Below are 55125 nucleotides of genomic sequence, written 5' to 3' on the forward strand. Positions count from 1 at the left end.
GCGGCTTCAGCCGCGACAGGCGCTATCGGTAACGCGTGTCGCGGCTGAAGCCGCTCCTACAGGGACGCGTGCGCGAGTGATCCGCAACTACCCGCGCTTTCCCGCCGCATGCCCCTGCGCCAGCTGCCACAGGTGGCGCACCACCGGTAGCGCCTGCGCGGTGGCCGGCAGCGTGGCCAGCGCCAGTCGTGCCATCGGCACGCGGCCTTCGATGTCCAGGTAGCGCACGCCGGGCAACTGCACCTGGGTGGTCGAGGCCGGCACCACCGAGACGCCGAGTTCGGCGGCGACAAGGTTCACGATCGACGACATCTGCGGCGCTTCCTGCTTGATCTGCAATTCGAAGCCGGATTGGCGGCAGGCTTCGAGGATTTCGTCGTACAGGCTGGTGCCGAAGCTGCGTGGGAACAGGATGAACGGTTCGCCGGCCAGCGCCGACAGCGGCGCGCGCTTGCGCTTGGCCAGGCGGTGCGCGGCCGGGACCGCGATCTTCATCGGCTCGTCGGGAAATTTCAGCAGTTGCAGCTCGGGCGGGGTGACCACGCTGTAGCGGATGAAGGCCGCATCCAGGCGGCCCTGCACCAGCGCGGCGAGCAGTCCGGCGGTGTTGGTTTCCTCCAGCGCCAGCGCCACCGCCGGCCAGCCGCGGCGGAAGTTGCGCACCAGCGTCGGCACGATCGGATTGAATGCGGCCGAGGCGGTGAAGCCCAGCCGCAGCACGCCGCTCTCGCCGCGCGCGGCACGCCGGGCGGCGTCGCCGGCGCGCTCCAGGTCGGCGAGCACGCGCTTGGCTTCGATCCGGAACGCGCGCCCGGCTTCGGTGAGGTCGGCGCCGCGCGGGGTGCGCACGAACAGCGGCGTGCCCAGCTCCTGCTCCAGCGCACGGATCTGCTGGCTCAGCGGCGGCTGCTGGATGCCCAGCTGCGCGGCGGCGCGGGTGAAATGCCCGGCCTCGGCGACGGCCAGGAAATAGCGCAGGTGGCGCAGTTCCATTTCATATCCACAAGATATGGAAAGTGCCTTGATCATATATTGGACACCGGATCGGCGCAGGCAAATACTGGCCGTCCTTTCGCTGCGCCATCGCCGTCGTGACCACTTCCAGCCAATGCCCGCCGCTGCACGCCGTGGACGCCGCGCCGCTGGCGCGCATCCGCCTGGCGCTGTTCCTGGCCGGCTTCGCCACCTTTTCGCTGCTGTACAGCGTGCAGCCGCTGCTGCCGGCATTCGCACGCGAATTCGGCGTCGACGCGGCGACCAGTTCGCTGCCGCTGTCGTTGGCCACCGGCGGCCTGGCGATTGCGATCTTCTGCGCCGGCGCGGTGTCGGAGAACCTCGGCCGGCGCGGGTTGATGTTCGTGTCGATCGCGCTGGCAGCGCTGCTCAACCTGATCGCCGCGTGCCTGCCGCACTGGGGCGCGCTGGTCGCGGTGCGCGCGCTGTCCGGCGTCGCCCTGGGCGGGGTGCCGGCGGTGGCGATGGTGTACCTGGCCGAGGAGGTGCCGGCGCGCAAGCTGGGCGCGGCGACCGGCCTGTACGTGGCCGGCAACGCGTTCGGCGGCATGGTCGGGCGCATCGGCATGAGCGTGCTCACCGATCACTTCGACTGGCGCATCGCGCTGGCGGCGGTCTCCGCGATCGACCTGCTGGCCGCGGTCGGCTTCGTGCTGCTGCTGCCGCGCTCGCGGCATTTCGTGCGCCGCCGCGGCGTCAACCTGCGCTTCCACCTGCAGGCCTGGGGCGGGCATCTGCGCGATCGCCACCTGCCGTGGCTGTTCGCGATCCCGTTCCTGGCGATGGGCGTGTTCGTCAGCGTCTACAACTACGCCGGCTTCCGCCTGGGCGGGCCGGAGTTCGGGCTCAGCCAGAGCCAGCTGGGCATGATCTTCAGCGCCTACGTGTTCGGCATCGTGTCCTCGTCGGTGGCCGGCGCCGCCTCGGACCGCTTCGGCCGCGGCCCGGTGGTACTGGCCGGCATCGCAGTGGCGGCGCTCGGCGTGGCGCTGACCATCGCGCACGTGCTGGCGGTGGTGATCGCCGGCGTCGTGCTGCTGACCATCGGCTTCTTCGTCGCGCACTCGGCGGCCAGCGCCTGGGTCGGCCGGCTGGGCGGGCAGAACAAGGGCCATGCCGCGTCGCTGTACCTGCTGGCCTACTACAGCGGCGCCAGCCTGATCGGCTCGCTCAGCGGCGCGGCCTGGCAACACGGCGGCTGGAACGCGCTGGCCGCTTGCTGCCTGCTGTTGCTGGGCGTCGCCCTGGTCGCGGCACAGGTGCTGCGCCTTGGCGCCGACGACAGCCGTCCGTACGGCCGCTTCGGCCCGCATCCGCCGCGCGGCGAATAGCCAGGCGCGCTGTTCCTCGCGGGAGCGACCGTTTTTCCTTGCCTGGAGGCAGCCTGTGCAGATCGACCGTCTCGACCATCTGGTCCTCACCGTCGCCGACATCGAGGCCAGCTGCGCGTTCTACGCGCGCGTGCTCGGCATGCAGGTGCAGCGCTTCGGCGAAGGCCGCACCGCGTTGGCGTTCGGCCAACAGAAGATCAACCTGCACGCCGCCGGCCGCGAGTTCGAGCCGAAGGCGCGCGTGCCCACGCCCGGCTCCGGCGATCTGTGCTTCATCACCGCCACCCCGCTGGCGCAGGTGCGCCGCGAACTGGACGCGGCGGCGGTCGCCATCGAGGACGGCCCGGTACAGCGCACCGGCGCCACCGGCCCGATCCTGTCGCTGTATTTCCGCGATCCGGACGGCAATCTGATCGAGGTCAGCAACGTTCTGTAGTGCGATGGCCAAGCCTGCGGACGTTCCGCTGGGTTCGTCTGGTCGATGCCGAGGCTGCCCCCAACCGCTCCCTGCAGGAGCGCCGCACCCGCGCGCCGATCGCGTGCGCGGGTGCGTACGCCTTGGCAACCCGTGCACGTTCATGTGCGGCCTTGTGCCGTGGCCGTGGATGCCCAAGATAGAGGCTACCGCCGCTATCGGAGTCCTGTGATGCGTCAGTTGCTGCAGCCAGAGGCGGACGCCGACGCCGCAGCGCTGGAAGCGTTCGTCGAACGCCACCGGCGCCTGTTCGTGCTGACCGGCGCTGGATGCAGCACCGATTCGGGCATTCCCGACTACCGCGATGCCGCCGGCGACTGGAAGCGCGCGCAGCCGGTCACCTACCAGGCGTTCATGGGCGAACTGGCGACGCGTCAGCGCTACTGGGCGCGCAGCCTGGTCGGCTGGCCGCGCTTCGGCCATGCGCGGCCCAACGCCACGCACGCGGCGCTGGCGCAGTTGGAAGCGCGCGGCCAGGTCGAACTGCTGCTGACCCAGAACGTGGATTGCCTGCACCAGGCCGCCGGCAGCCAGGCGGTGATCGACCTGCACGGGCGCCTGGACGTGGTGCGCTGCATGGGCTGCGAACGGCGCCTGCCGCGCGAGGACTTCCAGCAGCAGCTGCTGCAGCACAATCCGCAGTGGGCGACGCTGCAGGCCGGGCAGGCACCCGATGGCGACGCCGACCTGGAGGACGTGAACTTCGCCGCCTTCGTGGTGCCGGCCTGCACGCAGTGCGGCGGCGTGCTGAAGCCGGACGTGGTGTTCTTCGGCGAAAACGTGCCGCGCGAGCGCGTGGCCGCCGCCTTCGCGCACCTGCAGCAGGCCGACGCGATGCTGGTGGTTGGCTCGTCGCTGATGGTGTATTCCGGCTTCCGCTTCGTGCAGGCCGCGGCCAAGGCCAGATTGCCGATCGCCGCGGTCAACCTCGGCCGCACCCGCGGCGACGATTTGCTGAGCCTGAAGCTGGCCCAGCCCTGCGCGCAGGCGCTGGATTTCCTGCTGCCGCGCGTGGCGGCCTAGGGCGAGTCGTCGGTCCCAGAGAAGGCTTGCGCCGCTCTTGCGCGCGCATGCGGCAAGCAAGAGGGCGGAAATGGCACCTGTCCATGTCCGAGCGATGCCGCGTGCGCGCGCAAGAACGGCCCGTCGGGTTGGGTCTGGCAGGCCGCCACCCGGCGCCGCGCGGCTTGACCTGAGCGCCAGTCAGGCGCTGCGCCACGCAACGCCAGGTGGCGGCCTGCCAGACCCAGCGCGGCCTGCTTGGGATTGACGACTCGCCCTGGCGCTCCGGCGCCGCGCGTTCCGAATCCGCGCACGAACTGATCCATCGGCAGTGGTTGATCGGCAGCGCCGGCAGGAGTGCAATGGCAGCTTGCCCGCACTGCGGCGGGCGCCCCCACGGAATGCCACCTTGAGCCATCTCTTCTCGCCCCTCGCCCTGGGGCCGCTGTCGTTGTCCAATCGCATCGTCATCGCGCCGATGTGCCAGTACTCCGCCGAGCATGGCCAGGCCAGCGACTGGCACACCATCCACCTCGGCCAGTTGGCGCAGTCCGGCGCCGGCTTGATGATCCTGGAGGCCACCGCGGTGGAGCCGCGCGGGCGCATCAGCTACGCCGACCTGGGCCTGTGGGACGACGCCACCGAAGCGGCGCTGCGCGGCGTGCTGGCCTCGGTGCGGCGCTGGTCGCCGATGCCGCTGGGGATCCAGCTTGCGCATGCCGGGCGCAAGGCGTCCACGCAAAAGCCCTGGGACGGCGGCGCTGCGATCGCGCCGGCACAGCCGAACGGCTGGCAGACCGTGGCGCCGTCGGCGCTGCCCTTCGCCGAGCACGGCACGCCGCCGCAGGCGCTGGACCTGGCCGGCATCGACGCCATCGTCGCCGCGTTCGTCGCGTCGGCGCAGCGCGCCGAACGGCTGGGCTTCGAACTGATCGAACTGCATGCCGCGCACGGCTACCTGCTGCACCAGTTCCTGTCGCCGCTGAGCAACCAGCGCGCCGACGCCTACGGCGGCAGCCTGGACAACCGGATGCGCCTGCTGCTGCGCGTGCATGCGGCGGTGCGCGCGGCCGTGTCGGCGTCGGTGGCGGTGGGCGTGCGCCTCTCCGCCACCGACTGGGTCGAGGGCGGCTGGGACGTGGCGCAGAGCATCGTGCTGGCGCAGGCGTTGCAGGCGCAGGGTTGCGATTACCTGCACGTGTCCAGCGGCGGCCTCGACCGCCGCCAGCAGATCCCGGTCGCGGCCGGCTATCAGGTGCCGCAGGCCGAGGCGATCCATCGCGCGGTGACGATGCCGGTGATCGCGGTCGGCCTGATCACCGAGCCGCAGCACGCCGAGGCGATCCTGGCCGAGGGCCAGGCCGACGCGATCGCGCTCGCCCGCGGCATCCTCTACGATCCGCGCTGGCCGTGGCACGCCGCCGCCGCACTCGGCGCCAAGCTGAAGCCGGCGCCGCAATATCTGCGCTGCGAGCCGCGCTCGGCGCGCGGCCTGTTCGACGCATGATGCGCGCGCGCCTGGCCGTGCAGGGCGCGGCCTCAACCTCGCACCATTCAAGGAGTTTGCGATGAGCATCGGTTTTCTCGGCCTGGGCACGATGGGCCTGCCGATCGCGCACAACCTGCTGCGCGCCGGACATGCGCTGACCGTGTGGAACCGCAGTGCGGGCGCGGCGCAGACGCTGCTCGATGCCGGCGCGCAGGCGGCCGCGCAGCCGGCCGATGCGGTGCGCGGCCAGGTGCTGTTCTCGATGCTGGCCGACGACACGGCGGTGCGCGAGACCCTGCTCGACCGTGGTGCGCTCGACGCGCTGCCTGCCGGCAGCGTGCACGTCAACATGGCCACGATCTCGGTGGCGTTGGCGCGCGAACTGAGCGCGCTGCATGCCGAACGCGGCGTGGCCTATCTGGCCATCCCGGTATTGGGCCGGCATGACGTGGCGGCCGCCGGCCAGCTCAACCTGCTCGCCGCCGGCGACGCCGCCGCGCTGGCGCGGGTGCAGCCGCTGCTCGACGTGATCGGGCGCAAGACCTGGTATTTCGGCGCTGCGCCGGAGCAGGCCAACGCGGTCAAGCTGGCCGCCAACCTGTGCCTGGCCAGCGCGATCGGCACCATGGCCGAAGCCTCGGCGCTGGTGCGCGGGCATGGCGTGGACCCGGCCGACCTCCTGGGCATGCTGGTCAACACCCTGTTCGCCGCGCCGGCGTACCAGAACTACGGCGGCATGATCGCGCAGCAGCGCTACAGCCCGGCCGGCTTCAAGACCACGCTGGGGCTGAAGGACGTGCGCCTGGCCTTGAATGCCGGCGAGACCCGGCACGTGCCGATGCCGCTGGCGGCGGTGCTGCGCGACCAGTTCATCGACGCGATCGCGCACGGCGACGGCGAGCTGGACTGGTCGGCGCTGGCCAAGGTCGCCGCACGCCGTGCCGGGCAGGACTGAGCGTCCGATCAGGCCACGCCGCCGCGCGATCTTCAGGCGGCCTTGTCGCGGCATGGCGCAGACTGCGTCGCCGCGCTTGAGCTGGCCGCATGCTTCCCGCTAAGGTGCGGCGGCTAGCAGGCGCATCATAGGAGGATGCCATGAGCCCGAATTCGTCCGACCCCGGCGCCATGACGCCCATCCAGCCGCCGCGCGCGGTCGCGCGCGAGACCGTGCTCGGCCCCGAGCACCAGGACCACCCCGATCATCTGCTGTACGCGCAGATCCGCGAAGGCGTGCACGCGCTGGACGCCGCCTGCGGCCGCGCCCCCGATGCGATCAGCGAGCGGATGGTGGCGCGGCTGCTGCCACTGGCGAAGGAGTACGGCTTCGACCAGGTCGATCACGTGGTGCTGAGCCGTGAACTGGGCGAGGTGGAGCAGGGTGAGAACGTGTTCCTGGTGCGCGGCGACCTGGACGATCCGGCGCACCTGCGCGCGCACATCACCACCCACGAGGCGGTCGGCATGTCGGTGGAAGACTCGCTGGCGCGGCTGGAGAAGGTCAACCGGCGGCTGGCGCTGCGCTTGCGTCCGGAGTGAGCGCGGCGCGGCGTGCCGGCGCGGCCGCCTGCGGCCAGCGCGGACGCGCCACCCTGTAGGAGCGGCTTCAGCCGCGACGAGCGAAGCGGCGCACTTTCCTGGGCCGTACAGCGTCGGGACTGAAGTCCCTCCCACAATGCACCCGGTTGGCCTGCCGCAAATCCCTGTAGGAGCGGCTTCAGCCGCGACGAGCGAAGTAGTGCAATTTCCTCTGCGCGGGAAGGCGCCAGGACTGAAGTGCCTCCCGCAGTGCACCCGATTGGCCTGCCGCAAGTCCCTGTAGGAGCGGCTTCAGCCGCGACGAGCGAAGTAGTGCGCCTTCCTCTGCACGGGAAGGCGCCGGGACTGAAGTGCCCCTACAGTGCACCAGGTTGACCCTGCCGCAAGCCCCTGTGGGAGCGACTTCAGTCGCGACAGGCCTTACCGGGAAAGCCCGTCGCGGCTGAAGCCGCTCCTACATTCGGCAAGGCGCCCGTCAAGGCCCGGCGGCATTCCACATCCAATGTCCTGGCACCATTCGCCGCCACCATCCCGAACTCCGAACTCCGAACTCCGAACTCCGAGCCCCGAGCCCCGAGCCCCGAGCCCCGAGCCCCGAGCCCCGAATCCCGAATCCCAAATCCCAAATCCCAAATCCCAAATCCCAAATCCCAAATCCCAAATCCCGAATCCCGAATCCCGAATCCCGAAATTCTCCTATCATTGGCCCAATGCGCCCCGACTACATCCTGACCCTGTCCTGCCCGGACCGTACCGGCATCGTCTACCGCGTCAGCGGCCTGCTGTTCGAGCACGGCTGCAACATCCTCGATGCGCAGCAGTTCGGCGACGAGGAGAGCGGCCGGTTCTTCCTGCGCGTGCACTTCGACGTGCCCGCCGACGGCATCGTCGCCGCGGTGAAGGTGCAGCTGGAGCCGCTCGCCGCCGACTACGCGATGGACTGGCAACTGCACGATGCGCGCCGCCGCGCGCGCCTGCTGGTGCTGGTCAGCAAGCAGGGCCATTGTCTCAACGATCTGCTGTTCCGCGCGCACAGCCGGCAACTGCGCGTGGACATCGCCGCGGTGGCGTCCAACCACCAGGATTTCGCTGCGTTGGCGCAGTCCTACGACGTGCCGTTCCACCACCTGCCGGTCAGCGCCGCCAACCGCGACGCGCAGGAGGCGCAGCTGCTGGCGCTGGTGGAGCGCGAACGCATCGACCTGGTGGTGCTGGCGCGCTACATGCAGATCCTGTCGCCGACGCTGTGCGCGGCGCTGGCCGGGCGCGCGATCAACATCCATCACAGCTTCCTGCCCAGCTTCAAGGGCGCGCAGCCGTACCACCAGGCGCACGCGCGCGGGGTCAAGATCATCGGCGCCACCGCGCATTACGTCACCGGCGACCTCGACGAAGGCCCGATCATCGAACAGGACGTGGCCCGCGTGGACCACGCGATGACTCCGCGCGACCTGGTGCGCCTGGGGAGCGATACCGAGTCGCAAGTCCTGGCCCGCGCGGTGCGCCGCCACGTCGAGCATCGCATTTTGCTCAACGGGCATCGCACTGTGGTTTTTCGGTGAGGCCGTGATTGGGGATTCGTGATTCGGGATTGGTAAAGGCGGCTTGACTGATTACCGTTTCAGCCGTGGCGCTGCCGGCTCTTGCGAATCCCGAATCCCGAATCACGGCTCAAACCGATACCCAGCCCCATACACCGAGCGCACCCACTCTTCGCCGCCGACGTCGGCAAGTTTGCGGCGCAGGTTCTTGACGTGGCTGTCCACGGTGCGGTCGGTGACGATGCGGTGGTCGGCGTAGAGCCGGTCCATCAGTTGTTCGCGCGAGTACACGCGGCCCGGCGTGGCGGCGAGGGCGCGCAGCAGGCGGAACTCGACCTGGGTCAGGTCCAGGTCGCAGCCGTGCACGCTGGCGCGGCATTCGTCCTCGTCGATGCGCAGCCCCGGTGCCGGTGCGTCGTTGGGGTCGTGGCGGTGGCGGCGCAGCACCGCCTGCACCCGCGCCACCACCTCGCGCGGACTGAACGGCTTGCAGATGTAGTCGTCGGCACCGATCTCCAGGCCGAGCAGGCGGTCGATCTCTTCCACGCGCGCGGTGACCATGATCACCGGCACCGCGCTTTCCTTGCGCAGGTCGCGGCAGATTTCCAGGCCGTCGCGGTTGGGCAGCATCAGGTCCAGCAGCACCAGGTCCGGCTTCTGCGCGCGGAACGCGCCCAGCGCCCGTGCACCATCGGCGATCCAGTCGTGCGAATAGCCGGCCGCGTGCAGGTATTCGCGTATCACCGCGGCCAGGCGCGGCTCATCCTCGACGATCAGCACGTGGCCGATCGGGTCCAGGCCATTCATGCCGCCAGCGCCGGCAAGCGCAGCACCACGCGCAGCCCCCCGAGCGCGGAGGCTTCGGCGTTGATCGAACCGCCATGCGCCTCGGCGATGTTGCGGCAGATCGCCAGGCCCAGCCCGCTGCCGCCGCTGGCGCGATTGCGCGAGGCCTCGGTGCGGTAGAAGCGTTCGAACAGGCGCTCGCGTTTGTCCGCGTCCACGCCCGGTGCGCTGTCATCGATCTGTAGTTCCAGCACCGCGTCGCGACGCGCGCAGCGCACCTGCACCGTGCCGCCGGCATCGGTGTAGCGCAGCGTGTTCTCCAGCAGGTTGCCGAGCAGCTGCTGCAGCCGGCGCTCGTCGCCGTCTACCTGCAGCTGGCCGGCGTCGATCTGCACCTGCAGCTGCAGCGGCGCGGCGGCGAAGCGCGCCTGCACGCCGGCCAGCACCGTGGCCAGGATCAGCGCCAGATCGACCGGCGCACGCCGGTAGGCGAGCGCGCCGACGTCGGTCAGCGAGACGTCGTACAGGTCTTCGATCAGCTTGCCGAGCTGGCCGACCTGCTGGTGCAGCGATCCCAGCGAAGCCGGGGTCATCGGCCGGATGCCGTCCTGCAGCGCTTCCAGCTCGGCACGCAGCACCGCCAGCGGCGTGCGCAGTTCGTGCGAGATATCGGCCATGAACTCGCGGCGTGCGCGTTCGTTGTGTTCCAGCGCCTGCGCCAGCAGGTTGAAGTCGCGCGCCAATTGGCCGAATTCGTCGCGCGCGCCGGTGTCGATGCGGGTGGCGTAATCGCCGGCAGCCAGCCGATGGGTGGCGCCGGTGAGCCCGCGCATGCGCCGCAGCAAGGCGCGCGACAGCAGCCAGCCGAGCAGCGCGGCGACCAGCAGCGAGGCGCTGCCGATCGTCCACCATGCGCGTTGCTGCGCCTGGTAGAAGCGCGCATCCTCGGCCGCCAGCACCTTCTGGAACGGCAGCATCGCCATCCAGCCGACGGTGCGGCCGTCGACCACGATCGGGCGCAGGATGTCGTTGCGGCCGACATCCGGGTTGCCGATCACCGACCTGTAGTCCTTGTCGAGCACGGCGAAGCGGAACACCGCGCCGGTCTGGTCGGAGATCGGCGGCGGGCGTCGCGGCTGGCCAGGGCTGCGCTCCGGGCGCATCAGCACGAACCAGGCATCGGGATTGTCGCGCACGAAGTCCCAGTTGCCGTGCCGCGCGTACTCGGCCCTGACCCGCGGCAAGGTCTCCAGCATGCGTTCCACGCCCTGCTCGTTGAGGTAATCCAGGAACTGGCGCTTGAGGAAGACCTGCACGGCGATGCCGTTGACCAGCAGCACCGCCACGCATGCGGCGAGGATGGCGAGGAACAGCTTGGCGGTGATGCCCAGTTTCATCGGAGAGGCAATGCGGGACGCGGCGACGGGGGATGCTGCGTATTAGCCGCGCCGCCGCAGGGGAAATCAAGCGAATCCGCGCCGCTGCCGGCAATCTCCAAATTTGCTGCACATTCGCGCCGTAGCGTGGCCACATTCGGATAAACCGTGAGTTCGCCGCATGCTGCCCGTCGTCGCCCGTCGCTTCCCCGTTTCGTCCTCGCGCTGGTGGCTGGCCGGCGCCATCGCCGTGGCGCTGGCCGCATGTTCTTCCAAGCAGCCGCCGCAGCGGCCGCAGGCGCAGGTCGGCGTGCAGACGGTGAGCGCGCAGCGGCTGGCGCTGGACCAGACCCTGTCCGGCCGCACCGTGGCCTACATGAGCTCGGAGGTGCGCCCGCAGGTCGGCGGCATCCTGCGCAAGCGCCTGTTCACCGAGGGCCAGGACGTCAAGGCCGGGCAGGTGCTGTACGAGATCGATCCGGCCAGCTACCAGGCCGCGTACGACACCGCCAAGGGCGACCTGGCCCAGGCCGAGGCGGCGGTGCTGTCGGCCAGGCCGAAGGCGCAGCGCTACCAGACCCTGGTCGCGCTGGACGCGGTCAGCAAGCAGGACGGCGACGACGCGGTGGCCACGCTGCGCTCGAACGAGGCGGCCGTGGTCGCGGCCAAGGCCTCGCTGCAGACCGCGCGGATCAATCTCGACTACACCCGCATCACCGCGCCGATCGACGGCCGCATCGGCACCTCCAGCTACACGCCGGGCGCGCTGGTCAGCGCCGGCCAGAGCGACGTGCTGGCCACCATCAACCAGCTCGATCCGATGTACGTGGACGTGACCCAGTCCAGCGCGCAACTGCTGCAGCTGCGCCGCCAGCTCGACGCCGGCCAACTCAAGGCGGTGGACGGCAAGGCCGAGGTGAAACTGCAGCTGGAGGACGGCAGCACCTACGCGCGCAGCGGCACGCTGGAAGTGGTCGATGCCGCGGTCGATACCGCCACCGGCACGGTCAAGCTGCGCGCGGTGGTGCCCAATCCCGATCGGCTGCTGCTGCCGGGCATGTACGTCAAGGCGATGCTGTCGATGGCGGTGGACGAGCAGGCCATCCTGGTGGCGCAGCAGGCGATCAGCCGCAACAGCAAGGGCGAGGCGGTGGCGATGGTGGTCGGCAGCGACAACAAGGTCGCGCAGCGCGTGCTGACCACCGGCGACGCGATCGGCGACAAATGGCGGGTGCGCGACGGGCTGAAGGTCGGCGACAAGGTGATCGTGCAGGGCCTGCAGAAAGTCGCGGTCGGCGATCAGGTCAAGGCGGTGGAAGTGACCTCGGCCGCCACGACACCCGCGGCCACCCAAGGCACCGCTGCGGCCGCGCCGAAGGCCGACTGAGGGATCGCCATGGCCCGTTTCTTCATCGACCGTCCCATCCTCGCCTGGGTCATCGCGATCGTCATCACCCTGGCCGGCGCGATCTCGATCCTGTCGCTGCCGCTGGAGCAGTATCCGGACATCGCCCCGCCCGCGATCACCGTCAGCGCCACCTACACCGGCGCTTCCGCCGAGACCGTGCAGAACTCGGTGACGCAGATCCTCGAGCAGCAGATGACCGGGCTGGACAACCTGCTGTACATGTCCTCCAGCAGCAGCTCCGCCGGCAGCGCCTCGATCACCCTGACCTTCGATTCCGGCACCGATCCGGACACCGCGCAGGTGCAGGTGCAGAACAAGGTCTCGCAAGGCGAGTCGATGCTGCCCGAGGCGGTGCAGAGCAATGGCGTGACCGTCACCAAGTCCGCCGGCAGCAGCATGTTCATGGTGCTGGCCTTCACCTCCGAAGACGGCAGCATGGACAGCACCGACATCGGCGACTACATGGTGTCCACGCTGCAGGATCCGATCAGCCGGCTCAACGGCGTCGGCGGTGTCAATGTGTTCGGCTCCGAGTATTCGATGCGGGTGTGGCTGGATCCGGAAAAGCTGCGCACCTATGCGCTGATGCCCTCGGACGTGAGCAACGCGATCTCGGCGCAGAACGCCGACGTCTCCTCCGGCGCGCTCGGCGCGCTGCCGGCAGCGCAGGGCCAGCAGCTCAACGCCACGGTCACCTCGCGCAGCAAGCTCAAGACCCCGGCGCAGTTCGAGGCGATCGTGCTGAAGTCGCAGGCCGGCGGCGCCACCGTGTACCTGCGCGACGTGGCGCGGGTCGAACTGGGTTCCAAGTCGTATGCGTCCAGTTCCAAGTACAACGGCAAGGCCGCCTCCGGCATGGGCCTGCAGCTGGCCACCGGGGCCAACGCGCTGGACGCGGCCAAGGCGGTGGAGGCCAAGCTGGAGCAGCTCAAGCCGTATTTCCCGGCCGGACTCAAATACGAGGTCGCCTACGACACCACGCCGTTCGTGCGCATCTCCATCGAGGAAGTGGTCAAGACCCTGCTCGAGGCGATCGTACTGGTGGTGCTGGTGATGTACCTGTTCCTGCAGAACTGGCGCGCCACGCTGGTGCCGGTGATCGCGGTGCCGGTGGTGCTGCTGGGCACCTTCGGCGTGTTGGCGTTGCTCGGCTATTCGATCAACACCCTGACCATGTTCGCGATGGTGCTGGCGATCGGCCTGCTGGTGGACGATGCGATCGTGGTGGTGGAGAACGTCGAGCGCTTGATGAGCGAGGAGGGTATGTCGCCGCGGCAGGCGACCTATACCTCGATGGGGCAGATCACCGGCGCGCTGGTCGGCATCGCCCTGGTGCTGACCGCGGTGTTCCTGCCGATGGCGTTCTTCGGCGGCGCCACCGGCGAGATCTACCGGCAGTTCTCGGTGACCATCGCCGCGGCGATGCTGCTGTCGCTGCTGGTGGCGCTGACCTTGAGTCCTGCGCTGTGCGCCAGCCTGCTCAAGCCGATCGAGCAAGGCGGCCACGTCTCGCGCAAGGGCCCGCTGGGGCGCTTCTTCGGCTGGTTCAACGAGCGCTTCGACCGCGGTGCCGACGGCTATGGCCGCGGCGTGGGCAAGCTGATCGGCCACCGCAAGCTCGGCACGCTGGTCTACCTGGCGCTGCTCGCGGTGATGGCGCTGTTGTTCTGGCGCCTGCCCAGTTCGTTCCTGCCCGAAGAGGACCAGGGCATGCTGATGGTGATGTTCACCACGCCGGCCGGCGCCACCCAGCAGCGCACCCAGCAGTCGATCGACCAGGCCACCGGCTTCATCCTCAAACAGCCGGAAGTGGCGGGGGTGATGACCATCAGCGGCTTCAGCTTCGCCGGCAGCAGCCAGAACTCGGGCATGGGCTTCATCAAGCTCAAGGACTGGGCCGAGCGCGATGCCTCCGCACAGGAGGTCGCCAACCGCATCACCGGCGCGATGATGGGCACGCTGCCCGACGCGCAGGTGTTCGCGCTGTCGCCGCCGGCCATCAACGGCCTGGGCACCAGCTCCGGTTTCACCCTGGAGCTGCAGGACGTGGCCGGCAAGGGCCACGACGCCCTGGTCGCCGCACGCCAGCAATTGCTGCAACTGGCCAACGCCGACAAGGGCATGACCGCGGTGCGCTTCAACGGCCTGGAAGACGCGCCGACCTACCGCGTGCAGATCGACGATGCCAAGGCCGGCGCGCTGGGCCTGGCGGCCTCCGACATCAACGCCACGCTGGCCACGGTGATGGGCGGCAGCTACGTCAACGACTTCCTCAACAACAATCGGGTCAAGCGCGTCTACGTGCAAGGAGACGCCGCCGCGCGCATGTTGCCCAGCGACATCGACCGCTGGTACGTGCGCAACAGCAGCGAGGCGATGGTGCCGTTCTCGGCCTTCTCCAGCAGCGCGTGGGCGTATGCGCCGCAGGTATTGAGCCGCTTCAACGGGGTCGAGTCGATGGAGATCACCGGCAGCGCCGCCAGCGGCATCAGTTCTGGCGACGCGATGAACGGCATCGCCGGGCTGGTCGGGAAAGTGGGCAAGGACGTAGGTTACGCATGGTCAGGCATGTCCTACCAGGAGCAGGCCTCCGGCGCGCAGACCTGGATGCTGTACACGGTGTCGCTGATCTTCGTGTTCCTGTGCCTGGCCGCGCTGTACGAGAGCTGGTCGATCCCGATCTCGGTGATGCTGGCGGTGCCGGTGGGCATCGTCGGCGCGCTGCTGGCGACGTGGCTGCGTGGGCTGTCCAACGACATCTACTTCCAGGTCGGTCTGCTGGCGACGATGGGCCTGGCGGCCAAGAACGGCATCCTGATCGTCGAGTTCGCCAAGGAACTGGAGGAGAAGGGCCGGCCGCTGATCGACGCCACGCTGCATGCGGCGCGCATGCGCCTGCGCCCGATCCTGATGACCTCGCTGGCGTTCATGCTCGGCGTGCTGCCGATGGTGATCAGCAGCGGCGCCGGCTCCGGCGGTCGCCATTCGCTGGGCACCGGCGTGCTCGGCGGCACCCTGATCTCGACCATGCTCGGCATCTTCTTCGTGCCGCTGTTCTACGTGATCGTGCGCAGTCTGTTCCCCGGCAAGCGTGCCGAACCGGAACCGCTGCGCACCAAGGAGGCAACGCCGTGATCCGTGTGTCCCTGACCCGTACCGCGTTGGCCCTGACCTGCGCCGGTGTCCTCGCCGGCTGCGCCAGCATGGCGCCGAACTACGCCCGTCCCGACGCGCCTGTGCCGGCCACTTTCGCCGACAGCGGCACCAGCACCGGTGGTGACGTCGCCAACGTGGCCACGCTGGACTGGCGCCAGGTGTTCCTGGATCCGCGCCTGCAGCAGGTGATCGCGCAGGCGCTGGACAACAACCGCGACCTGCGCGTGGCGGTGCTCAACATCGACAAAGCACGCGCGCAGTACCGCATCCAGCGCGCGGACCTGTTCCCGTCGGTGGACCTCAGCGGCAGCCAGAGCGCCTCGCGCAGCAGCGCGTCCACCAGCAGCAGCGGACGCTCCGAAGTGGGGCGCACCTATGCGGCCGACGTCGGCGTCAGCAGTTGGGAACTGGACCTGTTCGGACGCATCCGCAGCCTCAAGAACGAGGCGCTGGAAACCTACCTGGCCACCGCGCAGACCCAGCGCAGCACGCGCATGAGCCTGGTCGCCGAGGTCGCCGCCGACTGGCTGACCGTGGCCGCCGACCAGCAGCGCCTGGCGCTGGCGCAGCAGACCCTGGCCAGCCAGCGGCAGACGCTGCAGCTCACCGAACTGCAGCACCAGCAGGGCATCGTCTCCGGGCTGGACCTGGCGCAGGTGCAGACCAGCGTGGAGAGCGCGCGTGCCGACGTCGCCAGCTACACCACGCAGCTGGCGACTTCGCGCAACGCGCTGGACCTGGTGGTGGGTGCGCCAGTGAGCGCGGAAGCATTGCCGCAGGCCGCCGCGCTGGAAGGCGGCGTGGCGTTGGCACCGCTGCCGGCGCCGCTGGAATCGCGCGTGCTGTTGCAGCGTCCGGACGTGCTGTATGCCGAGCACACGCTGAAGTCTGCCAATGCCGACATCGGCGCTGCGCGCGCTGCGTTCTTCCCGACCATCGCGCTGACCGCGTCCACCGGGCGCAGCAGCACCGCGTTGTCCAGCCTGTTCGATGCCGGCACCCGCACCTGGTCGTTCGTGCCCAGCATCAGCGTGCCGATCTTCCGTGCCGGCGCGCTCAAGGCCGAGCTGGACGAGTCCAAGATCACCCGCGACGTCAACGTCGCCGAGTACGAGCAGGCCATCCAGACCGCGTTCAGCGAAGTGGCCGATGCGCTGGCCACGCGCGCGCAACTGGACGAACGCATGGACGCGCAGCGCGCCCTGGTCGCCGTCACCCAACGCAGCTACACCCTGGCCGACGCGCGCTACCGCAACGGCGTGGACAGCTACCTGGATGCCCTGGATTCGCAGCGCTCGCTGTACGCCGCGCAGCAGGACCTGATCACCCTGCGCCTGACCGAGGCGAGCAACCGCGTCACCCTGTACAAGGTGCTCGGCGGCGGCGCGGATGCGCGCAGCGGCGAGCCGGTGGCTGAAGCGATGCGTTAGCGGATTTCTTGCACGACTGTAGGAGCGGCTTCAGCCGCGACGGGCCTTACCGAGAGCACCTGTCGCGGCTGAAGCCGCTCCTACAAAGAACAGCATCAGGATCGAAACGGCACCAGCAGCATTGGCGCATGGAGGCATCGGCGCCGCACCAGGCTTCCATGCCCGGGCAGCGCTTTTACCAATCTCCAATCCCGACTCCCCAATTCCGGCCCTCACCGCGCCGCGTTGGCGTTCATCGTCGCGTTGCGGTTGGCATCCAGGTATTGCGCCGGATCGCGCATGCCGGTGGTATGGCACTGGCCGGTGGTGTGGCCGCGGTTGACCCCGCCCGGTAGCTGCGCATTGACCTGCTCGACGGTGCCGTCCTCCGGGTCGTCCAGCACCAAGTCCGAGGCCGCGTTGCAGTAGTCGTTGGTGTACCAGTTGGTCTTGGCGAAGGAGGTGGTGTAGTAGTTGACCTGCGCCCGCGCCGAGGTCGGGATGCCGGCCAGCCAGGCCTTGGCGCCGTCGTAGCTCAGGTCGCTGTTGCTGCCGCAGCCCACGCCGAACCACGAGCCCACCGTGGCCAGGATGCCGGCCAGGTTGGTGCCCTGGTAGGGCGTGCCCACCGACTGCATGACGCGGCCGCCGCTGGCGTTGTCCAGCCCGCTCCAGTAGTAGCTGTACAGGTGCAGCGCGGCCATGCCGCCCTGGCTGTGCGCCACCGTACCGAACGAATTCCATTGACTGCCGAACTGCGCCAGCAACTGCGCGAACTGGTCGTTGCTGCGGTTCTGGTTGACGTCCAGGAACGCGGAGGCATTGCTGAATTGCGCCACCGGCCACACCCCGCCCGAGCAGTAGCCATGCACCAGCAGCAGCCGCGCACCGGTCGCCTGCGGCTGCGCATCGGTCGCCGCGCGCAGCAGCGCGGCCGGGCGCTCGCCCATGCGCATGCTGACGTCGATCGCGCCGCCGCGCGCCACGCTGCTGCGGCGCGGCGCCGGCAGGGTCAGCGCCAGCGTGTCGCGCGTGGCCAGCGGCACGAAATGGTCCGGGTCCTCGATGCGCAGGTTGCGCAGCGTGAATGGCGCGCGCGCGCCGGCGCGGACGATCCAGCGTTCGTCCACGCTCAGCGGCAGGCGCCCGTCCTGCGGCGCGAGCATGCCGCCGAGCCAGGCTACCGGCACCGCACTGCCGTCGCGGCCGGTGCCCCACAGTTCGCCCAGCACGCGGTAGTGCGCCGGCGCCTGGCCGCCGGCGCTGATCGGGATCGGCAGCATCAGGCGGGTGCCATCCTGCGCGCTCGCCGTCACCGCGTCGGCGGCGATGCGCAAGCTGGTGTCGAGCACCGGCAGCACGTGTTCGGCGGTGCGCACGAACGCCTGGCCGGCGGCGTCCTCGCCATGCACCACCACTTGCGCGAGGTAGCTGCCGGGGCCCTTCGCCGGGAAATCGCCGGCGTAGAGGCCGTCGCCGGCGGCGCCGTCGCCATGGCGGCCGTCGTCGGCCATCGGCCACTGCGTCACCGTGCCGTCGGGCGCGATCACGCGCAGCTGCGCATCGCGGATGCGCCCGGCCGTGGCGCCGAGCGCGGTGGCGCCGTGGCCGTCGATGCCGCCGAGCATCGCAGTCAGGCCGATGCGCTGGCCGCTGTGCAGTTGGCGGCGATCGCTGGGATAGGACGCCAGCTGGGTGCGCGCATCGCCTTCCATCAACAGGTAGCCGCGTTGCGCCTCGGTGCCGTCGGCGCGCAACGTCAAGGTCCAGTTGCCGTTGGCGGCAGCGTCCACGCGGTATTCGCGCGCCGGCAGTGCGGCGCCGCCGCTGCCCAGGCGGGTGGCGATGGCGTTCGGCACGATGCCGGCGGCGCTGGCGCGCGCGTTCGCCGCGCCAGGGGCATGCAACTGCGGTTGCCAGTCGTGCGCGCCGGACAGCAGCACGAAGCGCAGCTTGCCGTTCTCCACCGGCAGCGTCGCTTGCCATTGCGCAGCGGCGCCGCTGCGTGCGGATGAGAACTCCACCGGCAGCAACGCACTCTTGGACAGGATCGCCGCCTCGGCCGGTGCCGGCGCGCGCATCTGCGCGAATTCCTCCGGCGGGCCGGCCAATTGCTTGGGAACCAGATCGGCCGCCTGCGCGAGCAGCGGCGACAGCAGCAGCGTGAACAGCAGGGACAACTTCGGTAGCGTCGACATGGCTCTCTCCTTGAACGGTGCGAAGCCGGACAGTGCGCCGATCGCGATGCGACCGCACGCCTGCGCAGCGGATGCAGCGCCCCCTCGCCGCGACGTGACTGCGTTATACCCCGCCCCGATGACAGTTCCACCATGCGCTGCAGCACTGCGGCGGTTCCCGCGCCGCGGTGGTGGTGCAGGTGCCGCGGATCGGCTAGTGTCGGTGCTGGGGCGGCACTGCGGTGCCGATGGGAACGCTGGAACAGCCAGGGGGATGTCCAGATGCTGCGTGCTGCAGTGCTTTTCTCTGTTGTCTTTGCCGGGCTGGTGCCCGCGGCCGTCGTCGCGCAAGCGCCTGCGCCGATCCGCACCGGGTTCGCCTACTGCAGCGTGACCGACACCGGCACAGTGCCGGCCAAGGTCTGGGCCTCGCCAGTCGTCGAGGTGTCCTACCACGACGACGCCAGCGGCTGGCTGCGGCGCAGCAACGAACTGGCCAGCGATTTCCTGCGGCATGTTGGCAGCCTGGGCGGCGCCGGAACCAAGGACTGCGCGCTCGGCCCAGGCCGCGACGAAGCCCTGGCGCAGCGCGAGCAGCAACGCGCGCTATGGAGCAAGCGGCCGTTGCTGATCAAGGTCGGCAGCTGGCGCGAGGTGGAGTGGACGCCGCCGCCATGGGATGCCGCCGCGCAGGTGCCGACGCAGGTCACACGCTATTTCTACTGCTACCAGACCCAGGTCGACGTTCCCGATCGCAGCGACCTGGCGCGGACCGTCGCCAGCCAGATCTTCGCCATGCCGACCGACGCCGATCCGCTCGCGGTGTACGCCCAGAGCGCAGCGTACGCCGAGGAATTCAAGCAGACCGTGCGCGCGCACGGCCTGCCGGACGAAGGCACCACCTGCACCGCGTACGACACCCAGGCTGAAGCGGGCAAGGCCAGCCGCGACTACCGCAGGCTGTTCGGCGGGTTCAACACCAAGTTCACCGACGTGGCGTGGATGCCGAACGGCCGTGCACCTGCAGCGGCCGCGGCGCCGCCGGCCTCGGCGTCGGCAGCGCCGATCGCAGCCGCTGCGGCTGCGGCACCCAGAACACTCGGAGTGCGCATCGCGCCGGTCACCGCGGAACTGGTGTTGGCAACCGGGCTTCCTTCCGCGCGCGGCGCATGGATCGTGGAGGTGATCGATGGGAGCGTCGCCATGCATGCCGGGATCAAACCGATGGACGTGCTGCTGGAGATCGACGGCCGGGCGGTCGGCGCCCCTCAGGACGTCTCGGCGCTGGTGGCCGGAGTGCGCACAGGGGTTCCGGTGCCGGCGCAGGTATGGCGCGATCGCCGCATGCAGCAACTGAGTCTGTTGTTTGCAGGCGGCACTGACGCTGCGGTATCGGCGCAAGTGCCGGCGGCCGCTGCGCCAACGACGGAGTGAATTGAAGGCCAGTAGCTGCGGGTGCTTTGCCGCAGTCGGGTGTTCGTCTTAGCCGCGCGCAGTGCATCGCAGTGGGTCGGAGCAGCCTGTTCCGGCACCGGCGCATGGGCCAAGCGCTGCGCTGCGATAGCCGCGAACGGACATGCCGTGGCACCTGCCGTTGCGATGCCCGGCGTGCAGCACGCCGGGCATCGTCGGCGCATCGCCGACTTACGCCGCTTGCGCCTGCTGCGCGCGCAGCTGCCGTGCCGCGGCCACCATCGCCTCCAGCGCGCTGCGCGTTTCCGCCCAGTCGCGCGTCTTCAAGCCGCAATCCGGATTGACCCACAGTTGCTGCGGATCCAGCACCGCGCGCGCCTTGTCCAGCAACGCAACCATCTCCTGCGTGCTGGGCACGCGCGGCGAGTGGATGTCGTACACGCCCGGGCCGATCGCGTTCGGATAGCGGAAGCGCACGAACGCATCGAGCAGTTCCATCCGCGAGCGCGAGGTCTCGATCGAGATCACGTCCGCGTCCATCGCCGCCACCGCCTCGATGATGTCGTTGAACTCCGAGTAGCACATGTGGGTATGGATCTGGGTGGCGTCGCGCACCCCGGCCGCGGCGATGCGGAAGCACTGCACCGCCCAGTCCAGGTACGCCTGCCAGTCGGCGCGGCGCAGCGGCAGGCCCTCGCGGATCGCCGGCTCGTCGATCTGGATGACGCCGATGCCGGCCGCTTCCAGGTCGCGCACTTCGTCGCGCAGCGCCAGCGCGATCTGCCGGCAGGTCTGCGCGCGTTCCTGGTCGTCGCGCACGAACGACCACTGCAGCACCGTCACCGGCCCGGTCAGCATGCCCTTCATCGGCCTGTCGGTCAGCGACTGCGCGTACTGCGTCCAGCGCAGCGTCATCGGCGCGGGACGCCGCACGTCGCCGTAGATGATCGGCGGCTTCACGCAGCGCGAGCCGTAGCTCTGCACCCAGCCGTGCGTGGTGAAGGCGAAGCCGTCGAGCTGCTCGCCGAAGTATTCGACCATGTCGTTGCGCTCGAACTCGCCATGCACCAGCACGTCCAGCCCGAGCTGCTCCTGCGCGCGCACGCAGCGTTCTGTCTCTGCTGCCAGGAACGCGTCGTACTCGGCATCGCCGAGCTTGCCGGCCTTGTGCTGCGCGCGCGCCTGCCGCACCTGCGCGGTCTGCGGGAACGAGCCGATGGTGGTGGTCGGGTAGGCCGGCAGCCGCAACGCCGCCTGCTGCGCCTCGCGCCGCTGCGGATACGGCGACTGCCGGCGCCCGGCATCCTCGCTCAGCGCCGCCACCCGGCGTGCGACCTCGGGGCGATGCACGCGCGCGGACGCACGCCGCGTCTCCAGCGCCTCGCGCGCCGCGGCCAGCTCGGTCTGCGCGTGCGGCAGCTCCAGCAGCGCATCGGCCAGCGTGCGCAGTTCCTGCAGCTTCTGCTTGGCGAAGGCCAGCCATGCGTGCAGTTCGCGATCCAGGCGCTGTTCCTGCTCCAGGTCCACCGGCACGTGCAGCAGCGAGCACGACGGCGCCAGCCACAGGCGCTCGCTGCCGACATGCCCGACCGCGTAGCGCGCCAGGGTCAGCGCCGTGTCCAGCGGCGTGCGCCAGACGTTGCGGCCGTTGACCAGCCCGGCCGACAGCACGCGGTCGGCCGGCAGCGCCTGCAGCACCGCGTCCAGCTGCGCCACGCCGCGCACCAGGTCCACGTGCAGGCCGTCCACCGGCAGCGACGCGGCCAACTCCAGGTTGTCGCCCAACTCGCCGAAATACGTGGTCAGCAACAGCTTCGGCCGCGGCGCCTGGGCCAGGAACGCATAGGCGCGGCCATAGGCCTCGCGCGTGGCGAGGTCCAGGTCCAGCACCAGCGCCGGCTCGTCGATCTGAACCCAGGCGGCACCGGCCGCGTCGAGTTGCTGCAGCAGTTCGGCGTAGGCCGGCAACAGGCTGTCCAGCAGCGCCCAGCGGTCGCTGCCGTCCACGGTCTTGGACAGCAGCAGGAAGGTCACCGGCCCGATCAGCACCGGCCGCGTAGTGATGCCCAGCGCCTTGGCTTCCAGGAACTCGGCCAATGGCTTGTCGCCACGCAGGCGGAAATGCTGGCGCCGCGCCAGTTCCGGCACCAGGTAGTGGTAGTTGGTGTCGAACCACTTGGTCATTTCCAGCGCGTGCAGGTCCAGGCCGTCCTCCTGCGTGCCGCGCGCCATCGCGAAGTAGCCGGCCAGCGGATCGGCATCGGCCAGCGCGCGGTAGCGCTGCGGGATCGCATCGAACAGGAACGCGGTGTCGAGCATCGCGTCGTACAGGCTGAAGTCGTTGCTGGGCGGCAGGTCCAACCCGGCCTCGACCTGCAGCCGCCAGTGCCGCTGGCGCAACTGCCGCGCCGTGTCTTGCAGGCTTGCGCCGTTGCTGTCGCCGCGCCAGTAGCTTTCCAGCGCACGCTTGAGCTCGCGCCGCGCACCGATGCGCGGGAAGCCCAGGTTGGTCACGATCGTCATTTGCGTTTCCTCATTGCGTTCATGGGCATTGAGGAACGAAGGAACCGCGCGCCGTCCGCCCGTTCGCACGGGACGCCCGCCACGCCAGCGACCTTCGCCCCCGCGGGCGAACCGGCGCCACGCGGGCAGGCGGAAGAGCGCGGCGCGGCGCAGGGCCACGGCACGGCTTCCGGCCGCCTCCCCGCGGAGACGCCAGGTCGAATCGGAGGACGCACAGGTCCTCCGGCCGGGGCCGGTATTCGGGCTGATGGACGAGCGCACCGTGCCGGCTGCGCGCCTACTGTCCGTCGCTTCCCAGGCCGGCATGCGCCGGCCCAGTGCCATTGACGGAGGTCGTTTCCATTCACCGCTGCGGGGCAGCTCCGGAATGGGCAGGCGCTTGCGGCGCCGGCCTTCACCGGATTCCCGTTTAAATCCATCCCTTCATCCGAATGAAGCGATGGATACCTTCGGCGAGCGCACGATAGGCCGGATGCGGCGGCGGGTCAAGCGCCAAGTGAATTCGCCGACGTTGCCCGCAACGTTCACGGCGAACGTGTAAGCTATTGATCCCAAAGCCAATGATCTGGCGCTCCCGCGGCAAGCGGCAGCGCAGCACCGCCGCGCCCAATGACGCTTCCGCTCCCGACCTCCGACCTGCCCGCGCGCTACGCCGCTTCCCTGCGCCTGTCCGTCGCGCCGATGATGGACTGGACCGACCGCCTTATGTAGAAGGCTTCTTCGTTGGGCTGGCACAACAATGGCACATTGATCGCTTGATTTCGCAAGATTCGTCCCGAAGTCAGGAGAGTGATCGCGTCTCGCAAACGGTGAGACTGATATATGTGAGACTTCCTCGGCTCCGTAGGATCTCCTGCCGCCCCCTGTCTAGGAGCATTCATGGCCTACTCGCCTTCTACCGTCGCAAATTACTTCCTTGAAAAGGCCTCGCAAGAGGGACGGGCGCTTACGCCCATGCAACTCATCAAGTTGGTGTACATCGCTCATGGTTGGCACCTTGGTTACATGGGTCAACCGCTCATCAATGAGCAGGTGCAAGCTTGGAAGTACGGCCCTGTCATCAAGTCCTTGTACGATCGCGTGAGGCAATTTGGTAGTGGCGCTGTTCAGGGGCTGTTGTCCTTTAGTCCATTCCCTTGGCAGGTAGAGACCAAGGTTGACGCGACTGCAGCCAACCTCTTGGATTCTGTCTGGAAGAGCTACGCGGGATTCAGTGGTGTGCAGCTTTCCGCCATGACTCATATGGATAACACGCCTTGGTCGATCGCCTGGCATCAGCAAGGTGGTCGGAACATGAACTTCGCTCCGATCGACAACGCGTTGATCAAAGAACACTATCAGGCAAAGATCCGGGAGATGCAGGCGCAAGCAGCAAATGCTGCGAGCGTCGCATAAATGGCCGAGTCGCAGACTGAGTCTGATAAGACGTTTCCCGAGATAGCTCCGGCAGCCCGAGAGGCTGCCGACGCTACAAACGCTGGAGACCAGTCGCGTTCACCTGCGCCCTCAAAGGCGAAGAGCGAGATCTATCTCGATCAGTACGAGCTAAGTGAGGTGGCGCATCGGTCGTTCCGACGCTGGGCGTTCTTTGCCGTTGGCGGTGCGTCCTTGGCCTATCTGATCATGCTGCCGATCGCCATTTTTTGCGTTGTGGATGATCATTCGCTAGCTATCTTGGCATCTGCTCGCGACGCCGGTTGGCATGTCATCCTGCTAACAGGGCTAGTTCTAGTGATCTTGGCTGCAGTGCCGCTTTCCTTGACGCTCGCGCTGGTTCGGATGATCAGTTCAGGAAGGCAGGAAGACGACGGGAAGAATGGAAATTTCGCCATAACGACTCCACAAATTGAGCTCTTCAAAGCCTTGCTGGAGATGGTGAAAGCCGCTAAGTAGCAAGCCGCCCAAAGGCGGCTTTTTTAAGGCTCTATCCGGCCTTCTGCTTCCTCCGCTCATCCCACCAAGTAGCGACATCCCGCGTGTCGTACACGTCGCCGGTCCTGGCCGGCAACAGCCGCGCGCTGTGCTTGTTCGCCATGGTCTTCATGGCGCTACCCGGGAAGAACGCATCCCGCAAGTTCTCCCCGGTCATGGTCGGTCCGTATTTGCCGAACAGCAGCCAGAAGGTGGAGTAGTCGTTAGCGGCCATGAATCGCTTCCTCCTGTGACATGGTGCCGCGCTTAGTGGAATCCGCTATGTCGCGCCGCAACCAGCCCTTCGCTTCTGCCAACCGCTCTCGATAGACGCCGAGCCTTAGATCTAGATGGTTCGCCTTGTCGCGCTGGCCTCCCAGCAGCGTACAGAACTGAGTGCGCAGCACGATGGCCAGTTCTTGCGATTCCCGGCGGAGGCGTACTACCGCCTGCTCGATGCGCAGTGCATCTGCAGGGATGCTGGCGTCAGGCGCCAGGATCTTGGCCGTACCAGTACGCGTCTCGGTCGCGCGAACCGCTTCTACCGCCCACGACGGCGCCACTCGCACTGCGCCGCGCGCGTCCACCAGGCCGGCGGCAGCACCGATCATGCGTCGGCGCGCGATACCGCCGCGGTCCATCGAAGCCGTCTGCCTGATCGTAGCCGGGCGGCCCAGGCCTGCTAGTGCGGACACGCCGTACATGCCTGCGCCTTCCTCCAGCTCCTGCCGACGTGGCCCAAAGGCCCAACCCCACAGGCGCAGAAGGTTGTCGAATTCTTCTCGGGTCATGCTTCGGTTTCCGGCTTTGGCGCCGCGGCGCGAAGATGCGGCCAAGCCGCGACGACAGCGTTACGCATGGCGCAGCCCTGCAAGTGATTGAACTCACGCGACGCCGGATCCCGCCCATGGACCGACCGGAACCACTCAACCCGGGCTGCCTCCACGGCTCGGTCCAACACTTCACCCTCGGGAAGCCGTGGCACCTGTCGCATCGCCGCGTCGAGGCCCTTGCGCTCGACTTGATAGGCCGTCTGCCGTGCCATGGACGCAGCCTGCAGCAGCGCCTCTACGGTGGTTGACCGCTCGGCACCGCGCTGCAGGACGCGCCGGTAAGCGGCCGCCTCCGCTTCCAGCTGACGTGCGAAGGCGTACAACGCAGCGGCGCCCTCGTTCTCGACCCTGTTCATGCGGCCACCTTGGCGGACGGAAACGCGTCCTCGAAATCGTCAACTGCAGCCCCGACGACAGCGACCGGAAATGACGCCTGCTTGTCTCGCGGCAGTAGCGTGCGCGGCTTGTGTTCCGGGCTCGCCAGGTAGTGCGTTGTGCCCGGGTCGTACCACAGGCCAAATCGGCCTTCCTTGCCGTTGAATCGCTGCTTGTGGCAGATCAGCAGGGCGTCGTGCTGCCCTTCCCACTTCGCATCAAGAGGCGCCCCGGTTGTGTTGGCAATTGCAATCGCCTGCTCCTTGGGTTTGTTACGCCAGATCTCCAAAACGGTGTCCACCATGTCGGTGATGCCGCCTGAACCTTTGACGCCCATCTTGCCGACCGGCTTAGATTCGTCGTCGCCCTTACGCATATGGACCACGATTGCGACGTGCGTCTGCTCGTCCCGGGCAAAGTCGCTCAGCGCCTCAACGAATTGCTTCTGCCCCGAGTAATCATCGTCGGCGAATCCACATTTCGTCAGGTTATCCAACAGGAACAACTCGATGCCATAGCGCCGGCGGGCATACCGGAAGACCTCAAGGATGCGTTTCGCCTTAGCTGCACCCTGCACGTCGAAGGCCATCACATGCCCAGCCAGCACCCGCGTAACGTGCCGGGCATAGGCTTCGGACGGATTGGCAGTCCCCGCCACCTGGCGATTCATCCGCATCATCCAAAGGCCGCGGCGGAATTCCATGCTCGCCACACAGCAGCGAACGCCGCAAGCCGCAAGCGAACCGGTGACGAACGAGGTCACCGCAGACTTGCCGTGTCCATTGATGCCACCCCACAGCGAGGTCTCGCCCGGACGTAGACGGATTTCGTCGTGGGTCTTCTTCCAGGGAAGCACCATTCCGCAATCTTGGCGGTGGTACTCGGCCCAGATCTCATCTTCAAACTCGCCGATGTCGCGAAGCTCTACGGGGTCCATCGTGCGAGCGCTACGCAGCGCGTTGTACATCGCCTCTTGATGGACGCCTGCGATCAGGCACGCGTTCGCGTCCTTGTGCGGCAACCGGACCACGTGCACGCGCTCACGACCCAGGCGCTCCACCAAGTCGATCACTGCCTCACGCCCCGGGCCGTCGTCGTCCATGCTCAGGTTGATGCGGTCGTACACCGCCAGCCTGTCGAACTCGGTTTCCACCCAAGTGTGCTTGCCGCCTTTTCCCGCACCCATTGGCACCGACAGCGCCGGGACGCCGTAGGTGTGCCAAGCGAGCGCATCTAGCTCGCCCTCCGCGATCAGAACCTCGCGCACGTTCGGATCAATCGCCTGCCAGCCGAATAGGCTTGGCTCGCAATCTGCCTCTTGGCGGAACTCCTTTGGCAGCTTCCGATACTTGACCGCGATCAGCTGGCCGTCGCGCAGGTATGGGAACACGATCCAGCCATCCCGGCTGACGACCTTGTAGGCGTCCAGCGTGGCGGGCGCGATCCTGCGCTCGTCAGTGAGCCAGCTGCGCAGCGGGTCCGGCAGCGGCCGCATACCATCCTTGCTCGGCCGGCTGTAGCGCTTCGGTAGCGGCTGCAGCTGCTTGTGCTCGCGGATGCCCAGATAGTCCATGGCCTGCTCGCATGCCTCACGCAGCGATACACCCCGCGCTGCGGCCCACAAGCCGATCAAATCGCCCGACTCGCCGGTTGCGAAGTCCGACCACACCCCGGCCTTGTCGCCACGCAACACCACGCCCAGGCTGTCGCCAGACTGGCCGTCCACAGATCCGGCCTTCCACTCGCTACCTGATCGCTTGCCCTGCGGCAGGAGCATGCGCACCACTGCCTCGGCCTGCGTCCCCAAAAGACGCGATAGCTCGGTTGCGCGCATCAGCGCACCCCCTGCATGAAGTCAGGCAGGCCAGCAGCGCCGCCATCGCCCCCGTCGCGCCATTGATCCTCCCAACGCCGCCCGTTGAGGTACGTTGCAGGCAGCGGGATGTACTTGCGCTCCTTCGCCCATTGGGGATCGGCGGCTGCACGAGTCTTCACCTCCGCGATGATCCGTTCGGCCTGCGCCTCGCAGTTGTTCTTGCGCCAAGCCTTCGCCGCATCAGGCCTTGCCTCATGTCGTGGGTAGGCTTGGTAGAACTCTGCGAACTTGGCTGTCTCCAACTCAGCGACCTTGCGAGCGGGCTTGGCTGCCTTGCCCGCTTCGCTGCGAAGCAGATCCCCATCCTCACCCCCGCTAGGGGGTAAGGGGGTGCTTTTAGCTTCTGGATTAAAGGACGGATTGGGTGACACTGTGTCACCCCGTTCGTGCACCAGTGTCACCCCGTTCACGCCACGGGATGCCGCTGTGTCACCCCGTTCGATAGCCAGGTCATAGCAAACAGGGCGGCGATCGGCGCGGTCGATGTAGGCCGCAGGAATCGCCTGGTTGCCGCGGCGGATCAGGCCCATGGACTCAAGCTGGTCCAGTTGCCTGTGCACGGTGCGCTTGGCCAGTCCCGTGTCGGTGGCCAGGGTGCCGGTCGATGGGAACGCTGCGCGGCCATCAGGGCCGGCGTAGTTGGCCAGGCACAGCAGGACGTGGCGCGCGCTGGGCTCGGTGACGTGCTGCTGCTCCAAGGCCCAAGTCATGGCTTGAACGCTCATAGCGCCTCCAAACGCAGCGCCCGGAAGAGGCTGCTGACGACCCAACCCGGGAGCAGGTGCCTGCAGCGGGCGCCGATCAGCAGCGCCTTGATCCGCCGGCGCAAGATCGGAGAGGGGCTGATGGTGGGATCCCACGCCGGAGGCGAGGTTTCCGTATTGCCCTCGAAGGCCTCGCGCATCAGGGTCGCGAACCATTCCAGATGGCGCGGGGTCACCCAGGACTTAGCCGCCAGCAGGGCGATCCACTCCAGCGCATCGTCACGGCTATGACAGTAGAAGTCGAAGGCAAACCCAGGCCTCTCCCTGTCGATGAGCACTACGCCCACGCGACCATCTGCCAGGTGTTCGTCGATTCGCGCTAGGGGCAGGACAGCATCCCGCTGCAGGCTGGCTTGCGCGCGCGACATCTGATGCTCCGGCTCACCCTCCTGCTCGCCGTACCGGTGTCCGGCAACCGGCATGGGCGCGCGACCACTCATGCGGCAGATTCCAACTGGGAGGCGATGAGCGATTCAAGCTCACTCGCCGGAATCATGGTGCGCCGCCCGAGTTTGACGGTGCGGAGGCGCTTGAGCTTGATCTGCTCATAGAGCCAGGTGCGGCCCATACCACCCAGCGCGGCGCAGGCGCCGTTGATGGAATAAAGCCTCGGAGCGTTCGCCTGATCCGGCGAAGGGGTCAATGAACTGCTTTGCATGAACTTCGGCCTCATAGAGACCGGCGCCTGCATGTGCACTAAAGCAGCTAATGCCTTATGCCAAGCGCCAGCCGTTCTCTTCCTATGGAACCAGGCCTATCAGATACCTGCGGGTCTTTTACCCAGCAGGCCGGCTCTAGATTCCGCGTCAGTGTGAGCGAACACGGTGGTGTACGACACTGAGCGCATTTGGCCTTAAGGCTAAAGCTGAAAACACGCCAGCTATTAGCTGGCAAAGCTGCTTCTTGCACCCCGGACAAAGCAACGCGCAAGGTTCCCCATATCTATGCCGTCACATTCTGCGCCTAGTGGACCAGTTTTGTGGCGGGTTCGTGGTGACGCCAGCACTTTTCCACTCCTTGACCCACTTTTCAATGCTTCGAGGGGAGTCAGGGGGGTTCTTTACACCGTCGAACAGTAGGAAGTTGAAGATCGCCGTAACCTTGTTTGCGCGAAATTGCCTTTGAAAAATTGACCACAACTCAAAGGCCAACGCGCGCTCGCGAACGGTTCCATCCAACTTGCGAATCGGAGACCTTACGTCTGATGAGATGATCTTCTCAATAGCATCTATGCGAGACCGACTCGGGCTTCTGACCGACCATTGCAGCCCACACAGATCCCAAAGTCTTTCATCACCCAACGTCTTTATCGCATCACGCAGAGCGACAGCCGCGGCCTTTCGCTCCGCCGCCTTTACGTAGTGCCTCTTGTATGCGTCTGTATAAAAATACCCAAGAAAAGCAGATGCGACGCCCCTTGATGTGTCGAATGGATTGAATGCCAGAAAAGCATTGATTCGATAATTAAATCTCCTTTGAATTTCATTCTCAGTATTCGCCAGAGCGATCTTCTCTTCTATTTCCCCAGGCGTCAGTTCCCGATATACAACACCTTCGTCGGCATCGATGTAGAGTGGAATTCGCCCCTTATAATCATCTGGTGTTCTTTTTCTGGATGCCGCGCGGTACATCGCGTGCGTATAGTCTTCCGGGTTATATTCATGCAGGCCAGGGTTGTCATGCTTCTTGCCGAAAAGCGAAGCCCAAGCTCTTGCGCTTGCTGAGGAGCTTTTTTCCAGCCAAATAGAGGCGGGATGCAGGTCAACTTCAAAGGAGAAGTCCTTATATCCATCCCGATAGGATCGAATGGCGGTAGTAGCTAAATCGAGATTGAAGTCCTGATCTCGGCGATAGCCCGTGATCAGAAAGCCAGGAGTCTGCGTTTTATAAATAAAATCCTCAAAATCGCTTTGCGAAGGTATTTCCATTGAACGCCTCGTAACTTGGTGTCGCTTTGTTAAATGAGTCGCGATCGTCAGTACTGTACAAGACGTAGATACCGCTAGCCATCGCTGCGTGAAAGCTGCTCGTCAGGCCGATCCGCACAGCATGACGTTCGTGCCGCGCAGCTTGTTGATTACTTCGGTGTTCATGGGCTCGCCTCCTTTCCTAACTTCCCGCGATTTTTGAGGCCTTCCACCAACTCAAGAACGAATTTCCGTGCATCCTCCAGGGTGTTGGTTCCACCGCGGCGCACGCAAGAATTGAATGCTAGTTGCGCAAGTTCTTCCAATTTTTCACCCCGCTTTCCGGCCGGCCATTGCGGCGCAAATCGGATGCTCATCGGGGTTACGGAGGCTGCACCCATGCGGCGATGCAGTTCAGCCTTCACCGCGGCATGGATCTTCTGCATTGCTTGGTCATCGGTCGAATTGTTCTTTTCGTGAAGGCGCCTGGCGATTTCGGCGAGTGTCTGTCCACCTTTGAGCGCGCGCTCTACCAGCAACTCGGCAATGCGGTTCCGGCGTTGGCTCGCGGGGTCAACTGCGGCGGGTAGCTTCCTGGGGCGTGCAACGCGCTTCCTGAGCGAGCGCACGATGCGGGCTGCCGGGAACTCGATAACGGCGGCCATCACTGCACCCCCTCGATGTTGGCGCGCGGCGGCAGCGCTTTAATCGCCTCCTTCGCCCGCTGCAGCCCTTCGTCGTCCTGCAGGAAAGTGGCAGCGAAGGTCGTCGCCTCATCCTTGGGCATGACCTTGCGCACTTTGCCGAGAAGGGCATTCACCAGAAAGCGCGCGCGGCGGCGGCCGATCGGCTTGCCGGCATTTTCTGCATTCTTCATTTCGTGGGCTATCAGGAAGTCCATCGACTCGCGATTCTTGATGCGCCGCTGCTTCGCTTGCTCCTTCTCGGCCTTCTTTTGCTTGGCGGCTAACTTTCGCCGGTACGCTGCGCTTTTACGTTCCTCGCGAGCAGCATTGCGCGCCAACGTTGCGGCAGGCCATGCCAGCGGCAGCATGGCGTCACTATCGTCGGTCGCGGATGCGTACCAATGCACACCCCTCCGCAGGTGATACAACGCGTTATCGAACATGTTCATGGCGAACTGCGACCACAGGTCTTCGCCATGCGGCTTCCAACCAAGTTCAGCCGCGCGTCGCAGCAAAAGATGCGCCTTGACGTTCTCCACCACCACCGCGCCGGCCTCGTCGTGGTAGCAGAGCCGGAACGTTTCGCGCTGATGTTTCGCCAGCAACTCGATTGCATCGAGCGGGTAGGCGATCAGTTCGCGCGGCGTTGCGCCGGCTGCGATGAGTTTGTCAATCGGATCGGCGCTCATCCTTCCGCTCCTGCTGCTTTGCGCAGCGCTTCGGCCATTCCCAGCAAGAAGTGGAGAAACTCGGCCGTGTCGTAGGGGATCGAAACGTGGAGGGCATCGTCGGACGCCCCAGCGGCGGTCATGCTGTCCCACAGGATGTCCCGCACGTGTTCGTTGATTTGGCTGGCCCTAAACAGGGCGGTGCCGGTGTTGATGCCAGCATTGACCTGGAACAGATGCCCCTCGTCCACCGGGACGTGGTAGAACGGGGAAGCGACGGTGATGTCCTTGGCCAACTTCTGAGGTACGCTATTGCTCGCCATGTGTATCTCCTGAGTCTTCGTCGATGATGGGTTGCTTGGTAGACGGCTCGAGCGCGCTAACGCTCGGGCCGTCATTGTTTTACGCTTTGAACTTTGCTGCTTCTACCCAGTTTTCGGGGCGAAACGCACACTTCCGGCTGTTGTCCACTCAGCGGCTGTTGGGTAGGAATTTCCCTACTCATAAATCCGGTTTCCTTGGTTCGTGCTCATAGGTAAAAATGCAAAAGTGGGGGGAGCCGTCCTCGTCAGCGAGCGCAGGCGAAGGAAGGGATGGCGTTGTGCGCCGCTGCGATTTCCCAGGCCCGCATAGGCACCACGATCACGGCAACCGAGGCCAGCACCAGCCAGGCGGTGCGCATGCGGCGGGTCATGCTGCGATCTTCTCGGCCAGCATCTGCAGCAGCTGGGGGAACTTCTCGGTGTAGAAATGCGGCTGCGTCTCGCGCGGGTTGGCCGGTGCGGTGATGTTCTTGCCGTACTGCGCACCGGCCGCGGTAATCGTCCAGAACTGCTTGGTTCCGCGGCTGCTGCTGGGCCGGCTGCGGCGCTCTACGAGGCCGCGGGTTTCCAGCAGTGCGTAGGTACGTTGCACCCCCACGGGGGCGTTGTGCTGCTTGAGCAGCGTTTGCAGCGCCGCCGTGGGCTCGCTGCCACCCGAGTCATTGCCGTCGATCGCATAGGCCGGCAGCAGGTCGGTGTGGCCCGTCTTCTCGCCGAGCTTCTGATACATCCCCAGCGTGGACGACGGCGCCAGGTTGAGCGTGCGCGACATTGACTCGATCAGCATGCAGCCGTCGCCGACGTAGCCGGTAAGTTGCCGCAGGCCGGCGCCGTAGCCGTAGTCGCCGGTCTTGCGGATGGTCGGCAGCACTTCTTCAAAAACCCACCGTTCAAACCGCTCCGCTTCGGGAAGCTGGCTGTTGGCGACGAGCCGATACAGATCCGGTTCGCTGATGATGCGAACCTCCTGCATGCCGCCGGCCGTCTGCAGGGGGTAGCGTTTCGCGACCCCCTTGCAATGCTTGGCCAGGGCGTCGGCGGCGTTGACATACCCCAGCGCTTCGGCAATGTCCTTGCCGACGAACCACGGGGCGCCGTCGATTTGCACGGCGCGGATGCTGATGCTTTGGAACTGGAACGGGATAACGTTCATTACGGAGTGGTTTCCTTGAGGCCAAGGGCCTGTTTCAGCATGTGGTTAATGGTCCAGTTGAGGCTGCGTTCTAACTCAGCGGCCTTGGCCTGTGCGCTCTTCCGCACTGCGGGGTCCATGCGGAGGCCGAACGGGTTGGTGTCACTTGTCTTGGTCTTTCGATCCTTCATGTCGCCTCAAAGCGGTTGATGACTACATGGTGTTATTAGTTACATCATGTAGCCATGGTGTCAAGCGTTTTTTAGCTTCATCATGTAACTATGGCTAAGAAGACTGAAACAAGGCCGTCTACGGCCACTATCAATCCCTTCGGGCTGCGCATGCAGCCTGAGTTGCGCGAGCAGTTGGAAGCGGCCGCGAGCGAATCGGGGCGCTCCTTGAACGCAGAGATCACCGCTCGGCTGGAGGCGAGCTTTGCCAGCAATGACGCAGAAGATTTCCACCGCGATTTTCTGAACTCGGTAGTCTTCGATACCTTTGAGGAAGAGGAAGATCGCGATCTCAGGAAGATCGACCGTGACAGCGTGGACGGCATGCTTGAGTGGCTTGAGCGAGTCGATGCCTGGACAGAAAAGCGCAAGCGCCTTGAGGCAATGGCTGATCAAGCGCTCCGCATTCACGAAGCAAGGAAGGCAGCGAAAGCTGAACCCACCCCGCCTACCCGCAAGCAGAAGCGCTGATCCGCGCCCCACCTACCGCGCATAGCATGCCGGCTGAGCCGTCGCATCACCTGCGACCCAAGTTCGTAGGATGCCCCTCCTACTCCGATAGGAAGCGCCATGCACATCGCCATCCCTGTGCACCGTCGCAGCCCAGACGCACAGTTTCTGGCTGAGGAGCTTCGCCAGTACGGGATTGCTGTGGTGTCCACTACGCGGACCGCGGCATCGCGCCTGGCTGGGGAGCTTCAGACAGCGCTTGGGATAGATCCTGAGCGCGAGAGCGACGAGGGCTACCTGATACACCTCTCTTGCGCTGTAGAACCCATGATGGAGTATGGGTGGATGGACTATTACGTCTACGGCCAGGCTTTCGACGGCGACATTAGAGACGCCAAGCGACTGGTAGGAGGCGCGGTGCGACAATGGGGCACGGTGGGGAAGCCTGCTCGTCACCTGGCGGTGCTGCGCGGCCAGGCTACTTGACCCGTTCCGAACGCTGATCTATTATCAGCAGTGTCATCAGAAGTCCGTCAGCGGCCCGCTCTCAAGCGGGCCGTTTGCGTTGTGGGGAGCGGCAGGCAGCTGATTTATGATGGAGCTTCTTAACAGGAGGTGCGATATGTCGCTCACCACAGCGCAGAAAGAGGCGGCTATTGAGGCCGCCAGCCGCATAGTCGTAGCACTGATCGAAAATTCTCAGGGATTCAAGCAGTCGGGGAACGCTGCGACCGATTCGTCCGCTGCTGTCGATGCATTTAAGAAAGTGTTCGAGCAGATTAAGGCGAGCGCTTCCTAGTAGGTTACGTTCACTTCCGGCTGATGTTGATCAGTAGTCCCCCGGCGAAACCCCGGGGGTGCCTTCTCGCGTCCTATTCAGTAGCCCGTCGAGCCATAATCGCCTTACTACGGTTGGCTGGGGGCAGAGCATGGGTATCGGCAAGGATCTTGTACTTTCAGTTGGCGCTGAAAATCTTGAGAAGGCTTCGGAAGGGTTGCTCGAAGCAGCTTTGGACAGCGTTTTGGACGAGAGCGTGCTTCGCGACATCCCAGTTATCGGAACCATTGTTTCCGGAGCAAAAGCATTTGGGTCCGTCCGAGACTATTTCCTTTGCAGGAAGGTTCAGAAATTCTTGTCTGAGGCTTCTAAGTTGACTTGGGCCGAGCGAGCCAGTGTGGTTGCGGAACTCGCCGGATCGGAGAAGCAGAAGGAACATCTCGGCGAGATTGTCATGGACTTGCTTGACAAAGCGGACTTGGAGTTCAAGCCAATACTCATTGGTCGCCTGTTCGTCGCAGTGGGGCGTGGGCGTGTTCCAGCCGGCGACTACTTGCGCCTTTGCTCGATGATCAATGGCGCTTTTGTTGATGATCTTGTCGGCCTGTCAAAAAGCCACAGTGCTGATTCCTTGTCCGTCGATCGCAGGTTCGCAATGCAGGCAAACGGCTTTCTGATCTTTGGGATCAAAAATCCGCCGAATAGTGAAAGGTCCGGGGCATCCGTCCTGGCGCTTGCGAAAGCGCTGTACGACGAGCCTTTCGAGCTGACATGGCAGTTATCGAAGGATGCCCGCGTGATCTTGGAGCACTGTTTCGATCCCCCTGCGCCGAATCCACTCTTCGAGAGCGTGGCTGAATACTAGCCAAGCCGGGCTGCTGGGTTCCATTCTTCCTTGTCGGTTCGATCCCCGGCAGCCCGCTCCAACAACAAGCCCCGCCATTCGGTGGGGCTTTTTCATTTCCGGAGATCCCGATGAGTCTGCTTTCCCTCCCGATCGCGCCCGAATTGGCGCTGTCGCACATCATCGTGCCCTCGCTAGCCGAGCTGGGCGATGGGATGGACTCGCCGCCGGCACGCGTGCAGCTGCTGGCTACCTCGATGCAGGAATCCGGCCTCAAGTACCGCCACCAAGTCGGCGGCCCAGCGCACGGCCTGTTCCAGTTTGAGCGCGGCGGCGGCGTTCGTGGCGTCCTGACTCACTCGGCCAGCCAGCGGCGCGCGCGGGCTCTGTGCGAGCTGCACGGTGTCGCGCCGAACATATCGGCGGTGTTCGACGCACTGGAGCATGACGACGTGCTGGCGGCAGGCTTCGCGCGCCTGCTGCTGTGGACGCTGCCGGTTGCGTTGCCGGCGATCGGCGACGAGCAGGGCGCATGGGAGCAGTACATCGAGGCATGGCGTCCCGGGAAGCCGCATCGCGTCCGCTGGGCGAAGGTCTATCCGCTGGCAGTTCGAGCGGTGCAGGCCTGACATGGCACGCATCACCTTCGCGCAGCTGGGCGTGGCCGTGCCGATCATCGGCAGCGCCCTGGCCCTGGCAGACAACTGGCCGGCGGTGAAGCTGTTCCTGATCGACATGGGTACGTTCCTGTCCGCGCCGCAGGTGGAGGCAATGTGGATGAGCCTGGCGATCAGCGTGGCGATCGGGCTGCTGCTGCCGCACCTGCCTCAGCAGATCGGCATGCGCGCGTCGTGGCCGCCGGCGTTCACCAAGGCGCGGATTCGCTTCTGGTCCTGCCTGCTGGCGATCGTCATCTGCTGGGCGAAGGTGCCGACGCCGCGGGGCGCCTGGTTTGCCTTGATGACCGGCTTCGCTGCGATGGGGCTATGGACCACGGCATCGAACGTGCTCTACCGCATGTTCCCCTGCGCCAAACCGGAATCACTGCAGCCCAACGACCCGCCGGCCGCCGGGGACGGGAGCGCATGATGCCGGACCTCGACGACGCCACGCTGCTGGACGCCGAGCGCCAGTCCCTGGGGGAGGCGGTCGCGCTGCTGCAAGAGGTGTGGGGCCGCTCGCCGCGCCCGCGCCGCGACAACCGGAACGTGCTGCGCCTGGGCTACGGCCGAGCGATCGAGACGCGGGACCAGAGCGAGCGCGCGGCGACCCTGGAGCTGACCGAGGACTGCATGGAGGCGCAGGAGACGCTGCGCGGCCGGTTCTTCGAGCTGCTGGCGGTGCACCCGGAGATGCGCCCGTCGCTGCCGTACATCATCGCCATCGCCGACATCATCGGCGCCGAGGACGTGCGGGACAGCAGCGACCTGTGGGCCGCCGCGCGCCGGGGCGACTGGATGGAATTCGGCTCCGTCATCCAGGAATTCCGCTGGGAGCGCTTCAACGACGCCACCGAGCAGGACAACCGGGCCGTGTCGCGCCTGGTGATGCGCTTGGCCATGGGCGCGTCCCAGGCCGCGGCGTGAGCGGCCGCTGGGACCGCGGCCTGCCGCCGGCGGGCGATCCGCCCGGGTGGCTCATCGCTGCGCTGTGCGTGGGTCTGCTGGCGCTGCTGGCGGCTGGCATCTACATCAACGTGAGGGGCTGAGCATGTACGGAGGCGGATTGGATGAAATGGTCGCGCTGGGCCTGCTGGTAATAGCCGGTGCGGTCGGTGCGGTCCAGGTCTGGATTCTGTTCTGGTTCGTCCCGTGGCTGTGGGCATCGGTGACGCCCTGGCTGCACTACTGGGCTATCACATGAACCGGATCCTGATCGCCATCGTCGCCTTGATCGCGTGGACTGCCCTGGCGTTCTGGATGGGCCACGAGTGGCGCGACCGGAGCGCCGACGTGGACGTGGCGACGACTGAAACCGAAGCCGTCAAGGAAGCCTTGACCGCTGAGCAAGGCGCCCGCGCGGTCGAGCACCAGCAGGCAGCGGCCACCCAAGGCGTCGCCGACAAGGCCACAACCCGAAAGGACAAGATCGATGCCGACTACAACGAACGCATGGCGGCTGCTGTTGCTGGCCGTGATTCCGAGCTTGGCCGGATTCGGAAGCTGTGGGCAGGCTGTGAAACCGACCGCCTGTCCGGTGATGCAGCCATTGCCGCAGAAGCTGCAGAACAAGACCGACTACGCCAAGCAAGCGCGGCAAGAGCTGTACGAGCCTGCGAACTCGCCCAGTCCGAGCGAGACGAAGTCATCGACCGGTACAACGTCGCCGCCGGCAGCAGCCCAGAGCAAGCCGTGATTGCCGCGGATCGTGCCGAGCCGGAGCAGGCGAAGCTGAAGCGGCCGCGTCTGGGGTACGACTGATGGCTTGGATTCCAATCTACACCAGTGGCGTGGACTACCAATTTGACCCGTCTGGCACATTCTCCACGGCCACATTGGGCACTGACTCGATTATTCGCGGCGTGAACGTCGGTGGTGCTCTTGGTCATTGGGAACTCACGCTGACAGATGCGGCAGATGTGCGCGTCACCACGCTGTCCTATAGCGACAACTCGATTTCCGACCCCGCCTTCTTCACCTGGGAGCCGGGGAGCGTCGCCGTAGTAAATCAAGACCAGAGCGAGCTTCCTACCTCATTCCTGCCCAGCCCCTTCACCGTTGGGCCGGCTACGTCGCTGAGGTTCGACTTTGGCTACTACGAGCAGGCCGGATCTTTCGAGTTCCTGATCGAGGTGCAGACCGATGCGCCGGAGCCTCCGGCTCCAGTCGGCCCGGTGTACGTGGTGCCGCACCACTTGCGCGCCTACTCGGGCTACGACAGCCCACTGACCCTGTGGGTCCGTGATGAGGTGGGCCGCGCCGACCTGAGCCAGGACGTGGTGTCGGTGGTGGTCAGCACCTACCAGGGCAACCGCCAGCTGTACCGGCGCGACGCCACGGCCAGTGCCGCGGGGGAGGTGACTTGGATCCACCCGGCCAATATCGCCGGGCAGCACCGGCCGGGCGTGTACCGATTCAAGGTGGTCAGCTCCCTGCGCGGCGTCATCGGCGACGGTCTGCTGGAGGTGGTGTGATGGCAGGGCGCCCGACTGACTATATGCCGGAGCATTGCGACACGGTTATTGAGCTTGGCCGGCAGGGCAAGTCGGTGGTCCAGATGGCGTGCGCCTTAGACGTAGTGCGGCAGACCCTGCATGACTGGTGCAAAGCGCACCCGGATTTTCTGGACGCCTTTACGCGCGCTAGGCAGCTCAGCCAGGACTGGTGGGAGACGCAAGCCCAGTGCGGCCTGACGGCGGACAAGTTCAACGCCGCCCTATGGTCACGCTCCATGGCTGCGCGCTTCCCTGAGGACTACCAAGAGCGCAAGGGTGTAGAGCTGACCGGTGCAGGCGGCGGCCCGGTCAAAGTCGTGACGACTGTGGAGATTGTCGGCGTTGAGGCGCGCTCGGCCGAATGAGCAAGTTGCGGTTGGAGATCCCGGCAAAGATGCTGCCGTTCCACACCGCCAAGAAGCGCCACAAGATCGCCCGTGGCGGCCGCGGGTCGGCCAAGAGCTGGTCCATCGCGCGCCTGCTGTCAGTACGCGGCATCACCCAGCCGACCCGCTGGCTGTGCTGCCGAGAGACGCAGAAGTCCATCAAGGAATCGTCGCACCGCCTTCTGTCCGACCAGATCGCGGCGATGAACCTTGGCTACTACTACGACGTGCAGGAGAAGGTCATCAAGGGCCAGCCCGGCACGTCCGCGGCAGAGTCCGAGTTCGCCTTTGTCGGCCTGAAGGAGCACACGGCGGACAGCATCAAGTCCTATGAGGGGTTCGATGGCGCGTGGATCGAGGAGGCGCATTCGGTAAGTGGGCGGTCGGCGGAGGTTCTAACCCCGACGATCCGCAAGCCGGGGTCGGAGCTTTGGTGGAGCTACAACCCGGACCAAGAGGCGGACTACGTTCACCAACTGGCGGCAATGGAGGATGACGACACACTCGTCATTGACATCAACTGGCGGGACAACCCGTGGTTTCCGGTGGAGCTGGAGAAGGAGCGGCTGAAGCTGCTGCGGGTGAATCAGGATCTCTATCGGCACATATGGGAGGGCGCCTGCAGGTCGCTCGCCGGCCTGATGTTCAAGCGCGATTGGTTCCAGTTCTACGACGTGCTGCCGTCACGCCTCAACCTGTACATGGCGAGCGACTACGCGGTGACGCCCGACGACGGCGACTACACCGAGCATGGTGTGTGGGGCCTGTCCGAGCTGGGCGACCTGTACGCCGTCGATTGGTGGTACGGGCAGAAAGATCCGGCCGAGTGGATCGATGCATGGATCGACCTAGTGAGCCGTCGCCGCCCGCTGGCCGCCTTTGAGGAAAAGGGCGTGATCTTGCGCGCCGTCGATTCAGCAATCACCAAGCGCATGCGCGAGACGCAGACCTTCGTCAATCGCATCGCCCTGGCGTCGGCCGGCAGCAAGGCCGAGCGAGCCCTAGGCTTCGCGGCGCGCGCGTCTGCCGGGTCCGTGTACCTGCCGGCGGGGAAACCGTGGGCGATTCGACTGTTGAACCAGCTATGCGCCTTCAACGGCGAGGACGGGCGCCAGGACGATGGCGTGGACGTTTGCAGCTTGGTCGGCCGCGGCCTGGACGACATGGCGAACGCCGCGCCGGCCGAGAGCGAAGAGAGCAAGAGGCGCCGCGGGGTGGACTACGCCGTGGACGACGACAATGACGACGAGAACTGGAAAACCGCCTGATGTCTGAGCGCAACGACGACCTGCTGGCCAAGTGCCTGCGCCAGTTCGAGGAGGCCTACGACAATAGCCAGGAGGAGCGGGCGCTGTCCGAGCAGTGCCGCGACTACTACGACGGCAACCAGTACACGGCGGAGGAGCGCGAGACGCTGCGCAAGCGCAAGCAGCCGATCGTCACCTCGAACCGGATCAAGCCCAAGATCGATGCCCTGATCGGCTTCGAGAAGAAGAGCCGCACGGACCCCAAGGCCTTCCCGCGCACGCCGAAGCACGAGCACGAGGCGGAATCGGCCACCGACGCGCTGCGCTTCATCGCCGATCAGAACAAGTTCACCACTATTCGGTCTGACGTGGCGGAGAACCTGTTCATTGAGGGCAGTGGCGCGGCCACGGTGTCGATGAAGCAGCGGCCGGATGGCAGCTTGGACGTGGTGCTGACGCAGATCCCGTGGGACCGTTTGTACCGCGACCCGCACAGCCGCATGCGCGACTTCTCCGACGCCGGCTACCTGGGCGTCGTGCTGTGGATGGACGACGCTGACGCAAAGCTGCGGTTCAATGGCAAGGATGACGCCATCGACGCGTCCTACTTTGGCGCCGAGGCGTCCGGCGAGACCTACGACGACCGGCCGAAGGTGACGTGGTGCGACAAGGCGCGCAAGCGCATCCGGGTCATGCAGCACCGCTGGCTCGAGGATGGCGTATGGCATACCGCGATCCTGTGCCGCGGCGGCTTCCTGCGCGATCCGCAACCATCGCCATATCTGGACGAGTGGGGGCAGCCCGAATGCGACGTGATTGCTGTCTCGGCGTTCGTGACGCGCGAGAACGTGCGCTACGGCACCGTGCCGCAGATGCTGTCGCCCCAGGACGAGATCAACAAGCGCCGCAGCAAGGCACTGCATCGCCTCAGCATGCGCCAGGTGATCGCGGAGGATGGCGCGGTAGAGAACGTCAGTGCCGCGCGGCGTGAGCTGGCGCGGCCTGATGGCTACGTCAAGGTGCGGCCGAACGCCAGGTTTGAGGTTGTGGACTCCACACAGTCAATGATGGGCGAGTTGCAGCTGCTGCAAGAGGCAAAGGCGGAGATCGACGCCAGCGGCGTGAACCCTGCGATTGAGGGCGACGTAAAGGCGCCGTCGGGGCGCGCCGTGGAGGCGCTGCAGCAGTCCGGCCTGCAGGAGTTGGCCATCCCGTTCGACGCGCTGCGCGAGTGGTCGCTGCGCGTCTACCGGGCTTGCTGGAACCGCGTCCGACAGTATTGGACGGAAGAGAAGTGGGTTCGCGTCACCGACGACGAGAACAACCTGCGCTGGGTCGGCATCAACAAGCCGGTCACAGTGCAGGACGAACTCAAGCGGATGGCAGAGGGCGGAGAGCAGCCCAGCCCACAGCTGCTGCAGCTGGCGCAGGTCGATCCGGCCCGCGTCATTCGCGTCGAGAACGCGGTGGCCGAACTGGACGTGGACATCATCGTGGACGAAGGCCCGGACTCGGTGACGATCCAGTCCGAGCAGTTCCAGGCGCTGGTCGAACTGAAGAAGGCCGACCCGAACGCGATCCCGACCGACATGATCATCGAAGCCTCTAGCCTGCGGAACAAAGACCGCATCCTGGAGAAGATGAAAGAAGGCGGCGTGCCTCCGCAGGTCCAGCAGCAGATGCAGCAGATGCAGGAGCAGCTACAGGCGATGCAGCAGAAGCTGCAACAGGCCGACCAACAATTGGCCGACCGCAGCCTGGACGCGCAGAAGCTGCAAACCGAGCAGTTCAAGGCCGAGACCGACCGGTTCGAGGCCATCACCGACCGCGCCCAGCAGGCCATGCAAATGGCACCAGCGGGCGTGGTCCTGCAGTAGTGGTCGCGCCCACAAAAGCGCGTTACGCGACGACGGCGCAAGGTCGATAACGGAGAAAACCAGCGATGAGCAATGAACGTGACTTCCTTGACGAAATCACGCAGCCGACGGCTGCCCCGGAATCAGCGACGACCGATGCACCGGCCGCCGCAACCGGGGAACCGGCAGCTGCGACAACGGGCGAGCCTGCAGCGCAGGCGCAAACAGCTGAGGCGCCGCCGGCCGCAGCGACGGACAAGGACGAGCGCGTCCCGCTCGCCGCACTGAAGGCGGAGCGTGAGAAGCGGCAGAACGAGCAGCGGCAACGCGAGAAGTTGGAGCGTCGCCTGCGGGAGGTCGAGAGCGCACGGGAACAACCGGAGTTTTTCGAGAATCCCGAGGCATACGTACAGCAGTCGATCAAGGGAGCGCAGCATGAGATCCAGCAGCGGTTCTACGCCGCGATGGACGCTGATGCGCGCGAGCAGTTCCCGGACTACGACGAGGTGCTGGAAGCGCTGAAGGAACACGCCCAGGGCAACCCGGCGATCGTGCAGCAGGTGTTCAGCGCCCCCAACCCCGCCCGCGCGGCCTACAAGCTCGGCAAGCAGTTGCGCGAGATGGCACAGATGCAAGACCCCGAGGCCTACCGCCAGAAGATCGAGGCGGAGGTGCGGGCCAAGGTCGAAGCCGAATTCACGCAGAAGCAGGCCGATCGCGCTGCCACCATCGATCGCATCCCGCCCGATCTATCTACGGCCAGGAGCGCCGCCGCAACCACGCGGCCGGGCACTGGCGGCGTTTTCGACAATCTCTTTTAAGGAACAGAAATGACTGATACGACCGCAAGCCCGGCAGTCCGGGCCAAGCAGTGGGACGATGGCTTTTTCCGCGAGTACGTCCGCGCGAACCGTTACAAGCGCTACATGGGGAGCGACGAGAACTCCATCATTCAGGTCAACAACGACCTGACCAAGAAGAAGGGCGACGCGATCACCCTCAATCTGGTGGGCGCGCTGGACGCCAGCGCCGGCCCGAACAACGGCAGCACCACGCTGGTGGGTAACGAGAAGGCTCTGCCGAACGATGGCTGGCAGGTCAAGATCGGCGTAGTGCGTGACGCGGTGGTGGTGAACATGGAGGAGGAGCAGGCCTCAGCGTTCGACATCCGCAACGCCGGCAAGGTGGCGCTCAAGGAACTGGCGATGCGCTACCTGAAGAACGCCCTGACCGCCGCCCTGGGGTCCATCAACGGCATCGCCTACGCCACCGCCACCGCGGCGCAGCGCAACGCCTGGAACGCGGCCAACTCCGACCGCGTGCTGTACGGCCGCGAGCTGGCGAACTACAACGCCACGCACTCCACCGCACTGGGCACCATCACCGCGGCCGAGACGCTGAACAAGGCAACGGTATCGCTGCTGAAGCGCATCGCGCAGCAGGCGGTCACCGTCAACGGCGAGGGCATCCGGCCCTACCGCTACGGCGAGGACGAGGAGACCTATGTACTGTTCGTCGGCACCAAGCCGTTCCGCGACCTGAAGCTGGACATGGCCGACGTGCACAAGGACGCCATGGAGCGGGGCAAGGAAAACCCGCTGTTCACCGGCACCAACTCGCTGCTGTGGGATGGCGTGGTGATCCGCGAGATTCCGGAGATCCCGGACACCGGCGCGGTGGGTGATACGGGTGCCCTGGTGTCGCCTGTCTACATGTGCGGCGCGCAAGCGCTGGGCGTGGCCTGGGCGCAGACCACGAAGACCACCGTGCGTAAGGAAGATGACTACGGCTTCAAGAACGGCGTGGGCTTCATGGAAATGCGTGGCATCGGCAAGATCCAATGGGGTCAGGACGAAGCGTCCGCGATCGACTGGAGCGTGGTGACCGGCTTCGTGGCGGCCGCGCAGGACGCCTAACAGCTATCGCAGGTGGACTTGAACGGGGGCTTCGGCCCCCGTTCCTTTTTTGGGACGATCAATGGCGACCTACAGCCGAGAGAAGTTCGTGCGCGACGTGCTGCTGGAGCTGCGCGTAGTCGATGCCGTGGAGGCACCGGAGGCGGAAGACGCCGCGACGGTTGACGAGAAGACCCAACAGAAGTTTGAAGAGCTATACGAAGACGGCCTGCTGCCGTTCGACATTGAGGGCGAGATTCCGGCCCGCTACATGATTCCGCTTGTGTACGTCGTGGCGCGCGAGTGCATGGGCTCTTACCCGGTGGGCGATCGGGCCGCAGAGCTGGCAGGCAACGGCATCGACGGCTTGGCGCGGCTGTGGAAGCTGCGCGACAAGTTCGCAGCCGGTGAGCCGGCGACGGCGGAGTATTTCTAATGCAATACCAGCCTATGGACCTGATAAACGGGTTCTACACCGATGACAGTCGGCCGTGGTCGGTGCAAGACACGGTGAATTGGCTGCCAGAGGCCGCAGAAGCCCCAGGAACGCGCACGCCGTGGAAGCTGGCACCAGCGCCAGGGCTGCGGCCGTTCTTGGACCTGGGCAACGGCCCAATCCGCGGCCTGGTGAACGTGGAGGGCGCGCTATTCGGCGTCTCGGGAAATCGCCTCTACGAGGTGACGAAGAAGTCCACGGTGACCGCTCGCGGCGTCATTCCCGGCGTGCAGCGCGTTGGCATGGCCTACAACCAAATCACCGGTGGGAATCAGCTTCTCGTCACCAACGGGCAAAGCGGGTACGTGTGGGACAGCGTGGCCGGCAATCTGCAGCGGATCAGCGACGAGGCCTACCCGGGCGCGTTCTCGCCGGCCTACATGAGCAGCTTCCTCCTGCAGGTGGAGCCGTTCGGGCGCTTCTGGTTCCACTCCGAATTGGCGAACGCAAAGGCGTATAGCACGCTCGATCGCTACGAGAGCGAGGGCTCGCCGGACAAGATCGCCAGGCTAGTGACAAGTCAAAACGAAGTCGTGGTGCTGAATCAAACGACGATTGAGTTTTTCTACAACAGCGGTCAAAGCACCAAGACATTCAAGAACAAGGGCGCGCGGATCGATCGCGGCTGCGTAAGCGCCGAGTCGGTTTGCAAGCTGGACAACAGCGTCATGTGGCTGGGCAATGACGGCATCGTCTACCGTCTGGATCAGTACAGCGCGGTTCCAATCTCCACCGGCGCCTTGCAGTCCGCTATTCGCGACAACAACTGGAGCCAGGCGTTTGCGTTCACCTGGGAAAGCGCCAAGCACAAGGTCTATTACCTCACGTTCCCGGACGGGCGCACCTGGGGCTATGACGTAGTGACGAAGCTATGGCATCGCCGGCAGTCGTTCGGCCTGGATCGGTGGCGGCTCAATCACCTGGTGTACTGGAACGGGCAGTGGATCGGCGGCGACTTTCAGAGCGGGCAGCTGTGGGTGGTTGACCCGGACTACATGATGGAAGGCAACCAGCCGCTTGTCGCCGAACACACCACCGGGATGCTGCACAACAACCAAGGCCGGTTGAACGTCGCATACTTGGAGTTGTTGATGGCGATGGGCACGGAAGAGACAGTGCCGGCGGATGGTCCTGACCCTGGGCCAGACCCGGAGCCGATATGGCAGGCGATCAGTGAGACCAATGTCGCTTACTCCTTTATCCCCGACCCGAACGCCAACAACTCGCAGATGACCGGCCCAGTGATCGGCGAAAACCGATTCGGGAACATCCCCGGTGGTGGGACGGGCTGGGTACTGGAAATCACCGGCGGCGGCGTGCTTGGCCTTCGCATCGGGTCCATGTTCTTCACCGCGGGTGACGGCGCCACGACGAACATTGAATTGCTCTCTGCTGGCGGGACCGAGGTAGTCGCCAACACCTCGCCAACGCCAACCGCGGCATTCACGCCCAACCCGATCGAGCGCAGCCTATCGCTGGGCGTCACCGGTATTCGCATCTCCCTCAAGGGGCTGCAATCGCTCGTCTCGCACACGTCGGCATGGTCGATTGAGGTACTGACGGACGGATACACACCATGAGCGACCGCAAGGTGGAAATCTGCTACTCGAAAGACGGCGGTTACAACTGGTCGAACTGGCGTGAGTACTCGGTGGGCGAGCGAGGCCAGTACCAACGCCGCATCCGTATCAATCGGCTTGGTTCCGGCCGCAACTGGGTGTTCAAGATCCGCATTTCCAGTCCGGTGAAGCGCGACCTGTACGGCGCCGTGGCCGTCATTGAGCCTACGGGAGGCTAATGCACATCATTGACGGATTCTTGCCGGACGCACATGCAGTGCGCGCCGCGGGCCTCGCTGCGGCCTATATCGACTGGCCTGGGCATGACGGCCAGGTCTACAAGCGTGTGGCGCTGGTGGACGTGCCAGGGCTGCGAGAGGGCATCGAGCGGGCTGTGGGACCGGTGCACATGCTCGGCATGGGCTACCGCCTCAACTACGGCGGCGAGCTTCCGAACGCTGCCATCCATTCGGATATCGGCTGGGGCACGCATGCCGCCGTGCTGTACCTGAGCGAGGGCGAGGGCGGCACCGCGTTCTGGCGGCACAAGGCCACTGGCGCCGAGCGGATCGAGCAGGGCGACTTTGAGCTGTTCGAGCAGGTCCGCCACGACTGGGACGACGCCGACCGCTGGGAGCAAACCGAGTTGGCCGAGATGCGCATGGGGCGCTGCGTCATCTACGAATCTGCGCTTTTCCACAGCCGATGGCCGTTCGCGGCGTTCGGCACCGATCCCCAATCAGGGCGACTCGTCGGGGTCGCCTTTTTCACACCCGAGGCCGCCGAATGATCCGAGCAGCAACCGAAACTGACGTGCCGGCTATCGTCGCGATGTCGCGCAAGTTCTACGCGACCACCGACTTTCCCGGCTTCGCAGACATGGACAACGACACCGTGGCCGAACTGGTCCGCACCCTCATGCACAGCGTAATGCTGGTGGCCGAGGAAGGTGGCGAACTGGTGGGCATGGTCGGCGCCATCGTCGCCCCCTTCATGTTCAACCAGAACCGCCGCGCCGCGTATGAGGTGGTGTGGTGGGTGGAGCCGGGCGTGCAGCGTAGCGGGCTCGGCCGGTCGCTGCTGCGCGCGGCGGACGAAGCAGCCGCGGCGCTCGGTGCAAGCGGTATGGAAATGCTCACGCTGGACACCAGCCCGCCGCAGGCCGCCGCGTTGCTTGCCAGCGAAGGCTACCGCCCCGCGCAGACCAGCCACTTCAAGCGTTTGAATCCCCATAAGGAGGCCGTCTAATGGGCGTCGCAACAGGTGCACTCATCGCCGCCGGTGTAAGCGCCGCTGCCGGTGCCTACGGTGCGAATCAGGCGAAGAAGGGTGCGCAGGGCGCCGCCAACGCCACGATCCGAGCCCAGGATGCGGCGTACTACCGCAATCAGCAGAACATGCAGCCGTGGCTCACGGCGGGCACGAACGCGCTGGCGCAGATTCAACAGTTGGACGCCGGCAACACCGCTAGTTTCACCGAGGCGCCGGACTACGCATGGACCCGAGACGAAGGGATCAAGGCTCTGGACCGCTCCGCCGCTGCTGACGGCAGCTTGTACTCCGGCGGGCAGGACGCCGATATCGTGCGCTACGCCTCCGGCCTGGCAAGCCAGAACTACCAGACGTACCGCAACAACCTCGTGCAGCTGGCCGGTATGGGGCAGTCGGCGGGCGGGGCGCTGGCCGGCGTGAACACCGGTTATGCGAACGCGGTAGGCAATGCGAATTCCAACCTCGCACAATCCAACGCCAACACCAACAGCCAGCTTGTCGCCGGCCTGGCCGGCCTCGCGAACAACTACGCCAATTCGCGCACTAGCGCCTATGGCGGCGTGAACGGGTACAGCGCCTATCCGAACCTGCTAACGCAGCAGGTCAACTCGGGCCAGGGTAGCAACGTCAATTTCGGCAACAACGTAAGCGGCTTCTCGGGGGGCTGGTAATGGCGAATCAACTGGAACAGTTCGGTCCGCTGGACGCAATCAACTACGTCCAGCAGCAGGGCGAAATCGGCCGGGCGCGTGGGCAGCAAAATCGACTCGCAGAGCTTGCGAGCCAGTCCTACACCGCACCGGCCGAGCAGCAGAACCAGCTACTCGGCCAGATGGCGGCGATTAGCCCACAGGCCGCGCAGGCGACGCAGCAGCAGTTCCAAGGGCAACAGCGGTTCGGCCAGGAGCAAGAGGACCGCCGCATGCAGAAGCTGGCCGGCGCCGCTCGCTATCTGGAGCAGGCACGGCAGACCAATCCGCAGGCCGTCCAAGGCGCATGGAATGCGGTGCGCCCGATGCTGGCCCGCGAGGTTCCAGAAGGGCAGTTCCCCGAGCAGTGGGACGACGCCACGATGGCGCCAACGCTCTATGAGGTACTGGCAAAGACCGGCGGCGGAGCGCAGGGCAATGTGCAGTCGGTGCGGATCGGTGAAGACGGCTTCTATTACAACGTCTTCCGCGACGGCCGGGTGGTCAACACCGGTGTGAAGTCCAGCCCGAACATCAAGGTATTGGAGCAGGAAGGGCAGAGCCCCTTTGGCGTCGTCACCAGCGGTGGCGTGCCCGGGGCAGTGGTCCAGCTTGGCTCAGGCGGCGGTACAGCGCCGCAGCCGGGAGCCCCGGCGGCACAGCAGCAGCCGATGCCCATGCGGCCATCGACGCAAGCGGAGGACGACTCCTATGCACAGCGTCTCAATGCCTACGCGCAGCAGTTGAAGGAGGCCGGCCTCACCAATGAGCAGATCGTCCCGCTGCAAGATGCATATGCGCAACAGCTGGACGCGATGCTGATGGGTGGGCCTTCTGGAGCGGCGCCGGCCGCTGTCGGCCCTATCCGCATTCCAACGGCTGCGGAGAAGGCGGCGGCGGAGCAGCAAGCGAAGATCAACACGCAGAACGCCAACTTTGAAACCCAGCTTGAGCAGGAGCGGCGCTTGGCAGAAGTGAAGGCCAGGGCGGAAGTGGAGAAGGCAACGGCGGTTGAAGCTGCCAAGGCCGAGTCGGAGCGCAGGACGAATGAGCGAGCCAAGACCGCATCGCTCAACAACGTGGACCGCGGCTTGAAGCGGATTAACACAGCCATGAGCGCAATTGCGAAGGGCGCGATGTTCGACACCGGGCCGATCGATGGTCGTGTCATCGGTCCTACTCAAGAAGGGCAGGAGCTGGAGGCGGCTGTGGGAGCGATCCAGAACGACATGCTCGCATTGACCCGCGTTCCCGGCATCGGCTCGCAATCGGATCTTGAGGCCAGGATTGCGAACCTGAAATGGCCGTCGATCTACAACCATCCGTCCGTCAACGCGCAGAACGTCAAGCAGCTGGAGGCTTTTATGACGGATCTACGCGCACAGCTTTCGGGCGCTGCAGCAGCCCCGGGCCCGCCTCCCGCCGCTGGCGGGGGCCGGACCATCGTGCGCTCCGGCACCACACCCGATGGCCGTCGCGTCATCCAATACAGCGACGGGACCACCGACTATGGCAATTGATCCGTCCGTCCTGGCGCAGGTGAAGTGGGACGACGAACCCGCACCGGCGGCAGGCGATAAGCCGCTGGAAATCGACATCACCGGCGGCGTGAGCCAAAGCCAGTTGCAGGCACAGCAGGCCGCGGCGGCCGCGCAACAGCCGATCGACCTAAGCCAGGTGGTTTGGGACGACGAGCCGGGCGCCGCGGCTCCTGCGGCTCCTGCGGCGCCCAACCCTGCCAATCAGTCGGCATTCGCGCGCATGGTGTCCGGGCAGCCGGAGGTGCCGCAGGTGCAGGAGGGTAACGCTGTGGGGCGCTTCCTGGGCGAGTACGGCGGCCGCCAGGTGCTGCAGGGCGCCGCTGGCCTGTATGGTTCGCTAGGCGGCGATGCCCTGAACCACTACGTGCTGGACCCGATCGACCGTGCGGCCGGCTGGGGTACGCAGCTGGGAACTGGCGGCCGCACCTATCGCGAGGCCGCTGCCCAAGTCGCGGACGAGCAGGGCATGCGCAGGCCGCAGAACGCGCGCGAACGCATCATCAGTGACGTGGGCGAAGGGTTGACAGGTACGGCCCTCACCATGGGCATTGGCGCGGGCCTCAACGCGCTGACGAACATTGGCCGGGCGGCGCCAGTGACTAATCGGCTCGCCGACTTGCTCACCTCCAATCCCGCGCTGCAGACAATTAGCACGGCAACTGGCACAGCCGCGTCGTCCGCCACGCGCGAGTCTGGCGGCGGCGCTGGCCTGCAGATCGCCGCGGGATTGTTCGGCGGCCTTTCGCCAGGTGCCGCGAGCGGGGCGGCGAGCCTGGCCGCTCGTGCAGTCGTCCCCAACCGGTTGGCCCAACTGGTGCCAGAGGCTGTCGGAACCGTGCCCACGTTGGCAGCCGGGGCCACACGTCGTGCTGTGCGGGGACAGGATGCACAGGGCGTGCGCGACGCCATCGCTGCATTCGATGCTGCGGGGACCACGCCGAGTGTCGGCCAGGCGACGGGAAGCCGCACGGCGCAGGCGCTGGAGTCGTACTTGGGGAACGCTCCTGGCGGTGCAGGCCACATCGAGCGCCTGGGGCGGCAGCAGCAAGAGCAGGTGCGCGACCGGCTGGACGACCTGTCGAACGCCATCGCGCCGAACGGCGCCGATCTCACCCCGCAGCAGGTCGGTACGTCGGTGCAGCAGGGCATCGCCGGGCCGGGCGGCTTCATGCAGTCGTTTCGCAACACGTCGAAGCGGCTGTACAACACGCTGGACCAGTTCATGCCGCCCACGACGCGAGTGGCGGCGCAAAAAACCGACGCGTACCTGTCCAACATCACCGCACCCACGGCCGGTGCGATCAACACGTCGGAGGTGCTGGCCAATCCCTTCATGGATCGCCTCGCCGAGGCAGTGCAGGCCGATTTGGCAGCGAATAACGGCGCACTGCCGTACAGCGCCTTGAAGGGCATCCGCTCGATGGTCGGCGAGAAGATCGCCGGCGCCGGCCTGAACCCCGACTTTGACGTGAAGCAGCTGCGCGGGTTCTACGCGAACCTGACCGAGGACATGACCAATGCGGTGCGGGCGACCGGCAGCCCGCGCGCGATCCAACTGATGGAGAGGGCAAACAATTACTACAAGCTCGGGTCCAGTCGGATCGAGCAGATCGAGAAGATCATCGACAAGAACGGCGGCCCGGAAGCTGCCTACGTCGCGCTGTTCAATGGCGCGCAGAACGGCGCGACGCCGCTACGACGCGTGATGGGGGCGCTGCCGCCGGATACGCGCGCAGAGGTCACAGCGTCGCTCCTGCAGCGAATGGGGCGAGCCTCGAAGGGGCAGCAGGACGCCAGCGGCGACGCCTTCTCGATGCGCACATTCCTTACCAACTGGGCGAACCTCAGCCCGGAGGCGCGCAAGGAGCTGTTCAGCAGCGCGCGCTACGGCAGCGGCTTCCGAGACGACGTGGACCAGATCGCGCGGGTGGCCGACAAGATCAATGCGGGCAGCAAGGTGTTTCAGAACACGTCGGGCACCGCCAGGCAGATGGCGCTCGGCGCGACGCTTGGCGGAACCGGCACGATTGCACTCCCGCAGCTGATGCGGGGCGATATCGGGGGCGCAGCACAGACAATAGCGGGAGCCGTGCTGTACACGGCATCGAACAATCTAGGCGCGAGGCTAATGACGAACCCTCGCGCGGTGAGCTGGCTTGCGGCAAACACAAAGCGCGATGCGGGCGATCTGGTTGCACAAATTCAAGCGTTGCGCGAGGCGGGTGAACGGTCAGGAGATGAGGAGACCGTGCAGCTTGCGAATGATCTGGAAGCGCAGGTTGGTGCCTCATTTCAATAAATGATCTTTACCAGAGCAGGTCCGACGATCAAGAAAAGCCCGACCAGACATAGCAGCAGCAACGCACCTTGCCTGGCTGGATTCGGACCCTGCGCCGCCTTCATCTTCTTGTTCCATTTCCAGTTCTGGAACTCGCTCCAGTCCATGACGCATCCCGTTTAGTTGACAGGCCAAATCCTACCACCACCCAAGAACCCCGCTCCGGCGGGGTTTTCATTGGAGAAGATCATGACCTACAAGAGTAATTTCCACGCCCTCGGAAAGATGCGCATCAAAGCGGTTCAGCTTGTGGCCCGCTTGCTCGGCGTTCCGATCGACGTGCACACCAGTTGGTTTGTCAGGCAGTCGTGAGCAGCGGCACCAAAGCTTTCAGGGTGGCCATCTCTGCAATATTGCCCACCGCGATCGCGTTCTTGAATTCCATCGAGCCGACCAAGGCGAGGTCTTCTGCCGGGGCGATAGCTTTCTTGATGCTCGCGGCGATCTGAGCGCCGGTGGAGTCGCTGTCGATCAGCCAGAACGAGGTAGGTTCATACCACCAATGGTTCGCACGATGGGCTTTCACCGCTTCGATCAGCGCTCCGTAGCGGGTGTCGTAATCACGACCGCCTACTGAGCCAGCAGCAAGCCGGAAGGTGATCCAGTAAGTCGTCATTCCATTCCCCTGTAACGCCCTCCTGTTGGGCAATCGGAGCGTAGCGCTGTTGGCGACATGGCATGTAGACATTCGGCTACCACAGCCTCTCCGGTTTGTCATTGAAGCCGGTTTCAAGGCCAATTTCGCGCCGGCAACCCATTCTATGGATGCCGGACGCCGCAAAGCGAAAGCCCCGGTAGCTGGCAGGCACCGGGGCTTTCTTGTGTCCACCCGCAGCGCAGTGCGAGGGAACCGTGACCAAGAATACACCCAAGACGCACGTCGGAGTAACCGGAAAAATGAGCGAAGAAGATGCCGGCAAGGTGGGCCGAAAACTCGCCAATGCAGCCTTGATATTCGCGATTGGCATGGCGCTGGCCGCCATCATCGCGGCCGTCAAATGGTGGTAGCCGAGCGCGCCACCTGAACCCTATAGACCCGCCATGAGCGGGTTTCTTTTTGTCTGGAGACGCCATGTCATTTCGATTCTACAATCCCGCCCCGGTCTTCATGGACCTCCTGGGCCTGGCGCCCTTGGCCGGAGGCTCGCTGCAGTTCTTCGCGATCGGGACCACCACCCCAAAGGGCACGTGGTCCGACTCGGAACTGATGGTGGCAAACCCCAACCCTGTGCCTCTGGATAGTTCGGGCCGCGCGAACGTGAATATCTGGGGCGATGGTGCCTATACAGTGCGCGCCACTGCCGCGGACGGCACGTCGGTGTGGACTCGGGACGTGGATTCGGGCGCGGGCGCGGGGGCGACCATTCCGGCGCTGCTGACGGGCAAGTTTCTGACCAATGACGGCTCCAACCTCATTTGGGCCGACGTGCTGCAGGTGCCCGACCCGACCGGCTCGGCGAACAAGATCCTTGGCACCGATGGCAGCAACCTCATCTGGCAGGCCGCGCCGACCATTCCAGACCTGCCCGTGGAGAATCACGCCAACCGGGTGAAGATCGGAACGCTGCTGATTCAGTGGGGCGCGAGCCAAGCGCCGGCAACTGGGCAGCGGCAGACCGGTGTTGCCGTACCGTTCCCCTTCGCGTTCAGCGGCGCCCCGTACCACGTGGATATCACCGTAACGAGTACCGCACTCGTGTCCAGCGGCGTGCTGGCCGTCGATGCCGTGCCGACCAAGGACGCTAACGGTTGCTCGGTACAGTTCGATACCAACGACTTTGGCAACAATGCGTCGCGCTTTGTGAACCCGGTTCCCTTCACCTGGGTTGCCTACGGGCCGACGACCTGATGGCCGATATCTCCATCCCCCGCGTCCAAGCGGCCGTAGCCACGCCCGGCGGCATGCCGACAACCGAGTGGTACACCTTCTTCCTGCGGCTGCGCGATGCAGTGGGATCGGACAGCGGCATACAGGCGCAGATTGATGCGCTAGAAGCCCAGGTGGCCGCCCTGGAAGGTGGAGGTGGCGCGGGCTCGGCAACGTTCCTCCTGCAGGGCATCGCGTCCGTGCTGACGGACGGCACGCCGGCCGGCGGCGTGGTGCAAATCTCGCTGGACGGCGACCAAGACGCGCCCGGGAACACGTACTGCTACGGCACCGGTCCCGATGGCCTGCGCGGCTGGTATCGGATCGCAGACGCCATCGCGGTGACCCCCGACCTGTCGGGCTCGCTGGACCCGGTAACCAACGTCCTGACCCTGGGGCTTGCGGACCTGGCGGACGCCGGAGTCGGGGGCGCGCTGGTGAAGATCGTCCGCGACGCCAAGGGCCGCATTTCCGCCACGTCTGCGGCCACCACTAGCGACCTTCCCGAGGGATCGCGGCTGTACTTCACGGATCCGCGAGCCGATGCCCGCGCTGACGCTCGTATCGCTGCGCAGAAGGGGCAGCCGAACGGCTTGGCGAGCCTGGGCGCAGATTTAAAGATCCCGAGCGCGCAGCTGCCGGCGCTCGCGATCACCGAGACCTACGTTGTTGCCAGCGAGGCCGCGCAGTTGGCGTTGTCCGCACAGGAAGGTGACGTAGCGGTCCGCACCGACATCGATACGAACTACATCCGCAACGCGGGCGCCACCGGCACCATGGCCGACTGGACCGAACTGCTGACGCCTGCGGCCCCAGTGCAGAGCGTCAACGGCATGACCGGCAACGTGACGGTCACGGCGGCTAGCATCGGCGCGCTCCAGGCAGGGGACAACGTGTCGGATTTGGTCAACGATGCGGGCTATGTGGAGCGCACCGCGGACAACTTGTTCACCGGCGCGAATCAGTTCGACAAGGGCATCGGCATCGGCGTTGCGCCAAACGAGATTGACGGCGTGTTCGTCAACATGGTGGTCAATGCCGACGCGGGTGACCCGACCGGCATCTATACCAGCATGATTGCGGGCTCGGCCGGCGTACTGCCGGTGTCTCGCAATCTCTACGGCACGTATGGCGGCGCCACGAGCGCGATCACCTATGCCAACTCCGGCGGCGCCGGGACTCCCGTTTTCCCGGTTACGACTGGCCTGCGCGCGGAGGGCTACTCGGCCAACACCGCGGCTACGGATTGGTCATACATCACGAACGGCGTGGACGCCCTCGCGGTCAACCGATCGGCTGCCGCTGCGGTGGGTAGCGTCACCGGGCTGAAAGGCGACGCATCCGACACGGCGGGCGCCATCGGCGGCCTGAGCATGGCCGGGATTTCCGGTTCCATCAATCAGGTGTCTACC

The 55125-nt window shown here is 65.8% G+C and carries 59 protein-coding genes and 1 riboswitch (1 of these 60 only partly in view); of the genes, 38 read left to right on the forward strand and 21 right to left on the reverse strand.

Features of this window, described 5'->3' with window-relative positions; translation table 11 throughout:
* Positions 1 to 87: 87 nt before the first annotated feature.
* Positions 88 to 993 carry a LysR family transcriptional regulator gene (locus VDQ83_RS12040; protein ID WP_309921529.1) on the reverse strand — a complete coding sequence of 302 codons (906 nt, stop codon included), beginning with the start codon at positions 991 to 993 and terminating at the stop codon, positions 88 to 90.
* 98 nt (positions 994 to 1091) lie between these two features.
* On the opposite strand from VDQ83_RS12040, the gene VDQ83_RS12045 reads away from it, so the two are divergent.
* From VDQ83_RS12045 to purU, 7 genes are all read left to right on the forward strand, one after another.
* On the forward strand, positions 1092 to 2345 hold the full coding sequence (locus VDQ83_RS12045) for an MFS transporter (RefSeq protein WP_455435107.1): 1254 nt from the start codon (positions 1092 to 1094) through the stop codon (positions 2343 to 2345).
* A gap of 55 nt (positions 2346 to 2400) precedes the next feature.
* Positions 2401 to 2781, forward strand: coding sequence for a VOC family protein (locus tag VDQ83_RS12050; RefSeq protein ID WP_455435108.1), 381 nt, complete (start codon positions 2401 to 2403; stop codon positions 2779 to 2781).
* A 210-nt stretch (positions 2782 to 2991) separates the two neighbouring features.
* Positions 2992 to 3843, forward strand: a complete 852-nt coding sequence (locus VDQ83_RS12055) for an NAD-dependent protein deacetylase (protein WP_455435109.1) — start codon at positions 2992 to 2994, stop codon at positions 3841 to 3843.
* 388 nt (positions 3844 to 4231) lie between these two features.
* Positions 4232 to 5329, forward strand: coding sequence for an NADH:flavin oxidoreductase/NADH oxidase (locus VDQ83_RS12060; RefSeq protein WP_263396738.1), 1098 nt, complete (start codon positions 4232 to 4234; stop codon positions 5327 to 5329).
* A gap of 61 nt (positions 5330 to 5390) precedes the next feature.
* On the forward strand, positions 5391 to 6266 hold the full coding sequence (locus VDQ83_RS12065) for an NAD(P)-dependent oxidoreductase (RefSeq protein ID WP_455435110.1): 876 nt from the start codon (positions 5391 to 5393) through the stop codon (positions 6264 to 6266).
* A 170-nt stretch (positions 6267 to 6436) separates the two neighbouring features.
* On the forward strand, positions 6437 to 6847 hold the full coding sequence (locus tag VDQ83_RS12070) for an XVIPCD domain-containing protein (protein ID WP_263398364.1): 411 nt from the start codon (positions 6437 to 6439) through the stop codon (positions 6845 to 6847).
* Positions 6848 to 7557: 710 nt separating this feature from the next.
* Positions 7558 to 8409, forward strand: coding sequence for a formyltetrahydrofolate deformylase (gene purU, locus VDQ83_RS12075; RefSeq protein ID WP_455435111.1), 852 nt, complete (start codon positions 7558 to 7560; stop codon positions 8407 to 8409).
* 102 nt (positions 8410 to 8511) lie between these two features.
* On the opposite strand, the gene VDQ83_RS12080 is transcribed toward purU, so the two are convergent.
* Positions 8512 to 9195: a response regulator gene (locus VDQ83_RS12080; RefSeq protein WP_455435112.1), complete on the reverse strand. Its 684-nt coding sequence runs from the start codon at positions 9193 to 9195 to the stop codon at positions 8512 to 8514.
* Entirely contained in the window at positions 9192 to 10571 is a 1380-nt protein-coding gene (gene baeS / locus VDQ83_RS12085) for a sensor histidine kinase efflux regulator BaeS (RefSeq protein WP_455435113.1), read from the reverse strand. Before baeS ends, VDQ83_RS12080 begins: the two co-directional genes overlap by 4 nt.
* A 160-nt stretch (positions 10572 to 10731) precedes the next feature.
* Here baeS and VDQ83_RS12090 point away from each other — a divergent pair, with 160 nt between their 5' ends.
* From VDQ83_RS12090 to VDQ83_RS12100, 3 genes are read left to right on the forward strand one after another with little or no spacing between them, the layout of a single operon-like run.
* Positions 10732 to 11937 (forward strand): efflux RND transporter periplasmic adaptor subunit, encoded by a 1206-nt coding sequence (locus VDQ83_RS12090; RefSeq protein ID WP_455435114.1) that lies wholly within the window; start codon positions 10732 to 10734, stop codon positions 11935 to 11937.
* A 9-nt stretch (positions 11938 to 11946) separates the two neighbouring features.
* Positions 11947 to 15093: an efflux RND transporter permease subunit gene (locus VDQ83_RS12095; protein ID WP_455435115.1), complete on the forward strand. Its 3147-nt coding sequence runs from the start codon at positions 11947 to 11949 to the stop codon at positions 15091 to 15093.
* Between the two features lie 5 nt (positions 15094 to 15098).
* Positions 15099 to 16544, forward strand: a complete 1446-nt coding sequence (locus tag VDQ83_RS12100; protein WP_455435218.1) for an efflux transporter outer membrane subunit — start codon at positions 15099 to 15101, stop codon at positions 16542 to 16544.
* A 212-nt stretch (positions 16545 to 16756) separates the two neighbouring features.
* Here VDQ83_RS12100 and VDQ83_RS12105 read toward each other — a convergent pair whose 3' ends face one another.
* Complete coding sequence (locus VDQ83_RS12105) at positions 16757 to 18721, reverse strand: choice-of-anchor X domain-containing protein (RefSeq protein ID WP_455435116.1); 1965 nt, start codon at positions 18719 to 18721, stop codon at positions 16757 to 16759.
* Positions 18722 to 18853: 132 nt separating this feature from the next.
* Between VDQ83_RS12105 and VDQ83_RS12110 the strand changes: the two genes are divergently transcribed.
* A complete protein-coding gene (locus tag VDQ83_RS12110) occupies positions 18854 to 20134 on the forward strand; it encodes a PDZ domain-containing protein (RefSeq protein ID WP_455435117.1) in 1281 nt (426 codons plus the stop codon).
* A 210-nt stretch (positions 20135 to 20344) separates the two neighbouring features.
* Here the strand turns inward: VDQ83_RS12110 and metE are convergent, their stop codons facing one another.
* On the reverse strand, positions 20345 to 22636 hold the full coding sequence (gene metE, locus VDQ83_RS12115; RefSeq protein ID WP_455435118.1) for a 5-methyltetrahydropteroyltriglutamate--homocysteine S-methyltransferase: 2292 nt from the start codon (positions 22634 to 22636) through the stop codon (positions 20345 to 20347).
* A gap of 213 nt (positions 22637 to 22849) precedes the next feature.
* Positions 22850 to 23103: riboswitch (cobalamin riboswitch) on the reverse strand.
* A 412-nt stretch (positions 23104 to 23515) separates the two neighbouring features.
* Between metE and VDQ83_RS12120 the strand changes: the two genes are divergently transcribed.
* Together VDQ83_RS12120 and VDQ83_RS12125 are read left to right on the forward strand one after the other, a co-directional pair.
* A complete protein-coding gene (locus VDQ83_RS12120) occupies positions 23516 to 24031 on the forward strand; it encodes a Panacea domain-containing protein (protein ID WP_455435119.1) in 516 nt (171 codons plus the stop codon).
* Entirely contained in the window at positions 24032 to 24529 is a 498-nt protein-coding gene (locus tag VDQ83_RS12125) for a hypothetical protein (RefSeq protein WP_455435120.1), read from the forward strand.
* A 31-nt stretch (positions 24530 to 24560) separates the two neighbouring features.
* On the opposite strand, the gene VDQ83_RS12130 is transcribed toward VDQ83_RS12125, so the two are convergent.
* The 14 genes from VDQ83_RS12130 to VDQ83_RS12195 all read right to left on the reverse strand — a co-directional run bounded on the left by VDQ83_RS12130 (position 24561) and on the right by VDQ83_RS12195 (position 33302).
* The gene (locus VDQ83_RS12130) at positions 24561 to 24782 is read right to left on the reverse strand and encodes a hypothetical protein (protein WP_455435121.1); all 222 of its coding nucleotides are present in this window, start codon (positions 24780 to 24782) and stop codon (positions 24561 to 24563) included.
* Entirely contained in the window at positions 24772 to 25338 is a 567-nt protein-coding gene (locus VDQ83_RS12135; protein WP_455435122.1) for a hypothetical protein, read from the reverse strand. The genes VDQ83_RS12130 and VDQ83_RS12135 overlap by 11 nt, the downstream gene beginning before the upstream one ends.
* Positions 25335 to 25736, reverse strand: coding sequence for a hypothetical protein (locus VDQ83_RS12140; protein ID WP_455435123.1), 402 nt, complete (start codon positions 25734 to 25736; stop codon positions 25335 to 25337). The genes VDQ83_RS12135 and VDQ83_RS12140 overlap by 4 nt, the downstream gene beginning before the upstream one ends.
* Complete coding sequence (locus VDQ83_RS12145) at positions 25733 to 27589, reverse strand: toprim domain-containing protein (RefSeq protein WP_455435124.1); 1857 nt, start codon at positions 27587 to 27589, stop codon at positions 25733 to 25735. Before VDQ83_RS12145 ends, VDQ83_RS12140 begins: the two co-directional genes overlap by 4 nt.
* On the reverse strand, positions 27589 to 28356 hold the full coding sequence (locus VDQ83_RS12150; protein ID WP_455435125.1) for a helix-turn-helix domain-containing protein: 768 nt from the start codon (positions 28354 to 28356) through the stop codon (positions 27589 to 27591). Before VDQ83_RS12150 ends, VDQ83_RS12145 begins: the two co-directional genes overlap by 1 nt.
* Positions 28353 to 28835, reverse strand: coding sequence for a hypothetical protein (locus tag VDQ83_RS12155; RefSeq protein ID WP_455435126.1), 483 nt, complete (start codon positions 28833 to 28835; stop codon positions 28353 to 28355). The genes VDQ83_RS12150 and VDQ83_RS12155 overlap by 4 nt, the downstream gene beginning before the upstream one ends.
* Positions 28832 to 29068 carry a helix-turn-helix domain-containing protein gene (locus tag VDQ83_RS12160; RefSeq protein ID WP_455435127.1) on the reverse strand — a complete coding sequence of 79 codons (237 nt, stop codon included), beginning with the start codon at positions 29066 to 29068 and terminating at the stop codon, positions 28832 to 28834. Before VDQ83_RS12160 ends, VDQ83_RS12155 begins: the two co-directional genes overlap by 4 nt.
* 277 nt (positions 29069 to 29345) lie before the next feature.
* A complete protein-coding gene (locus tag VDQ83_RS12165; RefSeq protein WP_455435128.1) occupies positions 29346 to 30323 on the reverse strand; it encodes a hypothetical protein in 978 nt (325 codons plus the stop codon).
* A 161-nt stretch (positions 30324 to 30484) separates the two neighbouring features.
* Positions 30485 to 30967: a hypothetical protein gene (locus VDQ83_RS12170; RefSeq protein ID WP_455435129.1), complete on the reverse strand. Its 483-nt coding sequence runs from the start codon at positions 30965 to 30967 to the stop codon at positions 30485 to 30487.
* Entirely contained in the window at positions 30967 to 31677 is a 711-nt protein-coding gene (locus VDQ83_RS12175; protein WP_455435130.1) for a hypothetical protein, read from the reverse strand. Before VDQ83_RS12175 ends, VDQ83_RS12170 begins: the two co-directional genes overlap by 1 nt.
* A complete protein-coding gene (locus tag VDQ83_RS12180) occupies positions 31674 to 31979 on the reverse strand; it encodes a hypothetical protein (RefSeq protein WP_455435131.1) in 306 nt (101 codons plus the stop codon). The genes VDQ83_RS12175 and VDQ83_RS12180 overlap by 4 nt, the downstream gene beginning before the upstream one ends.
* A gap of 245 nt (positions 31980 to 32224) precedes the next feature.
* Positions 32225 to 32350, reverse strand: coding sequence for a hypothetical protein (locus tag VDQ83_RS12185; RefSeq protein ID WP_455435132.1), 126 nt, complete (start codon positions 32348 to 32350; stop codon positions 32225 to 32227).
* The gene (locus tag VDQ83_RS12190) at positions 32347 to 33132 is read right to left on the reverse strand and encodes a BRO-N domain-containing protein (RefSeq protein ID WP_455435133.1); all 786 of its coding nucleotides are present in this window, start codon (positions 33130 to 33132) and stop codon (positions 32347 to 32349) included. The genes VDQ83_RS12185 and VDQ83_RS12190 overlap by 4 nt, the downstream gene beginning before the upstream one ends.
* Positions 33132 to 33302, reverse strand: a complete 171-nt coding sequence (locus tag VDQ83_RS12195) for a hypothetical protein (protein WP_455435134.1) — start codon at positions 33300 to 33302, stop codon at positions 33132 to 33134. The genes VDQ83_RS12190 and VDQ83_RS12195 overlap by 1 nt, the downstream gene beginning before the upstream one ends.
* Positions 33303 to 33392: 90 nt before the next feature.
* Here VDQ83_RS12195 and VDQ83_RS12200 point away from each other — a divergent pair, with 90 nt between their 5' ends.
* The 22 genes from VDQ83_RS12200 (at position 33393) to VDQ83_RS12305 (ending at position 51807) form a co-directional block, all read left to right on the forward strand.
* Positions 33393 to 33812, forward strand: a complete 420-nt coding sequence (locus tag VDQ83_RS12200) for an Arc family DNA-binding protein (RefSeq protein ID WP_455435135.1) — start codon at positions 33393 to 33395, stop codon at positions 33810 to 33812.
* 99 nt (positions 33813 to 33911) lie between these two features.
* Positions 33912 to 34277, forward strand: a complete 366-nt coding sequence (locus VDQ83_RS12205; RefSeq protein WP_455435136.1) for a hypothetical protein — start codon at positions 33912 to 33914, stop codon at positions 34275 to 34277.
* Positions 34278 to 34413: 136 nt separating this feature from the next.
* Complete coding sequence (locus VDQ83_RS12210; protein WP_455435137.1) at positions 34414 to 34590, forward strand: hypothetical protein; 177 nt, start codon at positions 34414 to 34416, stop codon at positions 34588 to 34590.
* A 130-nt stretch (positions 34591 to 34720) separates the two neighbouring features.
* Complete coding sequence (locus tag VDQ83_RS12215) at positions 34721 to 35434, forward strand: hypothetical protein (RefSeq protein WP_455435138.1); 714 nt, start codon at positions 34721 to 34723, stop codon at positions 35432 to 35434.
* Between the two features lie 110 nt (positions 35435 to 35544).
* Complete coding sequence (locus VDQ83_RS12220) at positions 35545 to 36042, forward strand: hypothetical protein (protein WP_455435139.1); 498 nt, start codon at positions 35545 to 35547, stop codon at positions 36040 to 36042.
* A 1-nt stretch (position 36043) separates the two neighbouring features.
* Positions 36044 to 36502, forward strand: a complete 459-nt coding sequence (locus VDQ83_RS12225) for a hypothetical protein (RefSeq protein WP_455435140.1) — start codon at positions 36044 to 36046, stop codon at positions 36500 to 36502.
* Positions 36502 to 36999, forward strand: coding sequence for a hypothetical protein (locus VDQ83_RS12230; RefSeq protein WP_455435141.1), 498 nt, complete (start codon positions 36502 to 36504; stop codon positions 36997 to 36999). Before VDQ83_RS12225 ends, VDQ83_RS12230 begins: the two co-directional genes overlap by 1 nt.
* Positions 37000 to 37224: 225 nt before the next feature.
* Entirely contained in the window at positions 37225 to 37833 is a 609-nt protein-coding gene (locus VDQ83_RS12235) for a hypothetical protein (protein ID WP_455435142.1), read from the forward strand.
* Complete coding sequence (locus tag VDQ83_RS12240; RefSeq protein ID WP_455435143.1) at positions 37833 to 38546, forward strand: hypothetical protein; 714 nt, start codon at positions 37833 to 37835, stop codon at positions 38544 to 38546. The genes VDQ83_RS12235 and VDQ83_RS12240 overlap by 1 nt, the downstream gene beginning before the upstream one ends.
* Positions 38546 to 38932, forward strand: a complete 387-nt coding sequence (locus tag VDQ83_RS12245) for a hypothetical protein (protein WP_455435144.1) — start codon at positions 38546 to 38548, stop codon at positions 38930 to 38932. Before VDQ83_RS12240 ends, VDQ83_RS12245 begins: the two co-directional genes overlap by 1 nt.
* A complete protein-coding gene (locus VDQ83_RS12250) occupies positions 38929 to 40221 on the forward strand; it encodes a PBSX family phage terminase large subunit (protein ID WP_455435145.1) in 1293 nt (430 codons plus the stop codon). The genes VDQ83_RS12245 and VDQ83_RS12250 overlap by 4 nt, the downstream gene beginning before the upstream one ends.
* Positions 40221 to 42077, forward strand: a complete 1857-nt coding sequence (locus VDQ83_RS12255) for a portal protein (RefSeq protein ID WP_455435146.1) — start codon at positions 40221 to 40223, stop codon at positions 42075 to 42077. The genes VDQ83_RS12250 and VDQ83_RS12255 overlap by 1 nt, the downstream gene beginning before the upstream one ends.
* Positions 42078 to 42142: 65 nt before the next feature.
* Complete coding sequence (locus VDQ83_RS12260; protein WP_455435147.1) at positions 42143 to 42877, forward strand: hypothetical protein; 735 nt, start codon at positions 42143 to 42145, stop codon at positions 42875 to 42877.
* A gap of 9 nt (positions 42878 to 42886) precedes the next feature.
* Positions 42887 to 43972, forward strand: coding sequence for a phage capsid family protein (locus VDQ83_RS12265; protein WP_455435148.1), 1086 nt, complete (start codon positions 42887 to 42889; stop codon positions 43970 to 43972).
* A 61-nt stretch (positions 43973 to 44033) separates the two neighbouring features.
* Positions 44034 to 44387 (forward strand): hypothetical protein, encoded by a 354-nt coding sequence (locus tag VDQ83_RS12270; RefSeq protein WP_455435149.1) that lies wholly within the window; start codon positions 44034 to 44036, stop codon positions 44385 to 44387.
* The gene (locus VDQ83_RS12275; RefSeq protein WP_455435150.1) at positions 44387 to 46027 is read left to right on the forward strand and encodes a hypothetical protein; all 1641 of its coding nucleotides are present in this window, start codon (positions 44387 to 44389) and stop codon (positions 46025 to 46027) included. The genes VDQ83_RS12270 and VDQ83_RS12275 overlap by 1 nt, the downstream gene beginning before the upstream one ends.
* Positions 46024 to 46245: a hypothetical protein gene (locus VDQ83_RS12280; protein WP_455435151.1), complete on the forward strand. Its 222-nt coding sequence runs from the start codon at positions 46024 to 46026 to the stop codon at positions 46243 to 46245. Before VDQ83_RS12275 ends, VDQ83_RS12280 begins: the two co-directional genes overlap by 4 nt.
* Positions 46245 to 46796 carry a DUF6445 family protein gene (locus tag VDQ83_RS12285; protein ID WP_455435152.1) on the forward strand — a complete coding sequence of 184 codons (552 nt, stop codon included), beginning with the start codon at positions 46245 to 46247 and terminating at the stop codon, positions 46794 to 46796. The genes VDQ83_RS12280 and VDQ83_RS12285 overlap by 1 nt, the downstream gene beginning before the upstream one ends.
* On the forward strand, positions 46793 to 47254 hold the full coding sequence (locus tag VDQ83_RS12290) for an N-acetyltransferase family protein (RefSeq protein ID WP_455435153.1): 462 nt from the start codon (positions 46793 to 46795) through the stop codon (positions 47252 to 47254). The genes VDQ83_RS12285 and VDQ83_RS12290 overlap by 4 nt, the downstream gene beginning before the upstream one ends.
* Positions 47254 to 47949, forward strand: coding sequence for a hypothetical protein (locus tag VDQ83_RS12295; RefSeq protein ID WP_455435154.1), 696 nt, complete (start codon positions 47254 to 47256; stop codon positions 47947 to 47949). The genes VDQ83_RS12290 and VDQ83_RS12295 overlap by 1 nt, the downstream gene beginning before the upstream one ends.
* Positions 47949 to 49487, forward strand: a complete 1539-nt coding sequence (locus tag VDQ83_RS12300; protein WP_455435155.1) for a hypothetical protein — start codon at positions 47949 to 47951, stop codon at positions 49485 to 49487. Before VDQ83_RS12295 ends, VDQ83_RS12300 begins: the two co-directional genes overlap by 1 nt.
* Positions 49477 to 51807 (forward strand): hypothetical protein, encoded by a 2331-nt coding sequence (locus tag VDQ83_RS12305; RefSeq protein WP_455435156.1) that lies wholly within the window; start codon positions 49477 to 49479, stop codon positions 51805 to 51807. The genes VDQ83_RS12300 and VDQ83_RS12305 overlap by 11 nt, the downstream gene beginning before the upstream one ends.
* Here VDQ83_RS12305 and VDQ83_RS12310 read toward each other — a convergent pair.
* The gene (locus tag VDQ83_RS12310; RefSeq protein WP_455435157.1) at positions 51801 to 51953 is read right to left on the reverse strand and encodes a hypothetical protein; all 153 of its coding nucleotides are present in this window, start codon (positions 51951 to 51953) and stop codon (positions 51801 to 51803) included. The genes VDQ83_RS12305 and VDQ83_RS12310 overlap by 7 nt on opposite strands.
* Before the next feature lie 82 nt (positions 51954 to 52035).
* On the opposite strand from VDQ83_RS12310, the gene VDQ83_RS12315 reads away from it, so the two are divergent.
* On the forward strand, positions 52036 to 52158 hold the full coding sequence (locus tag VDQ83_RS12315) for a hypothetical protein (protein ID WP_455435158.1): 123 nt from the start codon (positions 52036 to 52038) through the stop codon (positions 52156 to 52158).
* Here VDQ83_RS12315 and VDQ83_RS12320 read toward each other — a convergent pair.
* Positions 52145 to 52462 (reverse strand): hypothetical protein, encoded by a 318-nt coding sequence (locus VDQ83_RS12320; protein ID WP_455435159.1) that lies wholly within the window; start codon positions 52460 to 52462, stop codon positions 52145 to 52147. The two genes, VDQ83_RS12315 and VDQ83_RS12320, sit on opposite strands and share 14 nt — an antisense overlap.
* 456 nt (positions 52463 to 52918) lie before the next feature.
* Here VDQ83_RS12320 and VDQ83_RS12325 point away from each other — a divergent pair, with 456 nt between their 5' ends.
* Both VDQ83_RS12325 and VDQ83_RS12330 read left to right on the forward strand, forming a co-directional pair.
* Positions 52919 to 53695 carry a gp53-like domain-containing protein gene (locus VDQ83_RS12325; protein ID WP_455435160.1) on the forward strand — a complete coding sequence of 259 codons (777 nt, stop codon included), beginning with the start codon at positions 52919 to 52921 and terminating at the stop codon, positions 53693 to 53695.
* Positions 53695 to 55125 carry the 5' portion of a tail fiber domain-containing protein gene (locus VDQ83_RS12330; protein WP_455435161.1) on the forward strand. 786 nt of this gene lie beyond the right edge of the window, so the window shows 1431 of its 2217 coding nt (coding positions 1-1431); it begins with the start codon at positions 53695 to 53697; the stop codon falls past the right edge of the window. The genes VDQ83_RS12325 and VDQ83_RS12330 overlap by 1 nt, the downstream gene beginning before the upstream one ends.

This window comes from Xanthomonas sp. WHRI 7945 (assembly GCF_035026585.1).

Bases quoted from the DNA above. Each gene is read 5' to 3' on its own strand.
- VDQ83_RS12155 (WP_455435126.1), bottom strand. From the start codon at position 28,835: ATGAGTGGTCGCGCGCCCATGCCGGTTGCCGGACACCGGTACGGCGAG.
- VDQ83_RS12080 (WP_455435112.1), bottom strand. From the start codon at position 9,195: ATGAATGGCCTGGACCCGATCGGCCACGTGCTGATCGTCGAGGATGAG.
- VDQ83_RS12325 (WP_455435160.1), top strand. From the start codon at position 52,919: ATGTCATTTCGATTCTACAATCCCGCCCCGGTCTTCATGGACCTCCTG.
- VDQ83_RS12275 (WP_455435150.1), top strand. From the start codon at position 44,387: ATGCAATACCAGCCTATGGACCTGATAAACGGGTTCTACACCGATGAC.
- VDQ83_RS12130 (WP_455435121.1), bottom strand. From the start codon at position 24,782: ATGGCCGCTAACGACTACTCCACCTTCTGGCTGCTGTTCGGCAAATAC.
- VDQ83_RS12140 (WP_455435123.1), bottom strand. From the start codon at position 25,736: ATGAACAGGGTCGAGAACGAGGGCGCCGCTGCGTTGTACGCCTTCGCA.
- VDQ83_RS12185 (WP_455435132.1), bottom strand. From the start codon at position 32,350: ATGACCCGCCGCATGCGCACCGCCTGGCTGGTGCTGGCCTCGGTTGCC.
- VDQ83_RS12180 (WP_455435131.1), bottom strand. From the start codon at position 31,979: ATGGCGAGCAATAGCGTACCTCAGAAGTTGGCCAAGGACATCACCGTC.
- VDQ83_RS12240 (WP_455435143.1), top strand. From the start codon at position 37,833: ATGGCTTGGATTCCAATCTACACCAGTGGCGTGGACTACCAATTTGAC.
- VDQ83_RS12135 (WP_455435122.1), bottom strand. From the start codon at position 25,338: ATGACCCGAGAAGAATTCGACAACCTTCTGCGCCTGTGGGGTTGGGCC.
- VDQ83_RS12090 (WP_455435114.1), top strand. From the start codon at position 10,732: ATGCTGCCCGTCGTCGCCCGTCGCTTCCCCGTTTCGTCCTCGCGCTGG.
- VDQ83_RS12320 (WP_455435159.1), bottom strand. From the start codon at position 52,462: ATGACGACTTACTGGATCACCTTCCGGCTTGCTGCTGGCTCAGTAGGC.
- metE (WP_455435118.1), bottom strand. From the start codon at position 22,636: ATGACGATCGTGACCAACCTGGGCTTCCCGCGCATCGGTGCGCGGCGC.
- VDQ83_RS12065 (WP_455435110.1), top strand. From the start codon at position 5,391: ATGAGCATCGGTTTTCTCGGCCTGGGCACGATGGGCCTGCCGATCGCG.
- VDQ83_RS12290 (WP_455435153.1), top strand. From the start codon at position 46,793: ATGATCCGAGCAGCAACCGAAACTGACGTGCCGGCTATCGTCGCGATG.
- VDQ83_RS12190 (WP_455435133.1), bottom strand. From the start codon at position 33,132: ATGAACGTTATCCCGTTCCAGTTCCAAAGCATCAGCATCCGCGCCGTG.
- VDQ83_RS12265 (WP_455435148.1), top strand. From the start codon at position 42,887: ATGACTGATACGACCGCAAGCCCGGCAGTCCGGGCCAAGCAGTGGGAC.
- VDQ83_RS12210 (WP_455435137.1), top strand. From the start codon at position 34,414: ATGTCGCTCACCACAGCGCAGAAAGAGGCGGCTATTGAGGCCGCCAGC.
- baeS (WP_455435113.1), bottom strand. From the start codon at position 10,571: ATGAAACTGGGCATCACCGCCAAGCTGTTCCTCGCCATCCTCGCCGCA.
- VDQ83_RS12215 (WP_455435138.1), top strand. From the start codon at position 34,721: ATGGGTATCGGCAAGGATCTTGTACTTTCAGTTGGCGCTGAAAATCTT.
- VDQ83_RS12245 (WP_455435144.1), top strand. From the start codon at position 38,546: ATGGCAGGGCGCCCGACTGACTATATGCCGGAGCATTGCGACACGGTT.
- VDQ83_RS12070 (WP_263398364.1), top strand. From the start codon at position 6,437: ATGACGCCCATCCAGCCGCCGCGCGCGGTCGCGCGCGAGACCGTGCTC.
- VDQ83_RS12300 (WP_455435155.1), top strand. From the start codon at position 47,949: ATGGCGAATCAACTGGAACAGTTCGGTCCGCTGGACGCAATCAACTAC.
- VDQ83_RS12270 (WP_455435149.1), top strand. From the start codon at position 44,034: ATGGCGACCTACAGCCGAGAGAAGTTCGTGCGCGACGTGCTGCTGGAG.
- VDQ83_RS12255 (WP_455435146.1), top strand. From the start codon at position 40,221: ATGTCTGAGCGCAACGACGACCTGCTGGCCAAGTGCCTGCGCCAGTTC.
- VDQ83_RS12195 (WP_455435134.1), bottom strand. From the start codon at position 33,302: ATGAAGGATCGAAAGACCAAGACAAGTGACACCAACCCGTTCGGCCTC.
- VDQ83_RS12260 (WP_455435147.1), top strand. From the start codon at position 42,143: ATGAGCAATGAACGTGACTTCCTTGACGAAATCACGCAGCCGACGGCT.
- VDQ83_RS12175 (WP_455435130.1), bottom strand. From the start codon at position 31,677: ATGAGCGCCGATCCGATTGACAAACTCATCGCAGCCGGCGCAACGCCG.
- VDQ83_RS12280 (WP_455435151.1), top strand. From the start codon at position 46,024: ATGAGCGACCGCAAGGTGGAAATCTGCTACTCGAAAGACGGCGGTTAC.
- purU (WP_455435111.1), top strand. From the start codon at position 7,558: ATGCGCCCCGACTACATCCTGACCCTGTCCTGCCCGGACCGTACCGGC.
- VDQ83_RS12310 (WP_455435157.1), bottom strand. From the start codon at position 51,953: ATGGACTGGAGCGAGTTCCAGAACTGGAAATGGAACAAGAAGATGAAG.
- VDQ83_RS12040 (WP_309921529.1), bottom strand. From the start codon at position 993: ATGGAACTGCGCCACCTGCGCTATTTCCTGGCCGTCGCCGAGGCCGGG.
- VDQ83_RS12230 (WP_455435141.1), top strand. From the start codon at position 36,502: ATGCCGGACCTCGACGACGCCACGCTGCTGGACGCCGAGCGCCAGTCC.
- VDQ83_RS12150 (WP_455435125.1), bottom strand. From the start codon at position 28,356: ATGAGCGTTCAAGCCATGACTTGGGCCTTGGAGCAGCAGCACGTCACC.
- VDQ83_RS12110 (WP_455435117.1), top strand. From the start codon at position 18,854: ATGCGCTGCAGCACTGCGGCGGTTCCCGCGCCGCGGTGGTGGTGCAGG.
- VDQ83_RS12225 (WP_455435140.1), top strand. From the start codon at position 36,044: ATGGCACGCATCACCTTCGCGCAGCTGGGCGTGGCCGTGCCGATCATC.
- VDQ83_RS12125 (WP_455435120.1), top strand. From the start codon at position 24,032: ATGGCCGAGTCGCAGACTGAGTCTGATAAGACGTTTCCCGAGATAGCT.
- VDQ83_RS12305 (WP_455435156.1), top strand. From the start codon at position 49,477: ATGGCAATTGATCCGTCCGTCCTGGCGCAGGTGAAGTGGGACGACGAA.
- VDQ83_RS12055 (WP_455435109.1), top strand. From the start codon at position 2,992: ATGCGTCAGTTGCTGCAGCCAGAGGCGGACGCCGACGCCGCAGCGCTG.
- VDQ83_RS12200 (WP_455435135.1), top strand. From the start codon at position 33,393: ATGGCTAAGAAGACTGAAACAAGGCCGTCTACGGCCACTATCAATCCC.
- VDQ83_RS12220 (WP_455435139.1), top strand. From the start codon at position 35,545: ATGAGTCTGCTTTCCCTCCCGATCGCGCCCGAATTGGCGCTGTCGCAC.
- VDQ83_RS12120 (WP_455435119.1), top strand. From the start codon at position 23,516: ATGGCCTACTCGCCTTCTACCGTCGCAAATTACTTCCTTGAAAAGGCC.
- VDQ83_RS12250 (WP_455435145.1), top strand. From the start codon at position 38,929: ATGAGCAAGTTGCGGTTGGAGATCCCGGCAAAGATGCTGCCGTTCCAC.
- VDQ83_RS12315 (WP_455435158.1), top strand. From the start codon at position 52,036: ATGACCTACAAGAGTAATTTCCACGCCCTCGGAAAGATGCGCATCAAA.
- VDQ83_RS12145 (WP_455435124.1), bottom strand. From the start codon at position 27,589: ATGCGCGCAACCGAGCTATCGCGTCTTTTGGGGACGCAGGCCGAGGCA.
- VDQ83_RS12285 (WP_455435152.1), top strand. From the start codon at position 46,245: ATGCACATCATTGACGGATTCTTGCCGGACGCACATGCAGTGCGCGCC.
- VDQ83_RS12295 (WP_455435154.1), top strand. From the start codon at position 47,254: ATGGGCGTCGCAACAGGTGCACTCATCGCCGCCGGTGTAAGCGCCGCT.
- VDQ83_RS12205 (WP_455435136.1), top strand. From the start codon at position 33,912: ATGCACATCGCCATCCCTGTGCACCGTCGCAGCCCAGACGCACAGTTT.
- VDQ83_RS12095 (WP_455435115.1), top strand. From the start codon at position 11,947: ATGGCCCGTTTCTTCATCGACCGTCCCATCCTCGCCTGGGTCATCGCG.
- VDQ83_RS12165 (WP_455435128.1), bottom strand. From the start codon at position 30,323: ATGGAAATACCTTCGCAAAGCGATTTTGAGGATTTTATTTATAAAACG.
- VDQ83_RS12160 (WP_455435127.1), bottom strand. From the start codon at position 29,068: ATGAGGCCGAAGTTCATGCAAAGCAGTTCATTGACCCCTTCGCCGGAT.
- VDQ83_RS12105 (WP_455435116.1), bottom strand. From the start codon at position 18,721: ATGTCGACGCTACCGAAGTTGTCCCTGCTGTTCACGCTGCTGCTGTCG.
- VDQ83_RS12170 (WP_455435129.1), bottom strand. From the start codon at position 30,967: ATGGCCGCCGTTATCGAGTTCCCGGCAGCCCGCATCGTGCGCTCGCTC.